Genomic DNA, 57,671 nt, shown 5'->3' on the forward strand with positions numbered 1-57,671 from the left:
TCGGTCTTGCGGAGTTCGCGTTCTTCCTGCTTATTAACGCCATAGCGTACGATGAGTTCGTTTTTCCACTTCACATTGCCTTTGATGTAGTTTCGTAAAAAAGCGCCTTTTAAAAGGCCTGAAATAGAGTTGTTTCCTCCAACACTCCAGTTGATAAATGCGATTTGGCTAAAATCAAGTCCGATGCTGTTTTTTTTGTGCCAATAGGAGGTGGTGTCGGGAATTGTAGTTCTTACTACGTCTTGTGCATTACTTTTTGGAATGACTAAAATAAAAAGTAATCCGATTAGATACGGAGTAATCTTCATGGTAAATTTAGTTTTTAATTTTCTTTAGTTTGGCAAATGAGGTTAAAATCAATAACTTGAAAATAGCGTTATCAGACTGTTAACATCAATTTTGCATTTTTTTTGCTGCTCAATAACTGTGCCGTGCTCAATAAACTCGTCTGGAATGCCCAGTATTTTAACACTTAGCCTGGTATAATGAGCACTTACATATGCCGCAATAGTACTTCCGAAACCGCCTAATACGGATCCGTCTTCTATCGTAATCAGTTGTTCGTAGCTGTTACAGATTGCTTCCAGAGTTGCAATGTCCAGTGGTTTTATAAACGGAAAATGATAATGGGAAAACAAATCACGGTTTTCGGTCTGCTCAAGGGCTTGTTGTACGTTGTTGCCGATTGTTCCGGTCGATAGAATGGCAATTTTACGGCCTTTCGAAAGTCTTCGGGCTTTTCCGATTTCGATTTTTTCGAACGGAAGTTGCCAGTTCTGAACATAACCTCTTCCTCTCGGATAACGTATCGCTATCGGATGATCCAGTCCTAATTGTGCGGTATACATACCGTTTCGGAGTTCGATTTCATTTATAGGGGCAAATAAAATCAGATTCGGAATACAATTCAGATAGGCAATATCGAAAACGCCCTGATGTGTGGCGCCATCTTCTCCAACCAGGCCGGCTCGGTCCAGACAGAATATAACGGGTAAATTCTGTAAAGCCACATCGTGAATAACCTGATCGTAGGCACGTTGCAGAAAAGTGGAATAGATATTACAAAACACAACCATTCCCTGAGTGGTCATTCCGGCAGCCAGTGTTACGGCATGTTGTTCGGCGATCCCTACATCGAAGGCGCGATCCGGAATTTCGTCCATCATAAATTTAAGAGACGAACCGGTGGGCATAGCCGGCGTAATCCCGATAATACGTTCGTTTTGATGTGCCAGTTCAACTAATGTCAAACCGAATACATCCTGGAATTTTGGTGGTAGATTTTCCTCCGGACGAGGAAGAATTTCTCCGGTAGTTTTGTCGAATTTACCCGGAGCGTGATAACGAACCTGGTCTTTTTCGGCCTGTTCAAGTCCTTTTCCTTTTGTGGTGGTAATATGCAGGAATTTGGGTCCCTTTTTATCTTTTAATCGGATCAGTTCTTTAATTAACAATGGAATATCGTGACCGTCGATTGGCCCGGAATAATCAAAGTTTAAGGAACGGATCATGTTGTTGTCCCTTGGATTGCTTCCATCTTTTACAGATGTCAGGTATGCTTTTAAAGCACCAACGCTTGGGTCGATCCCAATAGCGTTATCGTTTAAAATTACGAGTAAATTGGCATCGGTCACACCGGCGTGGTTTAAACCTTCAAAGGCCATTCCCGAGGCAATCGAAGCATCGCCAACTACAGCGATATGTTGTTTTTTGGTTTCGCCTTTTAGTTGGGAAGCAATAGCCATTCCCAAAGCGGCCGAAATAGCCGTGGAGGAATGTCCTACGCCAAAAGTATCGTAAATACTCTCATTGCGATTCGGAAAACCGGAAATACCACCTAATTGACGGTTGGTGTGGAATACCGCGGCACGTTCGGTCAGGATTTTATGACCGTAGGCCTGATGTCCGACGTCCCATACCAGTTGATCGTCCGGAGTGTTAAAAACATAATGTAGGGCTATGGTCAGTTCTACAACGCCTAAACTCGCACCCAAATGGCCTTCCTTTGTCGATACGATATCGATGATAAACTCCCGTAGTTCTTGTGCCAGAGCCGGAAGTTGCTCAACAGGGAGTTTGCGTAAATCGGTGGGAGATAGTATGTTTGATAAGAGTTTTGCTGCCATGATGCAAAGGTACAATTTGAAATTGTATTTTTGTTTTTATGGAAAACATTTTCACGGACGATTATTTTATGAAAAAGGCACTCCACGAAGCGGAGATGGCTTTCGAAAAAGGAGAAATTCCGGTTGGTGCCATTGTGGTTGTCGACAATCGGGTCATTGCCAGAAGTCATAACCTGACGGAGTTGTTAAACGATGTTACGGCGCATGCCGAAATGCAATCGATTACGGCGGCGGCTAATTTTTTGGGTGGAAAATACCTGAAAGACTGTACGCTTTACGTAACACTGGAACCGTGTCAAATGTGTGCCGGAGCTTTATATTGGAGTCAGATTTCAAAGGTGGTTTACGGAGCCTATGACGAGCACCGTGGCTATCGCAAGATGGGCGCGCAATTGCATCCGAAAACAACAGTGGTAACCGGTGTTATGGAACAGGAGTGCGGGGCTTTAATGAAGGCTTTCTTTCAGAAAAGACGCTAATTATAGACATAAAAAAACCGCTCCGTTTCACAACGAGCGGTTTGGATTTATTTAATTTCACTTCCATCTTTGTCGAAGAAGTGATATTCTAAGTACGTGTAAGCGTCACGAGGTATAACTTTCACCCATTTTTTATGTTCAAAAAACCATTTTGAACGTAATGATGGAAAACCTTTAGTTATATACGCAGCCACAAAGGGATGCGCATTCAGAACCACTTTTTTGTGATCCTTAAAAATTCGTTCTAGATCAGCCGATATTTTATCAATAATCAGGATAGGAGCTTCAATTTCCCCGTTTTCATTATTCGGGTTTTCTTCTCTTGTTTTGATATTAACTTCGGGTCTGACTCTTTGTCTAGTAATTTGAATTAATCCAAATTTGCTAGGAGGCAAGATTTTATGTTTTGCTTTGTCATCGCTCATTTCCTCTCGTAAGAAATCGTAGAGCACTTTACGGTTGTCAGGATTTGACATGTCGATAAAATCGATTACAATAATACCACCCATGTCGCGTAATCGCAATTGTCGGGCTATTTCAGCCGCAGCAATCAGATTTACTTCTAAGGCAGTGTCTTCCTGGTTTTGCGCTTTGTTGGAGCGGTTACCGCTGTTGACGTCGATTACATGTAAAGCCTCGGTGTGTTCTATGATTAAGTAAGCTCCTTTGCTCATAGATACCGTTCTTCCAAATGACGTCTTAATTTGTCGCTCTATGTTGTATTTCTCAAAAAGAGGTAACTCTTTCGATTGATAATGCTTAACAATAGATACTTTAGCAGGAGCTATTTCTTGCAAATACTCCTTCGTTTGATAGTACAGATCCTCATCATCAATATGAATACCGGTAAAGGTATCATTAAAGACATCGCGTAGTATTGAGGACGCTCGGTTGAGTTCGCCTAATACTTTTGAAGGATGATGTGCTGTAGGGATTCGCTTACACATTGTGGTCCATTTGTCCAGCAAATTTTGTAAGTCTTTGTCGAGTTCAGCTACTTTTTTGCCTTCTGCTACTGTTCTGACAATAACACCAAATCCTTTTGGTTTAATAGATTGAACCAAACGTTTTAATCGGTCTTTTTCTTCTTTCGATTCAATTTTTTGTGAAATCGAGATCCGATCCGAAAAAGGAACTAAAACAACATATCGCCCGGCCAGTGAAAGTTCGGAACTTATTCGTGGCCCTTTGGTAGATATCGGTTCTTTAACTACTTGAACTAAAATTGACTGATTGGCACTTAATACGTCGGATATTGCGCCATCCTTGTCGATCTCAGGTTCAAAAGGAAAGTTTTTTAGGGAGAAATCTTTTATTTTACCTGCGCTTACAAGTTTAATGAATTTCATTAGAGAAGATAGGTTTGGACCTAAATCATGATAATGTAAAAAGGCATCTTTTTCGAAGCCTACATTTACAAAGGCCGCATTCAATCCTGCTACCGGTTTTCGGATCTTGGCAATAAAAATATCACCTACCTGAAAGCCGTTTTTTTCGCCCTCTTCTCTGTGTAATTCAATTAGTTTTCCATCTTTTAATAAGGCAAAATCTACCGCTTCTGAACTGGATCGGATAATTAATTCCTTGTTCACTTGGTACATTTTTATCCATACAATAATAGCCGCTATCGTAATAGTGCTACCAACGTACAGATGGATTTAACATTAAATTTACAGGTTTTACCCGGGAAACCATAACTGGAATAGCAAATATAAAACTATAAATCATGGATTTGTAGTTGAAAACTTACTGATTTGTTCCGCTTTTTATGATTTCAATTTCAATGAACTTTAGACTTTAAAAAGAAAAAAGTAGTTTTAAACTACTTTTTCTTCTTATGACGGTTAGCTCTCGCTCTCTTTTTACGTTTGTGAGTTGCTACCTTATGTCTTTTTCTTTTTTTACCACTTGGCATAAATTGTAGTGTTTAGAGTGATTAATAAATTAGTTAACTTTTACTTCAGTATTCGTTTTCACGCCATCAACAAAAACTTTTGCTGGTTTGAAAGCCGGGATGTTGTGGGCAGGAATCTTAATTGTAGTGTTTTTAGAGATGTTTCTACCGGTTTTCTCAGCTCTTGTTTTGATGATAAAGCTACCAAAACCTCTTAAGTATACGTTGTCACCAGTTTCTAATGAGTTTTTTACTTCGTCCATAAAAGACTCAACTGTTGCTTGTACATCTCCTTTTTCTAGACCCAATTTCTCGGAAATTTTCGCTACGATGTCTGCTTTCGTCATTTTCTTTCGTATTTATATTGATGTGTAATTTTTTGAGTTTGCAAATATAGGAATTAAAAATACAATATTTCAACCTTAATCGATTAAAATTTAATTACATAAAGTTTTATTTTTGTATCCTAATTTTTTATAATGGATTTTTCTAACTCGTTAATCCAGTGGTATTTGCGGTCTAAGCGCGATTTGCCATGGCGAAAAACGGCGGATCCCTATCGTATATGGCTGTCAGAAATCATGTTGCAACAAACGCGGGTTGCGCAGGGTTTGCCGTATTTTTTAGCGTTTGTTGACGCTTTTCCAACTGTTTTTGATCTGGCAAATGCCGATGAGGAAAAAGTGCTAAAACTCTGGCAGGGTTTGGGCTACTATTCGAGAGCGCGAAATTTGCATGCGACCGCGAAATTCATCGCTTTTGAGCGAAATGGTGTGTTTCCTGAGAATTACGACGGACTTTTAAAGTTAAAAGGGGTAGGGGAATACACTGCTGCGGCAATTGCTTCGATTTCCTATGGCGAACCCGTTCCGGTGGTTGATGGTAATGTGTTCCGGGTGTTGGCCCGCTATTTTGATGTGGAAACGGATATTGCTGCTCCGGCGGCAAAAAAAGAATTTAAAGCATTGGCAGCCGAATTGTTGCCTGTGGATAAAGCATCACTGTTTAATCAGGCGATGATGGAGTTTGGGGCGCTGCAATGTGTGCCTAAAAGCCCGGATTGTCCTTCGTGTGTGTTTAATTCCAGTTGTGCGGCTTTGCAAAAAAAGAAAGTGGATCGGTTGCCGGTTAAATTAAAAAAAATAAAAGTGACCAATCGCTATCTGAATTATATTTTGTTTGTAGATCCCTCCGGAAATACAATGGTGCAAAAACGACAGGATAAAGGAATCTGGTTCGGATTGTATGAATTTCCGTTGGTCGAAACGATGACTGATATACATCGCGATGCTATGCCGGAACAGCTTATAAAAAGTGTCACAATTCCGGATGGAGGTCGTTTGCAGGAATTCCGCCTTTTAAATGAAAAACAAATTCTTCACAAGCTTTCGCATCAACATTTGCATATTTATTTTTGGGAATTAAAGACTGCTGCTATCATGTCGGGCAGTTTGTCATGGAGTGAAGTTCAAAAGCTTCCATTTCCTATTGTGATATATAATTTTATCACAGAGTATGTAAAAAATAAATAGAATTAGTATATTTGAGTTAATAAATAGGTACGAGCCATGAATGGAACGGTAAATAAAGTCATGTTAATTGGACATTTGGGAGATGATGTGAAAATGCATTATTTCGAAGGAGGTAATTGTATTGGACGTTTTCCTCTTGCAACCAATGAGGTGTATATTAACAAAACGACAAACGAAAGAATCACTTCTACAGAATGGCATAATCTTGTGGTGCGCAACAAGGCGGCTGAGATATGCGAAAAATATCTTTCAAAAGGTGATAAGATTTATGTGGAAGGCCGTATCAAATCCAGACAATGGCAAGCCGAAGACGGTACTACGAAGTATACTACCGAAATCCAGGTGACCGAGTTTACCTTTTTAACAACGAAAAAGGAAATCGAAAACAATAAACCGGGTTTCCCGACTTCGGGCGATACTTCCAAACCATCATTTGATTCACCGGGAACACCTATGCAAAATGATGATATGCCGTTTTAATTGTTTAACTAATTCTGTTTGATTTGGACCCAGGCCCCGTCAGTTTATTCAGTACTGTAGATTTTAACCTGATACTTCTAATTGCAGGGATAGTGTTCCTGTTGTTCTGTTCTGCACTGATATCCGGTGCCGAAACCGCACTTTTCTCACTTAATAAAAAAGAAATCGAAGCTCTTAGAGCCGGCGATGGAGCCCGCGGAAAGCAAATCGGGAAATTATTGGAGGCGCCCAAAAAGTTGTCCATGACTTTTCTGGTAGCCAATAACTTTGTAAATATTACAATTGTAATCTTGTTTTCCTATCTGGGTGACAGGGTTTTTTCCGAATTGATGGCGATCGGAACCAAAATTCTGCTGGAAATTGCATTGGTAGCGGCGCTGATTCTTTTCTTTGGAGAGGTACTGCCCAAAATGTATGCGACCCGTAATAATGTCAAATTTGCACAGGGCGTTAGTGGTTTGGTGGTTTTGCTCGATAAACTGCTTACGCCGGTTAGTATTCCGCTGCGAAAAATTATTATCTATCTGTATAAAAAAATCGGAAAAGAAAAAGAAAATTTCTCGGTCGATCAGTTGTCGCAGGCATTGGAAATGACCGATTATGGTGATACAACCAAAGAAGAACAAAAGATACTGGAGGGGATTGTAAGTTTCGGAAATACCGAAGCCCGACAGGTAATGAGTCCTCGTATTGATGTGTTTGCTTTGGATATGGAAGATTCCTTTTCGGAAATTGTAGCACAGATCGTAGAAAAAGGCTATTCCCGAATACCGGTTTTTAAAGAAGATATCGACCATATTGAGGGTGTTTTGTTTGTAAAAGATTTGCTTCCTCATATCGATAAAACGGATTTTGAATGGCAAAAGTTGCTTCGGGAGCCGTTTTTTGTCCCGGAAAATAAAAAACTGGACAACCTCTTAAAGGAATTTCAGGGTATGAAAAATCACCTGGCGATTGTCGTCGATGAATATGGCGGAACTTCAGGAGTGATTTCGCTGGAAGATATTCTGGAAGAAATTGTTGGGGATATCAGTGATGAATTTGACGATGAAAATATTGTGTTTTCGCAGATCGATACCAAAAACTTTTTGTTTGAAGGGAAAATCAGCCTGAAGGATTTTTATCGGATTGTACCGGTAAACGAAGAGGTTTTTGAAACCAGTAAGGGGGAATCGGAAACACTGGCTGGATTTATTTTGGAGATTTCGGGAAATTTTCCCAAAAAGCATCAGAAAATAAATTTTGCAGATTGTATATTTACCGTCGAATCGGTAGACAAACGCCGGGTCAAACAAATTAAAGTTACCTTGCTTGATGAATAGAATACTTAAAAATACCGCTTTTGCATTGTTGATGACTGCAGGATTGCTGCTTACGGCTTGTAAAGGCGATGTGGTGCCAAAGCCAAAAGCGTACCTGAGTCTGGAATATCCAAAACCGGAATACACACCTTTTAACGATGGATGTGCTTTTACCTTCGATGTAAATAATCGGACTAAGATCACTAAAAAAGGAGCGTGCGGGTTTGATATCAGTTATCCAAATATGAAAGGAACCATTTATATTGATTATAAACCGGTTAATAATAATATTGATGTCTTGTTGCGGGATGCGCAGAAACTGACCTACGAGCACGTGATTAAAGCTGATGATATACAAGAGCAACCATTTATCAACGGAAGGGAGAAAGTATACGGAATGTTTTATCAGGTTGGTGGTAATGCGGCAACAAACGCTCAGTTTTATGTGACGGATAGTACCAGGCATTTTATTGTAGGATCGGTATATTTTTATACCAAACCCAATTTTGATTCCATTATGCCGGCGGCTAGTTATATTAAAAATGATATGCGGAGGATTATGGAAAGTTTACGCTGGAAATAAATAGAGAACATAAAAAAAGCGAACCACAAGCAAGGTTCGCTTTTTTTATGTTGGAAAGCTTTTGGTTAGGCTTTTTTCAATTCTTCTTTCATGTTCGATACTTTATAGGTCTTTCCGTCGGCAACGCCTTCAACCGTTTGTGTTAAAGAAGCAGCAGATTGTTTGTTGGCGTCGAATTCAACAGTAGCTGTTTTGGTTTCAAAATCAACTTTTGCAGAAGTTACACCGTCCAAACGACCTAATTTGTTTTCGATCGTAGCGGCACAACCCATTGCACAAGTCATGCCTTCGATGTTAAAGCTTGCGGTTTCCATTTTGGCGGCAACATCTTCGGTCTTCTCGGTAGCTACCGTTCCTTCGGTAGTGTTTTTCTCTTCTTTTTTGCAGCTAACCAATGCAAAAGCGGCAAATGCAAATACGGCTATTTTTTTAGTAATATTCATAAGGACTGTTTTAAGATTAAAAAGCTCTTTTGGAGCGCGTTACAAAATTATAAAAAAAGGAGCGTTTTCCCGTTTTATTGTTGGACTTTTACGTCCTAAAAAAATACTAAAATGACAAAACAGATCAAATGGATATTGCTGATCGGACTTTCGTTAATCTGGGGAAGTTCTTTTATCCTGATTAAAAGAGGTCTTGTTGGATTAACACCTTTTCAGTTGGGCGCTTTACGGATGTTGTTTGCGGCCGCTTTTTTATTGATTGTCGGATTCCGAAGTCTTACTAAGATTCCTTCGGATAAATGGAAGTACATTGCCCTAACGGCCTTTGTCGGGACGTTTATGCCGGTGTTTTTGTTTGCTTTTGCACAAACGGAAATCAGTAGTGCGACCAGCGCGATCCTAAATTCATTAACACCGTTAAATACGTTGTTGTTGGGTGCTTTTTTATTCGGATTGGAATTTCAGCGCCGACAGTTTTTTGGGGTCATTATAGGGCTTATCGGATGTGTGGTGCTGATTTATTCCGGAGCGAAAAGTAATCCCAATCAGAATTATTATTTTGCGATTCTGGTGGTGATTGCAGCAGTTTGCTATGCGATGAATGTGAATCTGATCAAAAAATATCTGTCGGATGTGAATTCACTGAGTATTACAACCGGAAATTTTGTGGTATTGATGATTCCGGCGATTATTGTATTATCCTGTACCGATTTTTTTCAGGTAGCGGGGCAGGCGCAAGTACAGGAATCGGCTATTTATATTGCTATTCTGGGGATATTGGGAACCGGTATTGCGAATATTATTTTCTTTAGACTGATCCAGATGTCATCGCCGATTTTTGCATCTTCTGTGACCTATCTTATTCCGGTGGTTGCTTTTGTCTGGGGGATATTGGATAATGAAAAAATGGAAGTGTTTCAGATTGTTGGAGCATTAATCATTCTGATAGGGGTGTATTTCTCCGCACGAAAATAAAAAAGGCTGCTCGAAAGCAGCCTTTTATTTTGAATCGGGTTATTGATTACTGAAAGTCAGCAGCAGTAACACCTTCGTTGATTTTTGCATCGTTGATTGTAAATTCAAGATCCATACCTACATTCATAATTGTTTTATAAGGTATTTTGATGCCTTTAATTTCTTTATAGTCGCTGTAAGTAACGGTTTGTGTCATCTTCTGGCCACCTCTTTCCATTGTTTTGGCTTCCCCGACTTTTAAACCGGTTTTTACATCATAATATAAAGTTGACTTACCATTTTCGATAACGTAAGCATCACTTCCGTTAAAGCTTTCGATTCCTTTGATTTTAAGATCGGCTCTTTTTGCAAGTGCTAATTCAGGGAAAGCAGCAGCGCTTTCTTTTTTCTCTTTAAATTCCTCAGCAGTATAGTCTTTACGTTGTCCTTGTTGTACTGCATAAGCTGCTTTGTCGCTCACAACTTGTTTTGACATGGTCATACCTGCAACTTTCATTTCCATTAACGATTTGTTATCGGAAGTGTGTTTGCTTATCAATTCCAATGCCTGTCCTTGAATAGAAGCTGTTGAAACGGTAGCAATTGATTTTACTGCCGCTACGGCTTTTTCGCCACCAATAGCTTTAATGTAATTGTCGAACACGGTTTTGGCTGTAACTCCGGCAGGAATTGGTTTGTTTACTGCTGGTTTTTCAGTTGGATTTCCGTATTTGTCGAAATAGAAAATAGGCATTTTTAATGATTCCAATCCTGGTAATACATCAGCCGCTTTTCCAACTACAACAACACGGGTGTTATCGGCAAGGAAATATTTGTTGGCTGCGTTACGGATATCTTCCGGTGTAACGGCACTGATGTTTTTGATGTAGTTTTCGTAGAAATCTTCCGGTAAGTTTTGAGTGGCTGTGTTTAAAGCATAACGGGCAATAGTAGCCGGTTTCTCAATTTGCATTACGAAGTTTCCGATGTACTTGGCTTTTGCATTTTTAAGATCTTCTGCAGAAACCAGGTCCGTTTTGATGCGTTTTAATTCGTTAAAGAATTCGACAACGGCACTGTCGGTAACAGCGTTTCTAACAGAAGCGGAAGAACGGAATTTCGTTACATATTTTCCGGATCCGATAGAAGAGTACGCGCCGTAAGTCCATCCGTGTTTTTCGCGTAGGTTTAGGAATAAACGTCCTTCACCACCACCACCTAAGATTTGGTTGGCCAATAAAGTAGCGAAATAATCTTTGTCGGTCATTTTTAAGTTCACCGTGTTTACCAGGGCAATTTCCGATTGTACGGCGTTTGGCATATCCACAAAGTTAATTTGAGAATACTGAACGTTTTTAGGGTCAGAATAGGTTAACTGTGGAGCGATGGCTTTTTTCCAGGAACCAAAAAGTTTTTCAACTGTTTTTTTAACTTCTTTTGTGTTTACATCACCAATTACAACAAGGTAAGCATTGCCCGGAACGAAATAGGTGTTGTAGTTTAAAACCACATCGTTTAAGGTTACTTTGTTGATGCTTTCTTCGCTTAAATATTCCCCGTTAGGGTGTGTTTTTCCAAAAGCTAAAACATTTTCAACGCGAGAAGCTACAGAGGTAACGCTTTTCTCCTGTGCTTTGATTCCTTCCAGTAATTTGGCTTTTTCTTTGTCAAATTCTTCCTGAGTGAATACCGGGTGTAAAGCACCTTCGGCCATTAATTCAAGGATTCTTCCGGCATATTTGGATAATCCGCTGGCATTGGCTCCGTTAGAAGAAAAACTGATGTTGGCTCCTAAAAAGTCTACTTCTTCGTTAAAAGCGTCTTTGGATATTTTTTTGCTTCCTTTTCCGATCATGCTGCTCGTTAAATCGGCAACACCTTTTTTATCCCCTTCCGCATACGGAGGGTTGTCTAAAGTTAAAGTATAAGAAACGCGCGGTAATTTATGGTTTTCAACAACCATTACTTTTAAACCGTTTTTTAGAGTAAAGGTTTCCGGTTTTTTAACATTGATAGTTGGTGCTGGTCCCGGTTTCGGTTGAGGTCTGTCTTGTGCTTGCATAGTAATCGATAAAAACAAGCTCGCTGCTATATATATAAATTTTTTCATGATGAATGGCTGCTTAGTTTTGTGCTTTGTCTTTTGCTGGAGTATAATCTAAAATCAAACGTTGGTTCGGGTTTAAGTATTTCTTCGCCACGTCTCTGATTTCTTCACGCGTAATAGAACGGTAAATGTCAATTTCAGTATTGATTAGATTTACATCACCATATAATAAATAGTAAGATGCCAGATTTTCGGCAACCCCTTCCAGATTGGAATTACTGTTTACGTTTTGGTTTTCATACTGGTTTTGTAATTTTTGGAAATCTTTTTCAGAAATTAATTCCGTTTGTAATTTTTTGATTTCCTCGTCCATTCCTTTAATTAAGTCAGCAGGAGTGTTTGGGCTTAATGGTAAACCGTAGATAAAATACACACCATAGTCTTCCTGACTGTAGTTGAAAGCTCCGATTTGTAAAGCCATTTTTTTCTCGTCAACCATTTTTTTGTATAGACGTGAGCTTTTTCCGTCCGATAAGATAGAAGAGATCATATCCAATACTCTTGCGTCACGCGTTTTCATCGATGGCGTTCTGTAGGCAGTAACGGCCATTGGGATCTGAATGTTCGGATCTTCGTAAGTCGCGTGAATGGTTTGTGTGATGGGAGCCTCTTCGAATTTCTCACGGGTAATCGGCGTTCCTTTCTGGATTGGTCCGAAATATTTTTGTACCCATTCTTTCGCCTGAGCCGAATCAAAATCTCCGGCAACAACTAATACTGCATTGTTAGGAATGTAGAATTTTTTGTTGAAAGCCTGGAATTCCTGTAAAGTAGCTGCATCCAAGTGTTCCATTGAACCGATTGGAGCCCAACGGTATGGGTGTTTGGTAAAGATGTTCTTTTTAACTTCAGTAAATAAATTACCGTAAGGCTGATTGTCTACACGTAATCTTTTTTCTTCTTTAACAACTTCGTTTTGCGTGTCTACACCGATCTGGTTGATAACCGGGTGCATTAATCTTTCGGATTCCATCCATAAAGCCAGTTCCAGATTGTTCGACGGGAAAACTTCGTAGTAATAGGTTCTGTCGTCCGACGTGTTGGCATTGTTGTTCCCTCCGTTGGCGGTTACGATTTTAAACCATTCGCCACGGGCGATGTTTTTGGTTCCTTCGAATAAAAGGTGTTCAAAAAAGTGTGCGAATCCCGTTCTGTTTGGGTTTTCGTCTTTGGCACCCACATGGTACATTACCGATGTAACAACTACCGGAGCCGATGGATCCTTGTGTAAAATCACATGAAGTCCGTTGTCTAAATTGTATTCTTCAAACGCTACTTTCTGCGCTGAAGCTACGCCGCCAAGCATCAGAAGTGAACTCAAAGCCATTAAAGATTTTTTCATAAAAATTAGTAATTTATTTTTGATAACGATATAGGTGTGCAATTTCGGTAAAAAGTTACAGGTAATCGTTTTGTTTTGTGGAAAATATGCACCTTTTTTTGATTAATATTTGTGTATGCACCAAAATTACAGGTATATGGTTGTTTCATAAAGAATTAGTTGTATATTTGCACACTTAAAAATTAATCAAACATTATTGTTATGTACGCAATCGTAGAGATAGCAGGGCAACAATTCAAAGTAAGCAAAGACCAAAAGGTTTATGTTCACCGTTTGGCTTCTGAAGAAGGAACTAAAGTTACTTTTGACAAAGTTCTTTTATTAGATGACAACGGAAACGTAACTTTAGGCGCCCCAGCTGTAGAAGGTGCTTCAGTAGAAGCACAAGTGTTAAAACACTTAAAAGGTGATAAAGTAATCGTTTTCAAAAAGAAAAGAAGAAAAGGTTACAAAAAGAAAAACGGTCACAGACAATCTTTAACGCAAATCGTAATCAGTGGTATCACTGGAGCGGGAGCTACAAAGAAAAAAGCGACTAAAAAAGCGGAAGCTACAGAAGAATAATTAACATTAAAAACTAATACGTCATGGCTCACAAGAAAGGTGTCGGTAGTTCCAAGAATGGTAGAGAATCAGAATCGAAACGTTTAGGTGTTAAGATTTTTGGTGGTCAAGCTGCAATTGCTGGAAACATTATCGTAAGACAAAGAGGTTCTAAACACAATCCGGGAGAAAACGTTTACATGGGTAAAGATCATACTTTACATGCAAAAGTTGACGGAGTAGTGAAATTCCAGAAAAAAGGAGATAACAAATCTTTCGTTTCTGTAATTCCATTCGAAGCATAAGAATCTATCTTATCTTACCAGAAAAGATATAAAAGCCCGTTTCTCTGAAACGGGCTTTTTTTGTGCTTATTAGTGAAACCTGACAGGTTTAACCGCGTGCTGAGATTAAAACCTGTCAGGTTTTACTATTTAGGTATAAAAAAAGACCTCAATTTTGAGGTCTTTTCTGTTACAGGATATTTTGGGGATTAATATCTGTAATATTCCGGTTTGAATGGTCCAGAAACTTCAACACCAATATAAGCAGCTTGCTCTGTGTTTAATGTTTCCAGTTCAACGCCTAATTTGGCAAGGTGTAAAGCGGCTACTTTTTCATCTAAGTGTTTTGGTAGCATATATACCTGATTTTCGTATTTGTCGCTGTGTTTCCATAATTCGATCTGTGCCAGCGTTTGGTTGGTGAACGAGTTACTCATTACAAAGCTTGGGTGTCCTGTTGCACAACCTAAGTTTACCAAACGACCTTCTGCCAAAATGATAATGTCTACACCGTTGATTGTGTATTTGTCAACCTGAGGTTTGATTTCGACTTTGGAAGCACCGTGGTTTTTGTTTAACCAGGCCATATCGATTTCGTTATCGAAGTGACCAATGTTACAAACGATCGTTTTGTCTTTCATCTTCTCGAAATGTTTTCCGATAACGATGTCTTTGTTTCCTGTTGTAGTAATGATGATGTCAGCATTAGCTACTACAGTGTCTAGTTTTTTAACTTCAAAACCGTCCATTGCAGCCTGTAAAGCGCAGATTGGATCAATTTCAGTAACGGTTACAATAGAACCGGCGCCACGGAAAGAAGCTGCTGTACCTTTTCCAACATCACCATATCCGCAAACAACCACTCTTTTACCGGCCAACATTACGTCTGTAGCACGACGGATAGCATCCACAGCACTTTCTTTACAACCGTACTTGTTGTCGAATTTCGATTTGGTAACCGAGTCGTTTACGTTGATAGCAGGCATTGGTAATGTTCCGTTTTTCATTCTTTCGTACAAACGGTGTACACCTGTTGTAGTCTCTTCTGATAATCCTTTAATGCCAGGGATTAATTCCGGATAACGGTCGATAACCATATTGGTTAAATCACCACCGTCATCTAAGATCATGTTTAACGGTTGTCTGTCTTCTCCAAAGAATAAAGTCTGTTCAATACACCAGTCAAATTCTTCCTCGTTAAGACCTTTCCATGCATAAACCTGTACGCCTGTTGCAGCAATTGCAGCAGCAGCCTGATCCTGAGTAGAGAAAATATTACAAGAACTCCAGGTAACTTCAGCTCCTAAAGCAATTAAAGTTTCAATTAAAACCGCAGTCTGGATCGTCATGTGAAGACATCCTGCAATTCGGGCACCTTTAAGAGGCTGCTCGTCTTTATATTCTGCACGAAGTGCCATTAATCCCGGCATTTCCGCTTCTGCTAATTCGATCTCTTTTCTTCCCCAGGCAGCCAGAGAAATATCTTTTACTTTGTAAGCCACGAAAGGCAATGTTTTTGTGCTCATCTGCTTTATTATTTGTATTTACAAAAAATTTAGTGCAAATTTACGGAATTAGTTTTTAAAATTGGAAGGATAACCGGATATTTCGTGTTTGCCGGTAAAGCTAACGTTTTCGTTATCAGAAAAATAAAAATATACTACTTCAATATATAAATCATCCGCGCTAATGCCGCTGTATAAAACGATAAAAATAGATCCTGATACCAAGGTCTTGGTTTGGAAAATCACAGAATCACTGGACGAACTATTCCGTGATAAACCGTTAAAGGACTCGAGCCGCGTACGCGTTAACGGGATGAAGTCCGAACAGCATCAAAGAGGATTTCTAAGTGTACGAAATCTGTTCGCCGAGCTCGGTTATACCGATTTGGATTTGTATTACGATGCTTTTGGAAAGCCACATCTTAGCGACGGAAAAAATATCTCCATTACGCATTCGTATGAATTTTCTGCGATTATTGTCGGAAAAAATAATGTCGGTATCGACATGGAACTGCGACGGGAGAAAATCAGTAAAATCGCCGATAAATTTATCGATCCCGAATTTGCTTTTCTCGATAAATCCGAACCCGATTATATCCGGAAGTTAACCGTTATTTGGGGCGCGAAAGAAGCAAAATATAAAATGTGTAATTCCCGAAGCCTGAGTTTTAAAGACAATATGACGGTACATCCGTTTGTAATGGACGATAAAAAAGGAACGGCAACGGTTACAAAGGATAATTTTCGAAAAGATTTTGAATTTTATTTTGATGAAATCGAAGACTTTACATTGGTATATGCCCTCGAACAAAATGCATGCAGATGATGGGGGAAATTTACAAACAAATTATAACAGCACAACAACAGGGAAAACGACTGCTGGCTATTTTGCTTGATCCGGATAAAGTAGATGGTGAGCAACTGGATGTCCTGATCGATAAAATCGGTCAATCGGGTGCAACCCATATTTTAATTGGGGGTAGTCTGCTGTTTGTCGATCAACAGGATGCAATTATTACGGCTCTAAAAGCAAAACTGACGTTACCAATTTTGCTTTTTCCTGGCAATGCGGCTCATATTAACAATCGTGCCGACGGAATTCTGTTTTTGTCGCTTATTTCCGGAAGAAACCCGGAATATCTTATCGGGCAACATGTTCAGGCGGCTCCCAGATTAAAGCAATCCCAACTGGAAGTAATCTCAACCGGCTATATACTTGTCGAAAGCGGAAAGCAGACAACGGTTTCCTATATTAGCGGAACCACGCCGGTGCCAAATGATAAACCGGAAATCGCAGTGGCAACAGCGCTTGCGGGAGAAATGATCGGTCATAAAATGATATACCTGGAAGCGGGTAGCGGGGCGCAAATGCCTGTTCCGTTGGAAACAGTGCGTAAGGTTGCCGAATATATAACGATTCCGCTTATTGTTGGTGGTGGAATTCGGACGAAAGCACATATGGAACAGGTCTATCAGGCCGGAGCGACCATGGTCGTGATCGGAACGGCTTTCGAAAAGGATAACGACTTTTTTTTAGATTTGTAGATCATGGTGGATTTCTTTTTAAATGCCTATAAGAATGCATCAACGTTGCAGGTTGTACTGGAGTTTATAGCCTTTGTGTTTGGTATTGCCAGTGTTTGGTATGCTAAAAAAGAAAATATATGGGTGTATCCAACCGGACTTATTGCGACGACAATCACGGTTTACTTGCTTTTTCAGGCGGGTTATCTCGGAGACATGATGATTAACCTGTACTTCTCGATTATGAGCGTTTATGGTTGGTATAATTGGGCCCGAAAAAGAACAAATGTTGATTCTTTATCGATATCCCGGACAACATTAAAAGAAAAAATTATCGGAGTATTCTTGTTTTTAATGACAATTATTATAATTTTCGCAATCTATAAGGTGTTTGATTACCAAATCAAACACGAAAATTATGTTGATATATTGACGTCGGGGCTGTTTTTTACCGGTATGTGGTATATGGCCAATAAAAAAATCGAAAACTGGACGCTTTGGATAATCGGCGACATTATCGCGGTACCGCTTTATGCATATAGAGGGTTGGGGATGTTGTCGTTACAGTATTTAATATTTACACTATTGGCAATTTCGGCCTATTTAGAATGGAGAAAGATCTTAAACAACGATACTCAAAAGTTATAAAAGTAACCATGTACGGCCCTGAAAGTACAGGGAAAACGACATTGTCGAAACAGTTGGCAGAACATTTTAAAACCATCTGGATACCCGAATATGCGCGAAATTATCTACAGCAAAAGTGGGAAGAACAACAGGCAATTTGCGATGAAAATGATATGCTTCCTATTGCTATTGGTCAGATGAAACTTGAAAATGAAGCGGTGCAGATCGCCAGTAAGTTATTGTTTTGTGATACCAATCTGATGGTAACCAAAGTGTTTTCGGAAATCTATTATGGATTTTGTGATGAATTACTGAACGATGCTGCACGCGAACATAATTACGATTTATTTTTCCTGACCGATGTCGATGTGCCCTGGGAAAAAGATGATCTAAGAGATCGGCCGGAAAAGCGGGAGGAAACCTTTCGGATTTTTGAAAATGCCTTAATCGAAAATAATAAACCCTATATAGTTCTTTCGGGGAATAAACAGCAACGTTTTGAAACTGCGGTAAAAGCAGTGGAAATGTTGCTCAAAACTAAAAGTTTGGGTTTTACATCAGCCGATTTTTTGCAAATGTGGCATAGAGGAACGAATATCGATGCCATCGAAAGACAGTTGAAGTTTTTTAATGAAGGAATTGCGAAAATCAACCTCCATAAAATTGCTACTGTAGGCGATGGAATCCGACTCTTTGATAAAGAGCAGGAGCAGGAACTGGTAGGTTATTTTGAAGCGCATCAAAAAATGTTTTCGATAGAAAAGTTGGTTCCGGCGTCGGGTGCTGCCAGCAGAATGTTTAAATTTCTTGTTGATTTTCTGAATGAATTTAAATTACACGATGAAACAATCAATGCCTATGTAAATAGAAAAAAAGCATCGGAATTATCGGTGTTTCTGGTTGGAATAGAAAAATTTCCGTTCTATGCCGATGTGCTCCAGGAAACAAAATCGGAATATAAAGATTTTGATAATTTCTCGCAGGATGAAAAATATTACCGCTTTATCGAAACAATGCTGTCACCGGCAAAATTCGATTTTCTGAATAAGCCGAAAGGGATATTGCCATTCCATCAGGAAAAAGAAGCGATTACAACGCCAATTTTTAAACACCTCAAAGAAGCGCAGGTATATACCAATGTGGATGGAAATCATCATATTCATTTTACGGTTTCGGAAGAACATTTGGAAAGTTTTTCAGAAGTGGTTCTGAATAGTGAAAATACGGTCAATGTTAGCTATTCTTTTCAGGATAAAGCAACCGATACATTAGCGGTTAGTGTTGATAATGAGCCATTTCGACTGGAAGATGGTTCGCTTTTTTTCCGACCGGGCGGACATGGTGCGTTGATTCAGAATCTAAACCGACTGAAGAGCGATATCGTTTTTGTTAAAAATATTGATAATGTTTGTTTTAATCATTTTGATGGAATTGTTTGGTATAAAAAGCTACTGGGTGGATTGTTAATGCGACTTCAGAAGCAAATTTTTGATAGCCTGAAAATGTTGGAAACGACAACCGATCCTGCGGTAATTCAGGAAATAATCGCTTTTACAACAGGAGAGCTTAATATCGTATTGCCGCGTAATTTTTCAAAATATACATTTGAAAACCAGAAGAATCAATTGTTTCAGCTTTTAAACCGACCGATACGCGTGTGTGGTATGGTGAAAAATGAAGGAGAACCGGGTGGCGGACCGTTTTGGGTTACTGGTGAAGAAGGGATGCATTCGTTGCAAATTGTAGAATCGTCACAAATAGACCTGCAAAATAAAAAACAGGCATTGATTCTGAGTGAGTCGACGCATTTTAATCCGGTCGATTTGGTTTGTGGCTTAAAAGATTATAAAGGAGAAAAGTTCAATCTGGAAAATTATGTCGATCACAATACCGGGTTTATTGTTAATAAAACCAAAGGATGTAAAGATATTAAAGCCTATGAATTACCAGGCTTGTGGAACGGTTCTATGGCCAACTGGATTACGGTTTTTGTCGAAGTGCCGCTTCTGACGTTTAATCCGGTGAAAACTGTAAACGACTTATTAAAACCGGCACATCAGCCACGATAATATGCAAAAAGAAATACTATTTGCGGAATTGCGCTATAAAGCGGTAAGAAGTAGTGGCGCGGGTGGTCAGCATGTGAATAAAGTGGCGACTAAAATTCAATTGGTTTTTGATGTGGCGGATTCTATGGCATTTACCGATGATGAAAAAACACGCTTAATGGCAAAACTTGAAAGCCGACTAACTAAAGAAGGTGTTTTGCTGCTTAGTTGTGGAGAAAGTAGAAGTCAGCTTAAAAATAAAGAAATCGTAACAACGCGTTTTCTTTCGCTGATACAGCAAGCCATGCAGGTCGAAAAAGAACGAAAGGCAACCCGTATTCCGCATGCGGCGGTTAAAAAACGAATTCAAAACAAACGATTTCAGGCGCAAAAAAAGGAATCGCGCCGGAAACCTGGAATGGAATAAATTAGGAATTGTGTAATCGTAATAGGGAAAAAACGTTCTTTTTTGAGTTTTTTCTATTCGGATTTGATTTTGTGCGGTTTCTTTTTATAATTTTGTCCTGTCTCAAAGGGGTGCTTATATCCGGATTCAAAACCGGACAATCGAGCTGAGATCATACCCAATGAACCTGGAACAGGTAATGCTGTTTAGGGAATAAGACACAATCGATGCCGTAAGGTATTCGTGTGTCGTGGAAACATCATTTTTTATTAATCAAAGAATAATTACCCCTTTTATTCGTAACATTTTACGAATGAAAACAGTATTACAATCCGTTGTAGCGTTATTATGTCTTCAGCCGGTTATGCTTTTCGCACAGGAAAAAACCGTTTCGGATTCTACAAAAACCAAACAACTGGACGAAGTATTGGTATCGGCCGTTCGGGCTGCCGATAAAACTCCGGTTACCTTTAGTAATGTCGGAAAAAAACAATTATCCGAACGAAATCTAGGTCAGGATATACCTGTCCTGATGAACTATTTGCCGTCGGTGGTAACCACAACCGATGCCGGGAATGGTGTAGGCTATACCGGAATCCGGGTCCGCGGTAGTGATGCGACCCGTGTGAATGTAACTATTAACGGAATCCCGTATAACGACTCGGAATCGCAGGGGACTTTTTGGGTGAACATGCCCGATTTCGCCTCATCGGTCGAAAGTTTGCAGTTGCAACGCGGTGCCGGAACATCAACCAATGGTGCCGGAGCTTTTGGAGCCAGTTTAAATATGCTAACCGATAGTTATTCGGAAAAAGGATATGGCGAAATCTCGAATTCTTTTGGGAGTTTTAATACCCGGAAGCATACCGTAAAATTCAGCTCGGGATTGTTGAATAACAAATTCGAATTGGCCGGACGCTTGTCGAAAATCAATTCCGATGGTTATATAGACCGCGCGTCTTCCGATCTGAAATCGTATTTCCTTCAGGGTACCTATGTGGGGAAAACAACCTTGATCAAAGCATTGGTTTTTGGAGGATCGGAAAAAACATACCAGTCGTGGAATGGTTTGGATGGTGCAGATTTAAAAGATTTGGGCCTGGACGAAAATATGCTGGATAACAATCCGAGGTTTAATGTTTCCGGTTTGTATTTTGATGACAACGGACAAGTGAAGTTCTACGATAATCAAACGGATAATTTTAATCAGGATCATTACCAGTTGCATTGGAATGAAAAGTGGAGCGACAACTGGTCGACGAATCTGGCGGCACATTATACCAAAGGTAAAGGTTATTATGAAAGTTATAAACGAAGCGGAAAGTTCTCGGAATTCGGATTAACGCCGTTTGTCGATAACGGAACAACAATCACAAGATCGGATCTGATCAACCAAAAATGGCTGGACAATGATTTCTACGGTTTTACATTTTCATCCAATTACAAAAATGACAAGCTGGATATGGTTATTGGTGGTGGAGCCAATAAATTTGAAGGTGGTCACTTTGGAAAATTACTATGGGTAAAGGAAAAAGCAGCCTACGATTACGGTCAGCTTTTTTACGATGACAAAGGAATCAAAACGGATGTCAATGTCTTTGCAAAAGCAACCTACGATATCACATCAGCGTTAAGCTTGTATGGTGATTTGCAATATCGAAATGTGAATTACAAAGCGAATGCGGTTAAAACCGGATTGGTGGACGATACGTTCCGCTTTTTTAATCCAAAAGGAGGATTGAATTATGTGCTGAATACCAAAAACAGTTTTTATTTTTCGTATGCCAAAGCCAGTCGGGAACCCAATCGTAATGATTATGAAGGAAACGTTCCGAAGCCGGAAAAAATGGACGATTATGAATTGGGGTGGCGCTATACGTCGCGAGTGGCGAAGCTAAATGTAAACGCCTACTATATGAAGTATAAAGATCAGTTGGTGCTAACGGGTGCGTTAAACGATGTTGGTGAATCGAAACGGGTTAATGTAGACAACAGTTACCGTGTTGGATTGGAATTGGATGCCAGTATTTTTATTTCGGAGAAATGGGTAGTACGTCAGAATGCAACCATCAGTCAAAACAAGATTGTCGATTTTGTAGCGAATAAAGATGGTGAATTGCATAATTTCGGAAAAACGAACATTGCTTTTTCACCCGATTTTATAGCTGGAAATGCGATTACCTGGTTGCCGTTAAAAAACCTGCAGCTAACCTTGCTGTCTAAGTTTGTCGGAAATCAATATATGGGGAATGTCGATTCGGAAAAATCAATCTTAAAATCCTATGCGGTTTCTGATTTTAATATCATCTATGAAATCAAACCAAAAAAGATTTTTAAATCGATTGTGATTACCGGATTGGTGAATAATATATTCAATACCAAATATCAGTCGAACGGGTTTTTCTATACCTACGATGACGATTGGTCGAATCCAAATCAGGTTACGACCATCGAAGGCGTTGGTTATTATCCGCAGGCGCGAATCAATTTTATGGGTGGTTTAACACTGAAATTTTAATTCTACACCTGACAGGTTTTTAAAACCAGACAGGTGTTATTATAAAAGTATAAAAAGGCTGTCTTTGGACAGCCTTTTTATACTAATTGTAAACCCGAACGATATCGCCGGTTTTTTCAACACGGTATTGTTTCATCGGATACTGAGCGTTGCCGATTCCGGTATACAAATTGTATTTTACATTGTCGCAGGAACAAACCGCCTCAATACCTTCTACATCCATAGTGGAGCAATCACTTAAAGCCTGATTTGGACAAGCACGGTCGAAAGCTACGATTCCGGTTCCGGTTCTGAAAAGAATGATTCCGCGTATTCCGGCAGCAGGACCCGATACATAGGCATAACCATTGGTAAATTGTAACGAACTATAAGCCGGAAGGTTTAAGTTGATCGTTAAAGAAACCGGATAGTTGGGTAGGTAAGGGTTATTATTGTTTACAACACTGTCTTTGCTGCAGCTTCCGATAAAAGCCGTTAAAAACAATAAAAAGAGGTATTTTTTCATATAAAATCTGGTAAAACAATTGAAAAACAAATTTAATTTAATTAACTTTGACTTGTGCTATAAAGAGCATAATTAAAAACGAAATAAATAAAAAAATATATCTTTGTAGACATAAATCCCGTTTTTGATGGGATTTTTTCTATTTATATAAACGACGAAAATATGACTAAAGTATCTTATTATACTGCCGAAGGATTAAAAAAATTAAGAGATGAGCTGGATCAGCTAAAGAGTGTGGAACGTCCGCGTGCCTCACAGGCTATTGCGGAAGCAAGAGATAAAGGTGACTTGTCCGAAAATGCCGAATATGATGCTGCTAAAGAAGCACAGGGACTTTTGGAATTGAAAATCGCCAAAATGGAAGAGGTAGTGGCAAACGCCCGTTTGATCGACGAATCACAACTGGATGTTTCGAAAGTATTGGTATTGTCAACCGTGAAAATCAAGAACCAGACCAATGGTATGGAATTGAAATATACGCTTGTGGCCGAAAGCGAAGCGGATCTGAAAACCGGTAAAATTTCGGTTACCTCTCCAATCGGTAAAGGTTTACTTGGAAAATCGGTGGGTGAAATCGCAGAAATCCAGGTGCCAAACGGAACCTTAAAATTCGAAATCTTAGAAATCTCAAGAGACTAATTCCTATGAGCTCCATTTTTACCAAAATCATCAACGGTGAAATTCCCTGCCATAAAGTAGCGGAAGACGATAACTTTCTGGCATTTCTGGATATTAACCCAAATGCAAAAGGACACACGCTTTGTATTCCGAAAACGGAAATCAATAAGATTTTCGATATGGAGGAGGATCACTATCTGGAGCTGATGCGCTTTTCCAGAAAAGTAGCCAAAGCTTTGGAAAAAACCGTGGCTTGTAAAAGAATCGGTATGGCTGTTGTTGGCCTTGAAGTACCACATGTTCATGTACACCTTATTCCACTTCAGGATATGGACGATATGCGTTTCCAGCGTAAAACCAGTTTAACCCAACAACAATTTGAAGAGCTGGCACAAGCTATTGCCGGCAATCTTTAAGCATGAAAAAATAGCGTTGCTTTTGCTGCTTTTGGTTTCCGGAGCGGTATTTGCACAAGGTACAGACCGTGGTCTGTGGCTTTACGGTAAAGATATAGGCTATTCGGACGATACTGCTGTTATCGAAAAAGAAGGAATAGTTGGCGTTGCAAACTGTTATGTCCGCGATATGCCGTCAACTTCCGGAAAGTTAATCGATTCCTTACAACTGGGAAAAAGAGTTCTGGTAAAAAGGCTAACTCAGAAGACGCAGAAAATAAAAGGGATCGACATGAATTGGGTGGAAATCCAATACCTGTCCGGTATTACAACCAAAAAAGGCTATTTATGGCTCGGTTTTCTGGCGCTCGATTTTAAAACAACCAATACTCTTTCTTTTCTAACGGTTTTAGAGCGTGTCAGTGCTAAAAAAGAAGAAGATGGTTCGGTCTCTCCGGAATATGTTCTGGGGATTAAAGTTCTGGATCAAAACAATGCCCTGCTAGATAGCAAAGAAATCCGAAAAGATATTAACGATACGCCTTACCATAAGGAAAGTTTGATGGGTAATTACGGACTTCGGAATATACAAAATCTCTACCGGATCAGTTTCAGTGGTGGCGTCTTTGGCATTCCGACATATTACTTTTATTTCGGATGGACCGGAACAAAATTATTAGTGTTGCCGGAAAAGATGTCAATTGTTAAGGCTGCTGTTTATTCGTATAATGAAACGTTTATTTTTCCCGATGAGCCGGGTGGTAAACCGGGTTATATTTTTAAAATTATTGAAGAAAGCAAAGGTCGGATATCGGCTAATGAAGACGAATCTGAAATAATACCAACAGAAAACGAAGTCTGGAAAGAGACGTATACCTGGGATGGTGAAAAAGTAATATTCATTAAAAAAAGCCTACAGCAAAAGGAACTGTTTAAACAATAGCCTTTTTAAAAGTAATCTGCATTGTAGTCCCTTTTCCGATTTCCGAATGCGCCACTTTAATTTTTCCGCTGTGATATTCTTCTACAATACGTTTGGTTAACGATAGACCAAGTCCCCAACCGCGTTTTTTGGTCGTAAATCCGGGATCAAATATACTGTTGAATAATTTCTTTGGAATACCACTTCCGGTATCACTCACTTTAATCTTTACAAAGCGTTCGGAATCTTCAATTGCAATATGAAGTTTGCCTTTACCCTTCATCGCATCGATGGCGTTTTTAACCAGATTTTCGATCGTCCAACTATGCAAAGCCGGATTCATTAGAATATGAATTGGATAGTTCGGTGCCTGAAACGTAAATTCAACCTGTTTGGAAGTTCTCGATTTCAGATAGTCATACGATTGTTCCGTTTCCTGTATCAGATCATGGTCTTCGAGTACCGGTTCGGATCCGATTTTAGAAAAACGATCGGTAATAGTTTGTAGTCGGTTAATGTCTTTTTCAATTTCCGAAACGGTCGTCTCATCTACATCATCCGCTTTCATAATTTCGACCCATCCGATAAGCGATGATAGCGGTGTACCGATCTGATGTGCGGTTTCTTTTGCCATACCAGCCCATAGTTTGTTTTGGGTTGCCATTTTGCTGGCGCGGTAAAAACTGAAAATCATACCACTAAAAAACAGTCCGATAAGCACCAAGGCAATTGGATAGAATTTTAATTTGGTCAGTAGTGAAGAGTTTCCATAGTAGAGGTATTGGTTTTTACCGCCTAAATCCATAATGATCGGTTGGTTCTCCGAACGTAATTTATTTAGATAGGCTTTTGAACGATCTGAATCGGCACTGATTTCCTTGTCAACATTGATCATATTGATAATGCTGTCTTTGTCTGTAGTCTGGATAATCGGGATCGTGGTATTGTTACTCAAAATCTGAAACGGTAGTTCCACTTCGGTATTTTCATCGGCATTGTTCAGCGTTTTGGTAGCCGTGGCCCAAAGTTCCATCTTTAAACGTTCCTCATCCTTAAATTTCTGGAAAAAAGTATAGGTATTCCATAATATGAAAACCAGGATATTAAAGGAGCCTAATATGATAATCCAACGGATAAGGTTACGTCTTTCGGAAAGATTCATGCGATACAGTATTTGTGTTTAAAAGTAAGGAAAAGATATAAGGGAGCAAAAAGAAGATCGGGAAATGCTCTGGCGGGATCAAATTTTCAGGATTATCTGATCGGTTTTGTGGTTTCATTCCGGCTAAAAAAGTATATTTGTCAAAACTTTTACAACCATGCTTAGTGTCGATCCAAAGGAGTTAAATCCAATGAAATTACAAGCGTATTTGCAAGGTGCTGTTGGACCAAGACCCATTGCTTTTGCCAGTACGATGGACGAAAACGGAAACCCGAATTTATCACCGTTCAGCTTTTTTAATGTGTTTAGTTCCAATCCGCCGATACTGATTTTTTCGCCGGCAAGAAGAGTGCGGAACAATACGGTCAAGCATACTTTAATCAACGCGGAACTAACCAAAGAAGTGGTGATCAATATCGTAAACTACCCGATTGTACAACAGGCATCCTTATCAAGTACCGAATATGGCGATGGTGTAAATGAGTTTTTAAAATCCGGATTAACGATGGTTCCTTCGGATGTGGTAAAACCGTATCGCGTGGGCGAAAGTCCGGTACAATTTGAATGTAAGGTAAACGATATTGTCAAACTCGGAACCGAAGGTGGTGCCGGTAATCTGATTATTTGCGAAGTGGTGAAAATCCATATCGATGATGCGATACTGGACGAAAACGGAGCGATCGATCAACATAAAATTGATTTGGTATCCCGAATGGGCGGAAACTGGTATTCCAGAGCCAATATGGGACTTTTTGAAGTGGAAAAACCACTGACCACGTTGGGAATTGGGGTTGATGCTATTCCTGATTTTATTAAAGAAAGTCCGGTTTTCGACGGGAATGATCTGGGGAAATTAGGGAATGTGGAAGCCTTACCAACCGACGAAGATATCGCTATCTTTGTAAAAGAAGATTTTGGCGTAAAAGCGGTAATTAGTGCCGACGATGAAACCAAAAAACACCAGATGGCGAAAGAATATCTGGATAATAACGAAGTACTAACCGCATGGAAGGTGCTTTTGTCTAAAAAATAATACGATGGTTTAGCGATAAACCTCACGATAAAAACAATTAATATTTTTACTATGGAAGTTACAGGGAAAATAAAAGTGATTAACGGAACACAGCAAATCAGTGCCAGTTTTAAAAAGAGAGAGTTGGTTGTAACTACAGAAGAACAATATCCACAACATATTATGGTTGAGTTTACTCAGGACAAATGTGAATTACTGGATAGTTATAAAGTAGGAGAGCAGGTTAAAGTGTCAATTAACCTAAGAGGTAGAGAGTGGGTAAATCCACAGGGTGAAGCGAAATATTTTAATACGATCCAGGGATGGCGTATCGAAAGAATGCAGGCGGAAGCACCAGCGGGTTATGCACAACCAATGCCTTCGGTTCCGGCAGCCGATGCCTTTGAACCGGCATCCAATTTTAACGAAGAAGAGCACGACGATTTACCGTTCTAATCCAAAATAAAAATCCTGATGGTGCTAGCTTTCAGGATTTGTTTTTTATAGCCCATGTATTTTTTAACCAAAGAACTTTATTTTCCTCCGGTAACCGAAACGGATTTTTCCGGTATCCTGGCCGTTGGTGGCGATTTGTCGACCGAGCGGTTACTATTGGCTTATAATTCCGGAATATTTCCCTGGTTTGAAGATGGAGAGCCGATTACCTGGTGGGCACCCGATCCGAGAATGGTGCTGCTTTTGGATGAGTTGAATATTTCAAAAAGTATGCGGAATATCTTAAACCGGAATATTTTTACGGTAACCTTTAACAGCGATTTTCGGGCGGTGATTTCCAATTGTCAGTCCATAAAACGCGAAGGACAAAATGGTACCTGGATTACCGACGATATGATTGAAGCCTATTGCAAACTTCACGAATTGGGACATGCACAATCGGTTGAAGTCTGGCAGGATGATCAATTGGTTGGTGGATTATATGGCGTGGATCTCGGACATATCTTTTGTGGTGAAAGTATGTTTGCCAAAGTGTCCAATGCTTCGAAAGTGGCTTTTATCAAATTGGTAGAATACCTAAAAGCGAATAATTACCTGTTGCTGGATTGTCAGGTTTATAACGAACATCTGGAAAGCCTTGGTGCTTTCGAAGTAAACCGCGAAAGTTTTATGAAAGTATTAAAAAGTAGAAAGGCTGTTTAAAATAGCTTTTTTTTATTTGGTAGTACACCTGACAGGTTTCTAAAACGGGTCAGGTGTAAAAGGTGAAAAAAACTAAAAGTTCAGTTTCGTAAACTGCCACGACAAAGTATTAAAAAGTACCAGTTCGTTCTGTAACGTTGGCAACCCGATGATCAACTTCAGGGTTTCATGCGCCATCATCGTGCCGATAATTCCGGGTAACGTACCCATTACACCATTTAAACTACAATTAGGTACATCTTTCGGATCAGGTGGTTCCGGAAACAAATCGCGAAGTTGTTTACTTCCGTTATGATTAAAAATCGCCAGTTGTCCTTCAAATTTTAAAATGCTACCATAAACCAACGGTTTTTCCAAAGCAACGCAAGTGTCATTCACCAGGTATCGCGTCGCGAAATTGTCACAACCATCGACTATCACATCAAAATCCTGTAAAATGGAAATAGCGTTTGCAGCGGTTAGTTTTTCATTAAAAACGAGGCAGTTGATTTCCGGGTTTAGATGTCGGATTGCTACGGCTGCAATTGCTGCTTTTGGTTGATTAATATCTGCTTCCGTATATAAAATCTGACGGTGAAGGTTATGAATTTCCACCATGTCAAAATCGATAATTCCCAATGTGCCCACTCCGGCTGTGGCAAGGTATTGCAAGATCGGACAACCCAAACCACCCGCGCCGATAACCAGTACTTTGGCGTTTTTTATCCGTAGCTGACCCGTTTCGCCAATTTCCGGTAGGAGCATTTGACGGTTGTATCGTAAAAAATCCTGTATTGTGATCATGTTTTAATTAGTTATAACTGTTATCCCAGTCTTTCCAAACGGGTTCGTATCCTTTGGTTGTAATGATTTTTGCGATGATGTTGGCCGGACGTTCGTCACTGGTTTCAAATTGTTCCAGCGATTGCGGGTCGACGGCATAACCACCGGGATTGGTTTTCGAACCGGCACTCATACTGGTAACGCCAATCGGGATAATATTGTCGCGAAATTTTTCATTTTCCCGGGTGGAAATCGAAAGTTCCAGGTCTTCATTCCAAAGGCGATACGCACAAATAAGCTGTGTCAGATCACGGTCGTCCATGATAAAGTTGGGTTCGATAATACCTTCTGCCGGACGTAACCGCGGAAAGGAAACCGAAAATTTACTTTGCCAGTAGGTTCGTTGTAAATAATCGAGGTGAAGCGCGTTAAAAAAACTATCCGTTCGCCAGTCTTCCAAACCTAACAATACGCCAAGGCCGATTTTATGGATACCGGCCGTTCCGATCCGATCGGGTGTTTCCAGTCGGAAGTCAAAGTTTGATTTCTTTCCTTTGGGATGGTACTGTTTGTAAACGTCCCGATGGTAAGTTTCCTGGTAAACGAGTACAGAGTAAACACCGGCATCGTGCAATTGTTGGTATTCGGTTTCCGAAAGCGGTTGTACTTCTACGGAAATATTCGAAAAATCCGGTTTGATCTGTGCGATGGCTTTTAAAAAATAATCGATGTTTACGGTATAGTTGGCTTCACCAGTGACTAATAATACATGATCAAACCCCATTTCTTTTAAAACAACGGTTTCCTGAGTGATTTCAGTTCTGGTGAGCGTACGTCGCTTGAGTTTGTTGTCAAAACTAAAACCGCAATAGGTACAGATATTCTGGCATTCATTGCTCAGGTACATCGGCGCATACATCTGAATCGTTTTTCCAAAGCGTTTTTTGGTCAGATGATGACTTATCTGTGCCATTTGTTCCAGATAGGGTTGTGCGGCCGGGGAAATCAAAGCGATAAAATCGTCCAGATTTCGTTTGGAATTTGCTAAGGCTTGTTCGACACCACTGGCCTGGGTTTGATAAATTTTTGCCTGAACCATATTCCAGTCATACGTCTCGAAAACAGATTTGAATGTTTTTTTCATAACCGGTTTATTCGTATAAAAAGGAAGTCAGCGGACTCGATGCGGCTGCGTTAGTTGCGATAGGGGCCAAACGGGCTTCGTAGGCTTTACGTCCGGCGATAACGGCCTCTTTAAAGGCTTCGGCCATGCGTTCCGGATTTCCAGCTACAGCGATCGCCGTATTGACTAAGACGGCATCGGCTCCAAGTTCCATTGCTTTTGCGGCATCCGATGGTGCGCCTATTCCGGCATCGACGATAACGGGAACCTTGCTTTGTTCGATAATGATTTCCAGAAAGTCCATGGTTTTTAATCCTTTGTTACTGCCAATCGGTGCGCCTAATGGCATTACGGCGGCGGTTCCGGCTTCTTCCAGTCGTTTGCACAACACCGGATCGGCATGAATATAAGGAAGAATTACAAAGCCAAGTTTGGCCAGTTCTTCGGTTGCTTTTAGCGTTTCGATCGGATCGGGTAATAAATATTTTGGATCAGGATGTATTTCCAGTTTCAGCCAGTTGGTTTCCAAAGCTTCGCGGGCCAGTTGTGCGGCCAGTATGGCTTCTTTTGCATTGCGCGCGCCGGAAGTGTTGGGTAAAAGATGAATATGTTTGTGCTGTAACGCCGTTAAAAGGGTGTCATTTTCCTTCTGTAAATCCACGCGTTTTAAGGCAACGGTTACCAATTCGCTTTCCGATGCCAGAATTGCGGCTTCCATTTGGGCTGTCGAGCCGAATTTTCCAGTGCCTGAAAATAAGCGCGAACGAAAGGTTTTATCTGCAAGTTTAAAGGGTTCCATATAGTTTTTGATTGAGTTGGGTGAGTAGTTGTTTTGGATTCGGATGTTGGCTGATCATTCCTGAAACAGCGATACCGTGAATACCGGTTTCCAGTAACGAATCAATATCGGTTACGGTGATGCCGCCTATGGCATATACCGGAATGTCGTATTGTTGTTTGGCTAACGATTGCAATATGTCGGAATACCCGCTAAGGCCTAATAACGGACTTAATTTTTGTTTGGTAGTCGTAAAGCGAAATGGTCCCAAACCGATATAATCGCATTTTTCGTGATAGCGTTGGAATACCTGTTGTAGGGTGTTTGCGGTTCCGCCAATTATTTTGTTGGTTCCTAGCAATTTCCGGGCTTTGGAGATGGCCATATCGTCCAATCCAAGGTGAACGCCATCGGCTTCAATTTGCTTTGCGATTTCGACATTGTCGTTGATAATTAAGGTCGCGTTGTATTGCAAACAGCTTTTTTTGACGGATTCGGCTAAAAGATACTGCTCTTTTTCGGTTCCGTTTTTAAAGCGCAATTGGATCCATTGCCCGCCATTATCAAGTACGGATTCGATATGATACAATTGCTCGTTTAATGTGTCGCCTTGTGAAATATACTGAAGTTTAGGAAACATAAATTCTTAGTTTTTGTTTGTGATGATCCTGTAATGCTGCAGGCATTCCCGGAAGTTTTTTATAGGATCCGTACTGTTCCAGATCGTTCCTAAAAGCGCGATGTCATCAAAACCATTTTCCATTGCCAATGCCATGTTTGAAATTGTGATTCCGCCCAAAGCAATCCGTTTTGTATTGGAATTGGTTCTGCTTTTAACGGTTTCCAACAGATTTTCGGACGATTGATAACCGGGTTTGGAAATACTTTCGAAAACCGGGCTTAGAAATGCATAGGTGTAAAGATCTTGTAAGTTGCTAAACTCTTCAATGGTATGTGTTCCCGTTGAGTAGTAACAGCTGACAGGTTTCGAAAACCTGTCAGGTGTGAATTGCTCACGGTCTTGCTTTTTAATATGAAAACGGTTAATTCCGAATGCTGCTGCGAGTTTGTGGTGTTGATGTAATACCAGTCTGTCCCGAAACGCAACCGGAGTTTGATCAAGATAACGTTGTGTTTCGGTTATCGATAAATCTGGCTTTCGGATATGCAATAGTGATAACCCTTCCTGAAACATTTCGGAAATGATCTCAAATTCGTTTGTGACGCTATCCGGACTGGTAATGACAATCATGATTACAGATAGATTTCTTTTCCGTTTTCGATAAACTCTTCCGATTTTTCCTGCATGCCTTTTTCGGCAACCTCGCGAATCTTCTGTGAAATCTTCATCGAGCAGAATTTCGGACCACACATCGAGCAGAAATGGGCTACTTTCGCACCATCGGCCGGAAGGGTTTCATCGTGAAATTCCCGAGCGGTGTCCGGATCTAATGCCAGATTAAACTGATCTTCCCAACGGAATTCAAATCGGGCTTTGCTCAGTGCATTGTCACGGTACTGTGCGCCCGGATGACCTTTGGCTAAATCAGCGGCATGCGCGGCAATTTTATAGGTGATCACACCGTCTTTGACGTCCTTTTTGTTCGGTAATCCAAGGTGTTCTTTTGGAGTCACATAACACAACATGGCGGTTCCATACCAACCAATCATCGCGGCACCAATCGCAGATGTAATATGATCATATCCGGGAGCAATATCGGTGGTTAATGGACCTAAGGTGTAAAATGGCGCTTCGGCACAATGTTCCAGCTGTTTGTCCATATTTTCTTTGATCATGTGCATTGGCACGTGTCCCGGACCTTCGATAAAAACCTGAACATCGTGTTTCCAGGCAATTTTGGTTAGTTCGCCAAGGGTTTCCAGTTCGGCAAATTGTGCGGCATCATTGGCATCGGCAATCGACCCGGGACGTAGTCCGTCGCCAAGGGAAAAGGCAACATCGTAGGCTTTCATGATGTCGCAGATTTCCTCGAAGTGTGTATACAGGAAGTTTTCTTTATGATGGAACAAACACCATTTGGCCATGATGGAGCCACCTCGGGAAACAATTCCGGTTACGCGATTTGCGGTTAGGTGAATATAACGCAATAGTACGCCGGCATGGATGGTAAAGTAGGAAACACCTTGTTCGGCCTGTTCAATCAAAGTGTCTCTGAATATTTCCCAGGTCAGGTCTTCGGCGATGCCTTTTACTTTTTCCAAGGCCTGATAAATCGGTACAGTGCCAATCGGAACGGGGGAATTTCGGATAATCCATTCGCGGGTTTCGTGTATGTTTTTTCCGGTGGATAAATCCATAATCGTATCGGCACCCCAGCGACACGCCCATACGGCTTTTTCAACCTCTTCTTCAATACTCGAAGTCACGGCACTGTTCCCAATATTGGCGTTGATCTTAACCAAAAAGTTGCGGCCTACAATCATGGGTTCGCTTTCCGGATGGTTGATGTTGTTTGGGATAATCGCCCGACCTGCGGCGACTTCACTACGGACAAATTCCGGGGTGATGTGTTTTTTAGGTGTATTGGCTCCAAAGCTCTCTCCATTGTGTTGCTGTTGCATGGTGGCCGTTTGTGTGTTGAGTTGTTCAATACGTTGGTTTTCGCGGATGGCGATATATTCCATTTCGGGAGTAATGATGCCTTTTTTAGCGTAGTGAAGCTGGGTTACATTGTGCCCGGCTTTGGCGCGTTTGGGTTGGTGTAGGTATTCAAAACGCAAATGATCTAGTTTCGGGTTGTTCAGACGTTCTTTTCCATAGTCGGAACTTACGGAATCTAAGATTTCGACATCGTTACGGTCGAGTATCCATTGTTCGCGCAGCCGTTCGAGTCCTTTGCGAACATCGATTGCTATGTTGGGATCGGTATACGGACCACTGGTATCGTAAACCGTTACCGGCGGATTGTGTTCGCTACCGCCATTACTCAGCTTGGTATCGTGTAAGGAAATTTCGCGCATGGCGACTTTAATCGGATGAATCTCACCCGGGATATAGACTTTTGTTGAATTCGGAAACGGTGTTCTTGAAATTTCGTGTTGGTTTTTGTTCATTTTATGTAGTGTTTAGCAGGTTATCATCCTCCCTGGGTTGCAGAAATGATCAGAATGTGGTCGTTTTCGGTGATGTAATGGTTGGACCATTCGGTTTTGGGAATAACCGTATTGTTAATGGCAAGCGCAATACCGTTTTGCTTATCGGAAAGTTCGCGATATAGCAAATCCTGAACGGTCAGACCGTCATCGGGTATTGTTACGGGTTGATTGTTGATTGTGATTTCCATTCCTTAAAGTTGTGATATAGGTATACACTTTAGGAATGGCTACATAGAATGAAGTCATTGCACTTTTCCCTCCGCCAGTATGAACTGGATCAGGTTCAAAGGGTAAAATCTCAGCCTATATGGTATATAGACACCCCTAAAGTGAAGCAAATGTACTATTTAATTTGAAATGTAAATGCGGAAAGTACGGATTTAACATTCGGACAGGTGTGGATTAGCTACGTTTCCAGCAGCTTTCAATATGATCGTTTACCATACCGGTAGCTTGCATATGTGCATACACTACGGTAGATCCAACAAACTTAAAGCCTCTTTTTTTTAGGTCCTTACTAATCTGATCGGATAGCGGTGTGGTAGCCGGAATGTCGCGTAATGTCTGACGGACGTTTACAATTGGACCGCCTCCGGTAAATCCCCAGATATACTTGGAAAAACTGCCAAATTCCTGTTGTACCTGCATAAAAGCCTGTGCGTTGGAAACGGCTGCTCGGACTTTAAGTTTGTTGCGGATAATGCCGGGATTTTCCAGTAATTCCTGTATTTTGTCTTCGGTATAGTTGGCGACAATTGTATAATCGAACTGATCAAAGGCTTCACGGAAGTTTTCCCGTTTTCGCAAAATGGTAATCCAGCTTAAACCGGCCTGAAAAGTTTCCAGTATCAGGAATTCGAAAAGTTTCTGATCCTCATAAACGGGTACGCCCCATTCTTCATCGTGATATTTTTCGTATAGCGCGTCGTTTTTGCACCATCCACAGCGTTCTTTAGTCTCCATCGGATATTGGGTCTTCTGATAAATATTTTTCGATTATATAGTGTCCTAAATAAATCATCGGCGTTAAGCAAATAGCGATGATCAATTTGAAGGTATAGCCGGTTGTAGCCATATTGATATATTCGGCAGTGGTGATTTTACCGGTCATCCAGAAGGCAATACCGGAAATGATAAAGCTGTCGAATAATTGCGAAATTACTGTCGAACCGGTACTTCGGAGCCAAATCATCTTTTTCCCGGTTTTGTTGCGTAAAAACCAGAATATGGATACATCAATGAGCTGCGAAATAAGGAATGCAATGATACTGGCGATCATGATCCAGATGCCTTGCCCGAATACAGCTTTAAATTGTTCGTCGCTTACGGTGCTGATGCCTTTGGCGGCCGGAATTTGTATGGCTATAAAGAGAATCAGTAGACAATAGGCAATGAGTCCGGCGGTGATAAACGATAATTTTTTAACGCCATCACGGCCGAAATGCTCGTTGATCAAGTCGGTAGTGATAAATACGACAGGCCACGGAATGATTCCGATACTCATAATAAAAGGGCCTATCTGGATCAGTTTTCCACCGGTTAATTCGGCTACAACGGCATTGGCTATAAAGATCCCGGCTAAGATGATATAGACGAGATCCCTTTTTGTTTTAAACATTTTGGAGTAGTGTTTTATTGTATTTCCAAAGTTAATGAATTTGTAAATTTCAGAAACATAAAAAAAGCAACCGGATTACGGTTGCTTTTTGTTTAGTATTCCTGATAAAAGGAGGTGGTATTGTCTTCGACTTTCCGGAAACTAGCCCTGAAATGATTTTCGTTGAGCGATTGTTCAATAATGGTTTTATACTGTGAAGGTAATTTTTCGGTGTCGATGATCTCGGTCTTTTCAAAAATCCGGTAGGCTTGTACATTAATACGTTCCCCGTTATGGATAAACGCGATCGGAAGCAGCTGCCTGCTGGTGTTTTCATCGTCTTTTTTAGCCTTGATCAACTGATAAAAATAATAGCTTATTTTCTTACCGTTGTTTTCAATTACTCTTTTTTCGAGTAGTGAAAGGGAATCATTTTCGGTAAGGCTTTCAAGATTTAGCAGGGCCGATGTTGCAATTTCTTCATCGGTAAAGCGATCTGAAAAGGAGAAATCCTTTTTGTTGGCCAGCAATTGCAGGGTTACAAAGTTGGTTTTTGGGTTTTGCAATAAATCATCTGTTTGTTTGCTGTTCAGCCTATTGTTGATGGCATCCAGACGAGCCAGTTCAATATCCACTTCGGTCAGGTTTAACGCCTTGATTTTTTGTAATAACTGCAACGTGTTTTTGTTGTTTTGCGAATGATAAATACTGTTGATATGTAAAATCAGGTTTTCGGACGGTGCTTCTGTTTCGTAATCGGCTTCGTCTTCCACTTCCTTGTTTTTTTCGATCCAGCTTAGCAGTCGTTTGTATTCCAGTTTGGCATTGGCTGCAATGTTATTGTGGTAATTTTTCATTTTACCCGGTTGTATAAGACCTTCGTCGAGCATATTGTTATACAGTGACAGGACCGGAGTGCTGTATTCTTTTATAGTGTAATAACGGAATAGTTCCGGAAACAGGATTTTGCTACCGTTCAGGTCCAGGTTAAAATAGTAAAACAAGGTGCTAATGTCATCCTCGTTATCCGAAAGCGGAAGGTCGTAATCCAGTAATTCCAGTATTTTTTTATAACCCGCTTTTGATTTTCGCTGTGCCAATACATTAAGTATGGCCAGTTGTACCGATGTTTTGGTATCGGGTTTTTTATAAAAGGTTTCCAAAAGGTTTATACTGCTGTTGTTTTCCAGTGCACCGATTTTGTTTAGGAGTTCGATTAGTGCTGAAGTTTCGCTGTCACGGAATTCAAAATGGTTTAAAAAGTCTTTTAGAGTTTGAAAATCCCTATCGGTAATTTTTAACTGGTCAACCGAATTTAAAGCCGAATAACGGATGGTATCGTTTGTGCTTAGCGCATCGGTACTAAAACGCTCGAGTTTGTTGTCGAATATTGAGGTTTCCGCTTTGTATGGCAACGGATTGAACGACTGGAATGTCTTTTCGATAAATGAATCATCATTGTGATAGTCCTTTTGCACCAATGCACGTAACAGGTAATAACCATGTTCCATAAAGACTGCTTTATATTTAATGGCCTGTGTAGAATTGTCTTTTGATGATAAGGCTTCAAATACGCGGATCTTCTTTTCTTTGTCGTATTGCTCGGTTTCTTTTAGCAACGTATAAGTGTCGCCTTTGTCTTTCATAATCTCGTTCCACAGTGATGGTTGTAGCCCTTTTCTGCTATAAAGCAGTGGGTTGAGCAGGGAATTTTTGGAGCGGATGTGCAAGTCAAAATCATAATCAACATTTAGTGCATCGTCGGTATTATAACGGTTTAAAAAGAAATCCCGGAATCTGGTTCGGATACTATCCAAGCCTATTTCACTTTCGTATTTGTGAAACTGGTAGTATAACAGGTCGACAATTTTACCGGAATCCGATTTTAAACTGTAATTCTCGGATTTTGAAAGAAAGGCATTTTTTTCGTTGCTTTTTTCGGTATCGGGTTTGTAGAATAAGGTTCCGTTGTGCTTTTTGGGTATGGTCACCTGAAATGAATAAAGACTGTCGGTATAGACCTTGTTGGTTGTATTATAGCGGAAAGGTTCCTTTTGAAACGAATCGAAGAAACGGCGGTTGTCCTTTTCGGTTGCGTTTACGCTGCCTAACAGGTAGTATTTCTGTCCGGATATATAGGTCTTAAGCCGGATGTCGCGATCGCCTATTTTTGACCGGGATTCAAAGCTTTGTCTGGTCTGGTCGTAATGCGTCGACAGCGAATCGATATGCTGCTGTAAATAGAATTCGTAATGGATTTGTTTTTGCTCGTATTCCGAATTTTCAAGGCGATAATCGTGCAACGTTTTTTCGGTTACAAAATAGTAGGCTTTTGTGGCGGGATCGTATGCCTGGATTTGAATATCGTTTATCTTTTCGGGTGAATTGCCATAGATGCTGTTAAAAACGGGAAGCATTACCGAAAAACCACCTTTAGCGGGGCTGCTTTTTTCCCAGTTTTGATGTACGGTTTTTATTTTGATGTTTGGAAATACTTCGTTTTCGTATTGACGTACATATTTACCCGGGCCTGTCATTGAAACAGTGATTATTTCCAGCGGGGTAATATAGAAACGGTGGCGTTGGTTTTGACCGGTTTTGGTGATGTTCTTAATGTCGTAGCCACTAATGCTGTCTTTTTGAAAATATTTCTTCTCGAGTATTTTTCCTGGTATGTTTTCAAAAAAGAGACTGTCGATAGTTTTTGGGTTAAAAACAGCCGGGTCTTTTTTCAGGAAAAGGTTTAGGGCTTGCCGTTTAATGCTAATCACGCCACCATTGGTGAAATCGGGAGCGCCCAGGTTGTTGTCATTTTCCAGTATATTGGGTGTTAACGGCAATTGTACCATACTGTCGCTGGTTCCGGACATTTTGTATTTCGGAGCCATAAAGAAATTTTCTATCGCTTCTTTTTTGTTTTTACCCACATCGGTAAAGGAGCCGAAAACAGGGGTTACCTGATAGCCTTTTTCGCGCAACATACTGATGATTCCTTTTTTGCCGCCCAGATGTGCCGCTCCTACGGCCGAAAAAAGGCTTCCTTTGTGAACCAAAGAGTCGATACTTTTGGTCATAATCGTATTCCGATTAGAGATCAGTGCTTCATAGGCTTTTTGTGGGAAGATCATCCGGTAAAGAGAGTCCAGCATTTCGACGTCTTTTTCGCGGTAGTATTCGGATATGGCGTCGGCTAAACTGCGGTTTTTTAGTAGTTTGTATAAGGCCAGACGGTGTTCTTCTTTCGGGACAAAATTGTCGGTTTTAATCTGTGACAATGAAAGAAATGAGGTTTTGGTATCTTCCAGTCCTACGACTTTTTTCTTGTGTTTCCGTCCGGTCTGATAGATAAACATATCCAGATAGGTGTTTTCCTGATAATCAGCTTTTTTATTGTCGGTACGGGATAACAGACTGTTGAAATAATTGTGTGAGGTAAATATGTTTTGAAGGTCCTGTTTTTTTACCGGGAACATATAGAAGCCGGAATAAAAGCGGTCCTGAATACTGATTGTAGTATTGGTGAGCAGTTCGTAAGCGTCATTCCAGGTTTCCGGGTCGCTTTCGTTACCAACCATGTCGGCAGCCAGTAAGTGTGTGAAAAAATTGTCGGACAGATGATAGGAGATTTTATCGCTGAGATGCATTGTTCCGTAGAGATAGGAATTTTTGGAAAGCCCGTTTCCGGAGATTTCCCACAACAGGCTTTTATTGTTCTGAGCCGTCAGGATTCCGGAAAAGAAAATTGCGAATAGGAGGAAAATGATTTTTCTCAATTTTGTATTGTTTTAAGAAGTAAAATAAACAAAATAAAACCCCAATCTGTGATTGGGGTTCGTTTTACCATTGCTGGTAAAATTGTTTTCCGGTAAAACCGGAATAGTGTTATTATGCTAAAGCAGCTCTTTTGAAACCTGTAACAGTTAAAGATCCGTCTACTGATTTTACATATTCTGTAACGCTCATTTTTGGTTCTTTAATATAATCCTGGTTTACTAAAGTGTTGTCTTTGAAGAAACGTGCTAATTTACCTTTAGCGATGTTGTCTAACATGGCTTCTGGTTTTCCTTCCTGACGTAGTAAATCTTTAGCGATTTCGATTTCTTTTTCGATGATAGCAGCATCAACACCTTCTTCGTTTAATGCGATTGGCGCCATAGCAGCCGCTTGCATTGCTACGTTTCTTGAAGCTTCTTCAGCACCGTCAACGTTAGCCGATAAAGCTACTAATGTAGCGATTTTGTTTCCAGCGTGGATATAAGATCCAACGAATGCTCCTTCTAAACGCTCGAAAGAACCGATTTCGATTTTCTCTCCGATAACTCCTGTTTGCTCGATCAATTTGTCAGCAACAGTAATTCCGTTGAAGTCAGAAGCTAAAAACTCCTCTTTTGTAGCGAAGTTGATTGCTTGATTAGCTAAATCTGTAGCTAATTTTACGAAACCTTCGTTTTTACCTACGAAGTCAGTCTCACAGTTAAGTGAAATCACAACACCAGCAGTTTTGTCAGCGTTAACAACAGCGATAACAGCTCCTTCAGTTGACTCTCTGTCAGAACGGTTAGCAGCAACTTTCTGACCTTTTTTACGTAGGTTTTCGATTGCTAAATCAAAATCTCCATCAGCTTCAACTAAAGCTTTTTTACAATCCATCATACCGGCACCGGTAATTTGTCTTAATTTATTTACGTCTGCAGCAGTAATATTTGCCATTTTGAAAGTGTTTTATTTTTAGGTTAAAAAAATGAAGTCGTTATGTTGATAGTCGCCCCAAAAGTAAGCATCCACCAGCATAACGACTTTATCATAATGTTATTTTTATTCTTCAGTTGAAGTCGTTGTAGCTTCTGTTTGAGCAGCTGCTACTTCTCCAGCTGGTTGCTCTTCTTTGTCAGATTTTCTGTCAGAAAGTCCTTCAATGATAGCACCACTTACTAAAGATAAAACTTTGTCGATTGATTTTGAAGCATCATCGTTAGCCGGGATAACATAATCAACCTGACGTGGGTCAGAGTTGGTATCTACCATAGCAAAAACTGGAATGTTTAATTTTTGTGCTTCTTTTACAGCGATGTGTTCCGCTTTGATATCCACTACAAACAACGCAGCTGGTAATCGGGTCATATCGGCAATAGAACCTAAGTTTTTCTCAAGTTTTGCACGAAGACGATCTACCTGTAAACGTTCTTTTTTAGATAATGTCATAAAAGTACCGTCTTTCTTCATTTTGTCGATAGAAGCCATTTTCTTAACAGCTTTACGGATCGTTACGAAGTTAGTCAACATACCACCTGGCCATCTTTCAGTGATGTACGGCATGTTTGCTGCTGCAGCTTTTTCTGCAACGATATCTTTTGCTTGTTTTTTGGTAGCTACGAAAAGTACTTTTCTACCAGATGCAGCGATTTTTTTCAAAGCCTCATTAGCCTCTTCGATTTTAGCTGCCGTTTTATATAGGTTGATAATGTGAATACCATTACGCTCCATATAGATGTAAGGAGCCATGTTTGGATCCCATTTTCTAGTCATGTGTCCGAAGTGAACACCTGCTTCTAGTAATTCTTTAACTTCTACTTTGTTTGCCATTTTGTAATAGTTTACGTTCTGTTGTATTAGCAATGGTGAAGTAGCGATGGGTTAGTGAACTAACACTCTGGTCTTCGCCATTTAGATGCTAAACTAATTCCTACCTCAGCAGGAGAGCAACAAAAACTTAGTTTTTTTAATAATAAATAAATATTAACGTTTCGAGAATTGGAATCTCTTACGAGCTTTCTTCTGACCGAATTTCTTACGCTCAACCATACGAGGATCTCTTGTTAGTAATCCTTCTGGTTTTAAGATCGCTCTGTTCTCAGCTTCTACTTCACACATAGCTCTTGCGATTGCCATACGTACAGCTTCTGCCTGACCAGTTGTTCCTCCACCGTATACATTTACTTTGATGTCAAAATTAGCAGCGTTTTCAGTCATTGCTAATGGTTGCATCACTTTGTACTGTAATGTAGCCGTTGGGAAGTAAGTTGTAAATTCTCTTTTGTTTACCGTGATGTTTCCAGTTCCTTCTGTAACATATACACGAGCAACAGCGGTTTTTCTTCTACCGATTTTGTGAATAACTCCCATTACTTTAGATCGTTTAAGTTAACGGTTTTAGGTTGTTGTGCATCATGTTTGTGCTCAGTACCTACATATACATTTAAATTGCGGAATAATTGTGCTCCTAATTTGTTTTTAGGCAACATTCCTTTTACAGCTTTCTCTACTAATAATGCAGGGTTTTTTTGTTGCATTACTTTAGCAGATAAACTTCTTTGACCACCTGGGTAACCTGTGTGACGGATATACGTTTTATCCTCAAGTTTGTTACCTGTTAGGTTGATTTTTTCTGCGTTGATAACAATCACGTTATCTCCACAGTCCACGTGCGGTGTATAACTTGGCTTGTATTTACCTCTTAATAGCATGGCTACTTTTGAAGCAAAACGACCTAAGTTATGACCTTCAGCATCTACAACGATCCACTCTTTTTGAGCAGTTGCCTTGTTAGCTGATACTGTCTTGTAGCTTAAATTGTTCACAATAATTTATTTTAATTAAACATTCCATCCCCAATAAAGGGGTTGCAAAAGTACAAATATTTATTTTAAATACAAATGTCTGTTGAATAATATTTTATCGATTGATAATCAGTTGGGTTATCAGTCATTTTATAACGATTTAAGAGGATCGTTGTCGATTCGGACGCTTTTTTTAACCGGATCCGGAAATAGCTATCCAGTTAAATGCCGGTTTTGATGCTATTCTTTGGTGAAAGTTAGCTTGTTGTCGCCTTGTTTTAAAAGTAATCCTTTGTCTTTAAAGGTGATTTCAATGCCGGCCGGATCAAAAATAAATTCCGTTGGGCTTAAAGCATTTAGCGGAAACGAATTTTGTCCGGTGGCCTGACCTTGTAATTGGCCGTTTTCTACCCGGATTGTTAGCTGCAACGGAATCTGCTTGGAACTATACAGACCTTCGTAGCTTTTTAAAAGCTTCGGATCAACTGCTACGGATTTCAGATTCGGAAAGCGATACGGGATTTTATAATAAATACTTAAGATACCGATTAAAAGCTCGTTTTCGTTATAATTGTTTCCATTTACAATAAGCGAAATCGCCATTTTATCGCTCGGATGATACGCAACAACCGATCGGAAATCTTCAATTATTCCGTTATGACCTAAAAAGCGTTTGTCGCTAAATGGAAATTGTAACAATCCTTTGCCGTATCCGTTTTCCATAGCGGTCATTTGTGCCAGTGAAGTGGGTTTGACAATTTTTCCGGTAAAAAGGGCGTTGATAAAATCGGTCAGATCGGATGGTGTCGATACTAAGGCACCGGCGGCATTGGCCACGCTTAAATCCCAGGATGGCGTTTTTTTCCATTTGTTACCGGCGAAAGAATAGGAAAAGGCCTCGTCTTTACCCGGTACGCTCTTTTTAGGGTAATAGGTGTTTTTTAAACCAATTTTGCCAGCAATTCGGGTGGCAACATTATCGCCATAGTTTTTTCCGGTGATCGATTCGATGATATAACCCAATAAAAGATAATTCGAATTGCTGTATTCGGCTTTGGCATCGGGTTCGAAAACCGGTTGCGCTGCCGCGATGCGTTTTAACATGTCGCGTTTGGTTTGCGGCTTGGTTTTATAGGAATCAAAGCTGTTGTCGGTATAGTTGGCGATGCCGCTTTTATGGTTGAGCAGCATTCCGATGGTAATTGTGTTGGAATTCGGAATTTCAGAATAAAACTTGGATAGTTTGGTGTCTAAGGTCAGTTTTTTTTCTTCAATCAATTGAAAAATGATAGCCGCAGTAAAGATTTTGGTAACGGAACCGATTCGGTATTTGGTATTGCTATCGGCTGAGATGTTGTTTTCCACGTCTGCAAAGCCATAATTCTTTTCAAAAACCACATTTCCGTTTTCCCGCAGACTTATGGCGCCCATAAATTTGTTGTTTTCATGTAAATAGGTTAGCAAACTGTCTATTTTGTTGAAACGCGTTTTTTCCTGAGCAACGATGGAAAAGGACAGAAGTAGTAGTGAAACGACAATTATTTTTTTCATAGAAAACGGACTTTTAGTTATCATAAATAACGTCCGAAAGTTACCAAAAATTATTGGCTTCCGATTTCAAAAATATAATTCTGTTCCTGAAACACTTTTGCAGTGCGAACAACTTGCATCCGAAGTGCATTCCGGGTGGCGATGGATTGGATGGTATCGCAATCACAATCTTCCGAAAGGATCATATAGATTTTGTTGGTTTCGGTACGATATTTCGGGAGTTGTGCGAATAGTTTTTCAAAATACTCGAAGTTTTTGCCACAAAACCAGGCACTTTCAGCAGTGTTTTGAGGCGTTTTTGGATAATAAGGAGGATTGATCACGATATAATCGAATTGCCGATCCGATAATTCCTGAAACAAATCGGAATAAATGACAGATAACGTTACCTGATTGGGGATCGCATTTTTTTGGAGTGCTTCGAGTGCCGTTTTGTTAATGTCAGAAGCCGTCACCTGTGCGCCTTTTTGGGCGGCCAGTATGGAAATGATACCACAACCACAACCCAGTTCGAGGAAGGTTTTGTTTTGCAACGGAAGCGGCTCGATAAATTCTAACAGCAGTTTGGTGCTGATCGTAATAAAAGGCGGAAACACACCCGGTTCTACACGAACACGAATGTTTTTATAGCGATAGTTCCGCGGTTTCGACAAATAGATCGAACTGGCTTTTTGCAAAAACGGACTTATGATGCGTTGGATCAGTTTTCTCATTATTCCGAATAAAAACCTTCGATTTCAGGTTGGCGGTAGCGCCAGAGTTTATGCAAAGCCTTGATCTCATAAGGATACTGGTAAATTCCGGTTTTATAACGCAATCCCGACAGGGTTTGTAATAGTGTTTTTTTAAATCCTCTGATCCGGAAATCGGAAACCGTAGGATAATAGCCGTTTAAAACCGTTTCGAAGTTTTTTATCGTATCGATCATATAGGGTTTTAACCACGGCGTAATCGGGTTTTTTCGCAGGTCGAAGTTTTCCCAGCTAGGCGAAATCCAGTCTTCCAGTTGTGTAGGAAATGAAAAACCGGCATCCAGAATTTGCTGGTACAGTTCCGATCCTTCGGTTGGAACCGGACTATACAGATAAATGATAATTTCGGATTTTGGGTTGATCGTTTTGATTTCGCGGATAAAGTTAATATCCCATAAAATCTGATCGTATACTTCTTTTTCGGTCGCAGCCGGCATACCCAATACAAACGATAACTCCGGAACAATGTCGACATTCTTCATTCGTAATACGAAATCCTTGATCATTTGACCGGATTGCGTACCGCCTTTGTTCATTTGTTTTAAAATGGCATCGTTTCCGGTTTCGGCACCTAAAAAGATCATTTTGCAACCGGCTTTGCGCATGAGTCGGAGTTCATCGTCCGTGTACATATTAATGGTGTCAATACGGCCTTCGCCCCAATAACTGATATTGTCGTTTAAAATGAGTTCCGAAAATTCCAACACTCTCTTTTTCGACGTGAAAAAGTTATTGTCGTGAAATTCGATTGCATCGATATTATAAGTGTCTTTAAAATAGCGTACATCTTCGTAAATCCGTGCGGCCGACATGCCTTTCCAACGCGCATTGTAAATCGGTACAACGGCACAAAACGAACAGCTAAACGGACAACCCATACTGGAATGATAGGAAAGCGTTTTCGATCCCATAAAGGTTTTCGCCAGATAATTTCGTACCGGATAAAACTGATTCAGGTATTCATACGGGAACTTAGGTAACGTATCCTGATCCAGTAAGGCTTCGGTTGCGGTTTTGGTTATCGTACCGTCCGCTTTTTTATAAATCAGGTTTTTGATTAAAACGATGGTTTTGGGCTCGTTGTTTTCCAAGGCAGCTAAAAGGGATGGAAAGGTTTTGTCGCCGGGACCATTGATAATATAATCCACATAACCGGAATCCAAAGCAACTTTATATTGGTTGGAGGCAAAATAACCGCCCCAAATCGTGGTGATTTCCGGAAATTGTTCTTTTATTTTTTTGGTAAACGGAATGGCCTGTTTCAATTGCGGACCGGGCATCACCGTAGAACCGAAGTATTTGAATTCGCCCGTTGCCAGATAGTTTTCGATAGTTTGCCACGGATCGGTTTCCAGATTGCCGTCCACAAAAACATAGTCGTAATGCCCATGAATAGAGGCGCCTACCTGTAAAATGGAATTCGGTATCCGGTGCTTACTATTGGCACTTCGGGGATTGAATAATATAACCTTGTTCGTATTCATGTTATCGCAATAACGAGGGTTTTGAGGTAAGTACTAATTGAACCAGTTGTGCCAGGGCGGCACCCAATAAAGCACCGCTCATTCCATAGTTTAAATATACTAATATTGTTGATAGTATAGCATTGATCAACGTTCCGGTGAGTAAAATTTTTATAACGGCTTTTTCCTGATGATTCCGAAAGAGTTCCACAATTTTGATACCATAAATAAACGAAGGGTATACATATAGGAAAGCAATCGTGTAAAACCAAATGGAAAGGCTGGTTTTTAGGTAGTACATCGTGATCAAATGGATGATCAATAAGCCGATTGGGACCAGGAATAATCCCAGCAAGCTTAGTTGTTTTTGAATCTGACGCACAACCGATGTGGTATTCCGGTATATGTTTTTAGTAAACGGGGTATAAATAAATGCTGCAACCGACATGGCAAAAACCAGCAGACTATTGAGTACCTGATAATTGGCAACAATGGTTCGGTTTTCGAAATAGTCGATGATATATAAGTCGATTTTTGAAGTAAAAAAGCCCAAAACCGACAATAAAAAGAATGGAAAAGCCTGTTTGTAATAGGAAAAGTCCATTTTGATATTCCCGGAAGATAGGTATTTTTGAAACAATACAAAATAACCGGTGCCGCGGATAAACTGGTAAAAACTGTAATTAACCAACAACGAATAAATCCCAAAATCGTCTTTTAGCCAATAAAAAGGAAACAGGAATACCAAAAAACTAATGACTTCGATTGTGATGGAGGCGTTGAATTTCTTTTCGTAAATGACCAATGCCTCGGTCGAATGATTGAAATAGCGTCCCAATAACCATATAAAAATGTAAAATGTATAGGTAACCGGAAAAAAACAGAGGCTTCCAATCGAAAACAGAAAAACCAACGGCAAACGGGTAAACAGTATTCGGCTGTAATTCTTTTTGATTTTATTCGGAAGCATACTAAACAGTCGCAAGACATATTCTTTATTTCCCCAGTTGATCACTTGAGTAGCGAACAAGGTATACAACAAAATCGAAACAAAAGCACCCCAGATTTCTTTTTGCGCAAAATGAATCACCAAAAATGGAATAGCCATACCAAAGGCCGATACGATGATTTGGCGTAGCGTATTGCTCGAAATATGGACGATCCGGTTATAATAGTTTGCTTTCAATGGATACTGTTTTTTCGTAACGTATAAAATCCGATACCACGGCCATAATCCGATAAGTACAGGATCGTTTTGTTTTTTAATACGATGGCTTTTTGTTTATGGTCTTTACCGAGGGTTTGTTGTTTTTCGTTGTGAAAAATCTGGTTGTTTTGGATAACCGCTTCGGCTATTTTTACCTCGGGAAGTGAAATAACCGCCGAATGGGTTCCGTTTTCATCACGATAAAAATAACGGAGTTCGTTGCCGGAAACCGTATAATCATAAATCAGTATCGGACTGTCTTTTGGAAGTAACGCTTTGCTGTTTTCAGTCGGTTGGGAATAAGAACCGATAAAGCCAATCGGTAGGGTGATTATCGGAAGTAATAGTATTCTTTTCCGGGAAATTCTTTTTCGCTCCGGAAATAGAAACAGCAGAAAAAAGAACAAAACAAATCCCAGTCGGATATAGGAAATCGGGAATACTTTTGTTAGGAATAACGATAGCGGTACATTACAAATAATGAATAATAATACGAATACTGTGATTTTTGTACCCGATGGAATACGTTTTTTAGCCAGAAAGATAAAAGGAAATAGCAATACAATAAAAGTATAGGTACTTCCGTAGGGCGAAAGCAGTATGGCTGCGATAATCCAAAAGGAAAAAGCAAACAGTTTGTCGTGGTTTTGGGAAACGAAAAATCCGATATAGAGCAGACTCAGTTTAAAAGTAATCCATACGATTTGAAAAAATAGCGGACTGTTCCATAACGGATTTGGATTTTCGATCGGATCGAAAAGTAATAGTCGTTTGGTAAACATATAAAACGACTGGTAATTGTCAACAAAAGCGGTAGCGATTTCACCATTGGAAGCTTTTGGAAATACGTCTTTTAAAAAGAAAACCCAGATTTCAAATCCGCTTATGATAACCGACAGTAATGCCAAACCTGCGCAAACTCCGATCAGATATAGAGCGGCTTTAAATTTTTTTTGAAAGAGTAAAAATAAGATCAATAGTACGGGGAATATTTTTAAAAGAATGGCAATACCCCAAAACAGACTCATCCGGAAAAACTGCTTTTTTTCGTACGCCAGCCAGCCTTCGGCTAACAAGAAGAAAAGCAAAAAATACAATTGTCCGAACAACAGATTGTTTTTGATCGGAATAAAAAAGAGAAACGGCACCAAAACCAGATAGATCGGCTGGATGGAATAGTACTGGAAAATTCGCCTCAGACTATAAAGAAACAGCACACTGCTGATCAGATTGAATATAATTTTAGCCGTGTACGGATCAAGAAGGTGAAACGGATAAAAGAACAGTGCTAAAAAAGGCGTGTTGGGTGCGAAACTGGTAAAAATGGAAGTATAGCCTAATGCGGTGATCTGTTCATTAAAAATAGCCGGGAAATACAAATCGGATGTAAAATGACCTTCCGAAAGAAAATAACCACCAAAATAATAATTTGCAAAATCATGCAAAACAAAACCACTCGCCTGATAGAGGTAAAAACCACACAGTGCAATTATCGGAAGCAAAGGATAATAGGTTTCGAACAGTTTTTTCATAATCCGGAACATAAACAGCCTGTTTTTTCAGGACTTAGTTCAAAGATACGCGAAAACCCTTAATCTGTACACAACTAATAATGTGACCTGTTAAACAGGTTGTTAGTTATTTAAAAAATATTCTCTTTAATGTTAAACTGCAAAAAACGACTTGTATTTATGCTGTTTTTTAAAGTTTTATAAGAATAAAGTAGTATTTTTCCATTCGAAATTTGAAAGAAAAATAACACTTTTTTAGTTGCAGGTTTTAGAATTGGTATTGTATTTCGAAAATTAACGACAAGACACTGAGAAACCTGCAGTTTTGGTCTTTGACCTTTAAATCCTAATTGAGATATGGCCTATTTATACGATGTAAAAGTAAAATCGATTGATGTCGCAAACAAAATAGCGATTTTAGATATAGACACGATTCATCCGGACGCGATGTATTTTAGTAACAATCTGGCCTTTGCGATTCGCCTGATCCGGGATGCGGCTTTGGGTGATTCGCCGATTGCGAAAAGTTTCGACATGAACTGCCTCTTTGATAACCATTGGCTTCAGGAGAATGTAAAAGGCTACATCACAAAATGTGAACTCAATGCAGTGCGAACATCCGGGGAGACGGAAATCAAGAATAATGGAAAAGAAGCCTATTGGCGTGGTGAAACCGACACTGCCAGTGCAACGATAACAGTTCATTTCGCGAGTCCTTTGTGGATGCAACATCTAAACACAAAATCGAATTGGAGAAGTTCGGCTTATCCTGCTGCAGTTGAATTTGTCGACCGTGCGCCGATTGATCCGTCTAATGAGATGTCGGACTTCTCGGACGATTATGAGAATAGCGGCGGATGGATTTTGGTAAAATCAGAAACGTTGAAAAATACCGATAGTTTGTGGCCGAAGGAAGTCTTTATTCCGATCTACACTGAAAAATCGTACCGACGTTCGACTAAACTTTCCGGAGCCGATCTTAACAAATCCACTCTCGAGGAGTTGCTGTTCAAAACTGTTTTCGCTTTAGGTCGAAACGGGATAAAAACATTCGGAATACTTGTGCCCAGAGGCGATGACTATTATAGTGTCATTTCTTTTTCCAATGGCGGGTACTCGGAATCAGGGTATAAAATCCCTGACTTATTGACTTTGGGAGCAAGCGAATTCAACGTAAATGACAGCGCGAAAGCCGTGAGATTTGGCGCTTAACAAAAATAGATATGAACGAAAATCTACTACAGCACACCGAAAAACCCGCAGTATTGGTGTTTCATATATCCGAATTCTTTAAAACGTATGGGATGTCGGTTTCGAACTTGTCCCAAACGATTTGTGATTCCCCTTTCTATATCTATGACCGATCATTCAAAGATAAAGGGCCAAAATTTGAAGATGAAAAACCAATAAGTGATGAAGATTTTGATACCGGTTTTGCAATCCTTAAAACCATTTGGAACGAATATGTGGGAAAAGCGAAAACACCCTCTTTTTCCCGCGTTTTTAAGATAATGACCGACCTTGATACGGATGATTTCTACGTAGAGTCACGGTATGGTTTTGCTCCCGGTTATGATCTGGATGCTGCAATTGAAGCTTTTAGCAATCAAAATTTTGAAGTAATCCGATGGGATGAATTTTGGGACTGGGATTTTGAAGGGTAACGTTTGAACCCGATTGTTGCGTGATGTGGCACGCGAATGCCAAACGATGTATTTTTAAACCATTTTTTCATTGTCTCGAAAATAATGCAAAATGAAACAACCTGGTTTTTTGCAGGGCATAGCTCAATGATACGCGTAAAACACCCAATCCGTACACAATACTGCGTTGCAGGTTAATCGAAGAAGCATCTTCAAAATAATGCGTCGGACAGGAGACTTCGCCAATCCGGGCATTGTGGTAGCAAAACTGCGCCAGTATCTCGTTGTCGAAAACAAAATCGTCGGAGTTGTTTTTAAAGTCGATCTGTTGTAAAACAGACGCTTTAAAACAACGGTAACCGGTATGGTATTCCGATAATTTTTGGTTCATCATCAGATTTTGAAATAGCGTCAGCATACGGTTGGCGATATATTTGTAAACCGGCATACCGTTTTTTAAGGCGCCTTTGCCCAATATCCGGGAACCCAAAACTACATCATACAAATCGCTTACGACAAGATGGACCATCGATGGAATCAGTTTCGGCGTATATTGATAATCCGGATGCAACATGATAATAATATCGGCGTTCAATTCCAATGCTTTTTGATAACAGCTTTTCTGATTGGCGCCGTAACCTTTGTTGCGATCATGCGCAATGATATGTTCGATACCCAATTCGCGGGCAATCCGAATCGTATCGTCTTTGCTAAAATCATCGGTTAGAATAACAGCATCGACCATATCGAAAGGAATTTCGTTATAGGTCTTTTCTATGGTTTTACCGGCATTATAAGCCGGAAGTACGACTACTATTTTTTGATTGTATACCATATCAGTTAAGGTGGTTGACTTCGGTTTGTGAGGATTCCCGTACATGATCTGAAACGCTTAATCCCTGAAAGGGTGCCAGCGATTCGACATCTTTGCGATGATACAGATTTCCCAGAAACGGAAACTCATCGTAGGTATGCGTCGGTAGTCCGGCCAGGCGGTTTTGAACTTCGGCTAACGGAAGATTCCATTCCCGACTTAAACGTTCGGCCGAGGGTTCCATAAAGGAAATATAAAGCAGTTCCGTTAGGGTGTGCTGTTGCGTTTGCGAAAAATCGACACCTATTGGAAGGTTATTTTTTAAGGTGTTATGCGAAGTTCGGAAATCCAAAAGACGGTCGCGGAAATCGGTATATGGTAGAAAACCGTTATGATCGTTCTGAACGGAGAATAAGGGTTGTATGGCCGATTCGTGACACCACATGCATTTGGCGGGTTTTCCGGCATTGGAATGCGTCGGATCGGCACTGTTTTTCCGGATTCCGTTGGCGTCGAATATTCCAAAGCGAAGCTGACCGTTGTCTAATAATTCGATGGTTTCGTATTCGGTTACCGCTCCATTGGTCGGATTGATCTCGGTCGATAAAAAGAGCTGGTTTAATCCGTTTTGTTCGGAAAACCGTATGATGCGATGTTCCAACGACACGCCCGAATTGTCCACATAGCCTTTTTCGGGTTGTAAGGTGTAACGGCTCATCAGTACATCCAGTTGTTCGGGTACGCCGGTTAACGCATAATAATGTTCGGAAGCACCGAGCAACAACGTAACATACCGACCCAAATCGATTGTTTGCTGTTGTTGGTATTCCTGGGAATTTTTGATCTTTTGATGCAAACGGTTTAGTAGCACCTGTGCATTTTCCGATAATCCAATGGCCTTACTGTCGACATAAATCCGATCACCATTGCTATAAACACCGGATAAATCGGATGGTAACTTCGCACCGATATACGATAAAGCCCATTTTAATCCGATCAGCGATTTGTGGATGTCATCGTCGGCATAGGCCTTATTCCATCGTAGCACAAGTGAATCGTCTCCCTTTTCGATCAGATCGGAATAGGAATCGTTCGCGCAGGCGACAAGTAACAGACTAAAAACGAGCAATAGTTTTTTCATGCGGGATTGGTTTGGTAATAATGCGCGTAACGCGGTAGATATAATAATTCGTGTTTCGGACAATACAAGGCGACAAATGCGTTAGTTCTTTTAGGCTAATCGTATTTTCCGGGTTTTGGGTGATATTTCGGGCGGTAATAAAAATAAAATCGCTGTTTTGTTCGCTATGCGTTGCCAGTAATGCGATGAGCTGACTATCGGTTATAGCAGTATTACAGTTTTGTTCCCAATTGCAAAGTCCCTGATTCCGATTGGTGCATAGGAAAAACGGACGCTTGTCCAGATAAGGGGCAATAATGGTTCCTTCGCAAAAAAGGGTAACCGTTTCCATATTTGATAAACGATGTTGCGTCAGAAAAGCGGCTACCTGTTTTCCGGACGAAAAGGGTTTCCAATAGTCGTACATATAGGCAATTAGTCCGCTACTGAATTGTAATAATAGTAGTAAATAAAGAGCGGTTCTCCGCGCAAAATCCCGATTGATGTTGTTCCGGATACGATATACGTGATAATGATCAATCCATAAAGCAGTGATCAATATAATATAGTTGATACCGTCGAATCGCGTAGCGCCCAGTTGGGTGATAAAGAAAAAACACTGTACGCCAAACAAGGCGGTATACGTAAACAGTAAAGTGGCTTTCCGTTTGTAAAATAGCAATAGCGGAAGGGCATATAATAACAATCCGATTACGGCAGCCACCGGTTTACTATAATTAACCACCAAATTGGAATTCCAAAAATGAATCGTTCGGAAATCGGGTATCGTTACCAATCCTTTAAAGAGTGAGATAAAGCCTTTGGTAAAGCGTTCGTATAGCGGAATATCCTGTGTTCGGTTTAAAAAGATACTATCGATAGCGGGGAATAATTGTACGACCAGCAGAAAAAGGCCTGCCGCAAAAACGAGATAGCCACTGGTATAACGAAGTAGGTTTTTCTTGTTTTCAATAGTGAATAATAAGAGTAGTGCCAGACTGACTACCGTAAACATCAGGTGAATATTGGCGGCCAATACCAACCAAAAGACATAAAGCAGGAATTTTTCTTTCCGTTGGCGGTATAGTCCCAACGCCAGAAATAAAAATAATAAACCCAATATATAATTCCGACTGATGAGGTTGTATTCGAACAGCATAAAATAACCAAAGACGAACAGTACTTTGAAAAGTATCGAAAAAGGTGATTTCCGAAGGAAAATGCTAACTGTTAGTGTGGACAATACAATATGTAGGAGTTGCATCCCAAAGGGATTGTCTGTGATTCGGGTGAGTAAAAACAATAGGATGTTCCACAGCATTGGATGACCTTCGTGGCGCATGTTGTAAAACAGTTCCGAAAAAGAATTGCTATCCAGCGCCAATAACCAGTGATGTGCTTCGTCCAGCCAAAGTTCATGATGTAAAATACCCAGCAGGCTTATTGTAAAATAAAGCAGGGTAATAAAAATGAAGTATTTCTTTTCGGCCGATTGGTTCATCGCTATAACTGTTTACTAATCCGCATCAGGCCACTGGCCAAAATGGATTTGGTTTTTAATTTCAGTATTTTGATCGGATTCCGGTTTTCGGTTTTAATCAGCTCCCGGTAAAATTCCACTTCGTTTACGACTTTACTCACGGCATAATCGTAAAATTTACGCGAATAGGTTCTTTTGAAATCAATCTGACGGTCCGTTGAGGTTTCCCAATCGGGTTGTACGGTGATGCGGCTTTCCACCTCATCATACAAAGAAGTCCCTTTAATCGGATAGGCTACCGTAATGGTATATTCCGTAGGGTTGGCTTCTTTGAGGTATTGAATTGTCTGGTGAATGTCGTCTTCGGTTTCACCGGGATAGCCTACCATGATAAACGTTCCGGTTTCGATACCAAGAGCATTGGTTTTTTGAATAGCCTGTTTGACAACCGATACATCGACACGGCGATCCATCAGGTCAATGATTTTCTGGGAACCGCTTTCGGCACCAATCCAGATCCGGTAACATCCGGCTTCTTTTAAAAGTTGCAGAATGGCATCGTTAAGGCGTTCGGCCCGGGTGATGCATTCGAACGGAACTTTGGCATCCTGAGCGAGTACTTCTTTATGAAATTCCGTCAGCCATTTGTGGCTCACGGTAAATACGTCGTCTACAAACCAGAGGGTGTCCGGGTTGTATTGGTCTTTTAAAAGGCGCATTTCGGCAGCCACCTGTTGCGCCGGTCGTCTGCGGTAACTCTGACCATACACAGCCGTGCTACACCACTTACAGGTATACGGGCAGCCGCGTTGTGTGGAAATCGTCATCGAGCTTTTCCCGTGATTCGTTTTCCAGGTTTGTAAATATTTTTCGATCGGAACCGCTTTTCGATTGGGTAATGGCAGTTCGTCCAGTTCCCGGAATTTGGTTCGGGCTTTCGTTTTGATCAACTGACCGTTGTCGAAAAAGGCGATACCATCAACAGCCGTATAATCCGATTGTTCCATAATGGCCTGATACAATTGGTAAGTGGTTTCTTCGCCTTCGCCTATGATCAGAAAATCGGCACCGGCATTGAGGTAATTTTCGCAGTTATACGTCACATCCGGGCCGCCTAAAATAATTTTAGGAAAACCGTAACGGTAGTCCGTTTTCAGAACCCGAATCAATCGAATTACCTCAACTTTGGTCATCAGGTTGGTGTAGATCGCGATGACATCCGGTTGCATGCCGATGATATAGTCCAGTTGTTCGGGTTGGGAATAAAACGTACTGTCGTAAACCGAATTCGGAATATTCCGTTCCAGCAAATAACCCGAAATATAAAGCAATCCCAATGGTGGGTAGGGCTTCATGATTTTTTGCTCCTTCGGATCGTCCGATATATAATATCCGTGTGTCAGCAGTATACTCATCTTTTCTGCAAAGCAATAAAATAGTGATCGGAATAACGTGACAGGAATCGAACGTTTCGAATAGTGTTTTCCAAAGAACCCAAAACGGCGGTTAAACGTTTTTTGTTTTTTACAAAGGGTTCCAGGTAGGAGGGTGGAATAAAAAAACCAACGGGTTGTATATGCGTGACGGCAAAATGACGTTGTGCCATTCGTTTGATCGCAGCCGGATTGTAATAGTAGGTCGCTACGGCTTCTCCGTCGATGTTGACAATCGCTTTTTCACGTTTGCGACGGAAGGCTGCTTTCCATTGGCCTTTTAGCAGAAAATATAATTGTTCCCATAACGTATTTTTAGGCATGATCACTAAAAACAGTCTGCCGTTTGGGTTGAGTAACCGATTGGCATTTTCAAAAAAGGCTTCCAATTCCGATTCGGAAAGACAATTCAGTCCGCCAAAATCGGAAAAGAGTGCATCGAATGTCTGATTTGGAAACGTAGCGGGAAGCGTATTGATATCGGCCTGACGAAATGTAATCGTTCCGACTGTATCTTTTTGCCGAGCCGTGAGGATCATTTGTTCCGAAATATCGGTGGCGGTTACCTGATAGCCTTGTTCGGATAACCAAAGCGCGTCTTCGCCTGTTCCGCAGTTGATTTCCAATATAGAACGGATGCTGCTGTTTTGTAGCATTTCCGTCATCTGACGATAAACCAAATCGCGTTGCAACCTGCCGATTACCGTATGGGTAAACGTCTGGTCGTACGTGGCTGCGGCTATGTCGAAAGAGGCATTCATGGTTTTTCTAAAGCTTTGATCTGATAACGGTCGATTCCGGCGCTCGGAATATAATAACTCAGTTTGGCAATGGATTTTAATTTGTCTGTTCGTACCGGATCGCGAAATAGGTTTTTTAGAAAATAAATCCCCTGACTGATACGGTATTCTTTGTGAACCAATCGTTGTAATTTACGATAATATTCGGAGGTATAGGTGCCGTGAAACATCATGTCCAGATCATCCGAATCGGTCCAGTTGGATTTCTGTTTCAGGTCTTCTTTAACCTTGTCATAAAATTTGGTGCCCGGTAACGGATACGAAACGGAAATCCCGATATTGTCGGGCAACAGTTCTTTGACCATGGCAATGGTTTTTTGGATGTCGTCCTGGTTTTCGGTCAGATAACCGAATTGCAGGAAAAAAGAAATTCGAACATTGTTCTTTTTGAGCAAACGGGTGGCTTCATAAATCTGCGCTACCGTAGTACCTTTATCCATCGCATCAAGGATTTTCTGGGAACCGCTTTCGGCACCGATCCAGACTTCTTCCAATCCGGTACGCGCCAGTACGGTGATGGTATCTTCTTTTAAAAGTAAGTCGGCGCGACTTTGGATATAATAACGGATTGATAACTGTTGTTCGTCCAATAGTTTTCCGAATTCTTGTACCCAGTTGGGTTTTAGTCCGAAAATATCGTCACACATCCAGAATCGGGTTACACCAAATGCGGACTTCAGATGGGCAATTTGGCGTACGATATAATCCGGTGAATGCGCATTGTAGCGATTCCCGTAGATCGGTTTGGCGCACCAGTTGCATTTGTACGGACAACCGCGTGTGGTGGCGATATTCAGTGTAAAGGGCTGACCGCTTTTTTGCCATTGGGCTTTATACGAATCGATGTCGATTAAATCCCAGGCGGGTAGTGGCAATTCGTCCAGATTTTGAAGAATCGGACGTTTGGGGTTGATCCGAATTTGATTTGTGTTCGGATCGGTATAAATAATTCCGCTGATAGTTGTAACGGATGTTTTGTGTTCTAAAGTATTGATCAGTTCCAAAAGACTGGCTTCGCCTTCACCCTGTAAAATATAGTCGGCACCTTTATCCAGGTATTTCTGATAATGATCGGTTGAATCGGAACTGCATACAATAACGGTACACTGGTGTTGTTTTCCGATGGTGATCATTTCAAAACAAGCTTCCCGCATAATGGTCAGACACATTTTGGTCAGATAATTAAAACCGTCGTCATAAATCACCAGATAGCGCGGCTTATCGTTTTCCAGTTTTCCGGTAATGGCACGCGGATTATCCAACAGATTGGTGTCGAACAAATCTACCTGATAACCGTTTTCGCGTAACAACGACGCGGCATATAGTGTTCCTAAAGGTGGAAAAGGAGTATGGTTTTTCCACTGCTTCGGATCGAGCCGGTAGTAGTACGAATGTGAAAAAAGAATATCAGACATGTTCTTTGGTTAACTGAATATGATGCGTAGCGTTGAGGTCGTCGTATTTCCGGTTTAAAGTATCAATGATTCTTTTCTGG

At 40.5% G+C, this 57,671-nt stretch carries 58 protein-coding genes and 1 riboswitch (2 of these 59 cut by a window edge); of the genes, 22 read left to right on the forward strand and 36 right to left on the reverse strand.

What is annotated here, in order from left to right:
* A protein-coding gene (locus E6C50_RS13545; RefSeq protein WP_136403764.1) for a DUF3078 domain-containing protein crosses the window boundary here: on the reverse strand, window positions 1-308 show its start. The gene continues 643 nt to the left of window position 1, outside the view; the window shows 308 of its 951 coding nt (coding positions 1-308); it begins with the start codon at window positions 306-308; its stop codon lies beyond the left edge, outside the window.
* A 48-nt stretch (window positions 309-356) separates the two neighbouring features.
* Entirely contained in the window at window positions 357-2,126 is a 1,770-nt protein-coding gene (locus E6C50_RS13550) for a 1-deoxy-D-xylulose-5-phosphate synthase (RefSeq protein WP_136403765.1), read from the reverse strand.
* A gap of 38 nt (window positions 2,127-2,164) precedes the next feature.
* On the opposite strand from E6C50_RS13550, the gene E6C50_RS13555 reads away from it, so the two are divergent.
* On the forward strand, window positions 2,165-2,605 hold the full coding sequence (locus E6C50_RS13555; protein ID WP_136403766.1) for a nucleoside deaminase: 441 nt from the start codon (window positions 2,165-2,167) through the stop codon (window positions 2,603-2,605).
* Window positions 2,606-2,652: 47 nt separating this feature from the next.
* On the opposite strand, the gene E6C50_RS13560 is transcribed toward E6C50_RS13555, so the two are convergent.
* A complete protein-coding gene (locus tag E6C50_RS13560) occupies window positions 2,653-4,206 on the reverse strand; it encodes an Rne/Rng family ribonuclease (protein WP_211089549.1) in 1,554 nt (517 codons plus the stop codon).
* A 343-nt stretch (window positions 4,207-4,549) separates the two neighbouring features.
* Window positions 4,550-4,846: an HU family DNA-binding protein gene (locus tag E6C50_RS13565; RefSeq protein ID WP_136403768.1), complete on the reverse strand. Its 297-nt coding sequence runs from the start codon at window positions 4,844-4,846 to the stop codon at window positions 4,550-4,552.
* A gap of 132 nt (window positions 4,847-4,978) precedes the next feature.
* Here E6C50_RS13565 and mutY point away from each other — a divergent pair, with 132 nt between their 5' ends.
* From mutY to gldD, 4 genes are read left to right on the forward strand one after another with little or no spacing between them, the layout of a single operon-like run.
* The gene (mutY, locus tag E6C50_RS13570) at window positions 4,979-6,031 is read left to right on the forward strand and encodes an A/G-specific adenine glycosylase (protein ID WP_136403769.1); all 1,053 of its coding nucleotides are present in this window, start codon (window positions 4,979-4,981) and stop codon (window positions 6,029-6,031) included.
* 36 nt (window positions 6,032-6,067) lie between these two features.
* A complete protein-coding gene (locus E6C50_RS13575; protein ID WP_136403770.1) occupies window positions 6,068-6,511 on the forward strand; it encodes a single-stranded DNA-binding protein in 444 nt (147 codons plus the stop codon).
* A gap of 23 nt (window positions 6,512-6,534) precedes the next feature.
* Window positions 6,535-7,833: a gliding motility-associated protein GldE gene (gldE, locus tag E6C50_RS13580; RefSeq protein ID WP_136403771.1), complete on the forward strand. Its 1,299-nt coding sequence runs from the start codon at window positions 6,535-6,537 to the stop codon at window positions 7,831-7,833.
* The gene (gene gldD / locus E6C50_RS13585; protein WP_168732823.1) at window positions 7,823-8,395 is read left to right on the forward strand and encodes a gliding motility lipoprotein GldD; all 573 of its coding nucleotides are present in this window, start codon (window positions 7,823-7,825) and stop codon (window positions 8,393-8,395) included. The genes gldE and gldD overlap by 11 nt, the downstream gene beginning before the upstream one ends.
* Window positions 8,396-8,460: 65 nt before the next feature.
* On the opposite strand, the gene E6C50_RS13590 is transcribed toward gldD, so the two are convergent.
* Window positions 8,461-8,838, reverse strand: coding sequence for a cation transporter (locus E6C50_RS13590; RefSeq protein ID WP_136403773.1), 378 nt, complete (start codon window positions 8,836-8,838; stop codon window positions 8,461-8,463).
* 111 nt (window positions 8,839-8,949) lie between these two features.
* Here E6C50_RS13590 and E6C50_RS13595 point away from each other — a divergent pair, with 111 nt between their 5' ends.
* Entirely contained in the window at window positions 8,950-9,813 is an 864-nt protein-coding gene (locus E6C50_RS13595) for a DMT family transporter (protein ID WP_136403774.1), read from the forward strand.
* Between the two features lie 46 nt (window positions 9,814-9,859).
* On the opposite strand, the gene E6C50_RS13600 is transcribed toward E6C50_RS13595, so the two are convergent.
* Together E6C50_RS13600 and E6C50_RS13605 are read right to left on the reverse strand one after the other, a co-directional pair.
* On the reverse strand, window positions 9,860-11,902 hold the full coding sequence (locus E6C50_RS13600; RefSeq protein ID WP_136403775.1) for an insulinase family protein: 2,043 nt from the start codon (window positions 11,900-11,902) through the stop codon (window positions 9,860-9,862).
* A gap of 13 nt (window positions 11,903-11,915) precedes the next feature.
* Window positions 11,916-13,241, reverse strand: a complete 1,326-nt coding sequence (locus tag E6C50_RS13605) for a M16 family metallopeptidase (protein ID WP_136403776.1) — start codon at window positions 13,239-13,241, stop codon at window positions 11,916-11,918.
* Between the two features lie 201 nt (window positions 13,242-13,442).
* On the opposite strand from E6C50_RS13605, the gene rplU reads away from it, so the two are divergent.
* Both rplU and rpmA read left to right on the forward strand, forming a co-directional pair.
* Window positions 13,443-13,805 (forward strand): 50S ribosomal protein L21, encoded by a 363-nt coding sequence (gene rplU, locus E6C50_RS13610; protein ID WP_136403777.1) that lies wholly within the window; start codon window positions 13,443-13,445, stop codon window positions 13,803-13,805.
* A gap of 23 nt (window positions 13,806-13,828) precedes the next feature.
* Window positions 13,829-14,089 (forward strand): 50S ribosomal protein L27, encoded by a 261-nt coding sequence (gene rpmA / locus E6C50_RS13615; RefSeq protein WP_136403778.1) that lies wholly within the window; start codon window positions 13,829-13,831, stop codon window positions 14,087-14,089.
* Between the two features lie 188 nt (window positions 14,090-14,277).
* Here the strand turns inward: rpmA and ahcY are convergent, their stop codons facing one another.
* A complete protein-coding gene (gene ahcY, locus E6C50_RS13620; RefSeq protein ID WP_136403779.1) occupies window positions 14,278-15,594 on the reverse strand; it encodes an adenosylhomocysteinase in 1,317 nt (438 codons plus the stop codon).
* 163 nt (window positions 15,595-15,757) lie between these two features.
* On the opposite strand from ahcY, the gene E6C50_RS13625 reads away from it, so the two are divergent.
* The 6 genes from E6C50_RS13625 (at window position 15,758) to E6C50_RS13650 (ending at window position 22,696) form a co-directional block, all read left to right on the forward strand.
* Window positions 15,758-16,399 carry a 4'-phosphopantetheinyl transferase family protein gene (locus E6C50_RS13625; RefSeq protein WP_136403780.1) on the forward strand — a complete coding sequence of 214 codons (642 nt, stop codon included), beginning with the start codon at window positions 15,758-15,760 and terminating at the stop codon, window positions 16,397-16,399.
* The gene (locus E6C50_RS13630) at window positions 16,396-17,118 is read left to right on the forward strand and encodes a geranylgeranylglyceryl/heptaprenylglyceryl phosphate synthase (RefSeq protein ID WP_317128631.1); all 723 of its coding nucleotides are present in this window, start codon (window positions 16,396-16,398) and stop codon (window positions 17,116-17,118) included. Before E6C50_RS13625 ends, E6C50_RS13630 begins: the two co-directional genes overlap by 4 nt.
* A 3-nt stretch (window positions 17,119-17,121) precedes the next feature.
* On the forward strand, window positions 17,122-17,745 hold the full coding sequence (gene pnuC, locus E6C50_RS13635; RefSeq protein ID WP_136403781.1) for a nicotinamide riboside transporter PnuC: 624 nt from the start codon (window positions 17,122-17,124) through the stop codon (window positions 17,743-17,745).
* Window positions 17,706-19,793 (forward strand): DUF4301 family protein, encoded by a 2,088-nt coding sequence (locus E6C50_RS13640; protein ID WP_136403782.1) that lies wholly within the window; start codon window positions 17,706-17,708, stop codon window positions 19,791-19,793. The genes pnuC and E6C50_RS13640 overlap by 40 nt, the downstream gene beginning before the upstream one ends.
* A gap of 1 nt (window position 19,794) precedes the next feature.
* Window positions 19,795-20,199 (forward strand): alternative ribosome rescue aminoacyl-tRNA hydrolase ArfB, encoded by a 405-nt coding sequence (gene arfB, locus E6C50_RS13645; RefSeq protein ID WP_136403783.1) that lies wholly within the window; start codon window positions 19,795-19,797, stop codon window positions 20,197-20,199.
* 292 nt (window positions 20,200-20,491) lie between these two features.
* Window positions 20,492-22,696 (forward strand): TonB-dependent receptor, encoded by a 2,205-nt coding sequence (locus E6C50_RS13650; protein WP_136403784.1) that lies wholly within the window; start codon window positions 20,492-20,494, stop codon window positions 22,694-22,696.
* A gap of 82 nt (window positions 22,697-22,778) precedes the next feature.
* Here E6C50_RS13650 and E6C50_RS13655 read toward each other — a convergent pair whose 3' ends face one another.
* Complete coding sequence (locus E6C50_RS13655) at window positions 22,779-23,201, reverse strand: Rieske (2Fe-2S) protein (protein WP_136403785.1); 423 nt, start codon at window positions 23,199-23,201, stop codon at window positions 22,779-22,781.
* A 162-nt stretch (window positions 23,202-23,363) separates the two neighbouring features.
* Here E6C50_RS13655 and greA point away from each other — a divergent pair, with 162 nt between their 5' ends.
* Genes greA through E6C50_RS13670 form a run of 3 tightly spaced genes read left to right on the forward strand, consistent with a single transcriptional unit; the run spans window position 23,364 to window position 25,157 of the window.
* Window positions 23,364-23,840, forward strand: coding sequence for a transcription elongation factor GreA (greA, locus tag E6C50_RS13660; RefSeq protein ID WP_136403786.1), 477 nt, complete (start codon window positions 23,364-23,366; stop codon window positions 23,838-23,840).
* A 5-nt stretch (window positions 23,841-23,845) separates the two neighbouring features.
* Entirely contained in the window at window positions 23,846-24,235 is a 390-nt protein-coding gene (locus E6C50_RS13665; RefSeq protein WP_136403787.1) for an HIT family protein, read from the forward strand.
* Window positions 24,198-25,157 carry a hypothetical protein gene (locus tag E6C50_RS13670; protein WP_136403788.1) on the forward strand — a complete coding sequence of 320 codons (960 nt, stop codon included), beginning with the start codon at window positions 24,198-24,200 and terminating at the stop codon, window positions 25,155-25,157. The genes E6C50_RS13665 and E6C50_RS13670 overlap by 38 nt, the downstream gene beginning before the upstream one ends.
* Here the strand turns inward: E6C50_RS13670 and E6C50_RS13675 are convergent.
* A complete protein-coding gene (locus E6C50_RS13675; RefSeq protein WP_136403789.1) occupies window positions 25,147-26,298 on the reverse strand; it encodes a sensor histidine kinase in 1,152 nt (383 codons plus the stop codon). The two genes, E6C50_RS13670 and E6C50_RS13675, sit on opposite strands and share 11 nt — an antisense overlap.
* A gap of 157 nt (window positions 26,299-26,455) precedes the next feature.
* Here E6C50_RS13675 and E6C50_RS13680 point away from each other — a divergent pair, with 157 nt between their 5' ends.
* The 3 genes from E6C50_RS13680 to aat are packed head-to-tail and all read left to right on the forward strand — an operon-like array spanning window position 26,456 to window position 28,468.
* The gene (locus E6C50_RS13680) at window positions 26,456-27,331 is read left to right on the forward strand and encodes a flavin reductase family protein (protein ID WP_136403790.1); all 876 of its coding nucleotides are present in this window, start codon (window positions 26,456-26,458) and stop codon (window positions 27,329-27,331) included.
* Between the two features lie 51 nt (window positions 27,332-27,382).
* On the forward strand, window positions 27,383-27,766 hold the full coding sequence (locus E6C50_RS13685) for a DUF3127 domain-containing protein (RefSeq protein ID WP_136403791.1): 384 nt from the start codon (window positions 27,383-27,385) through the stop codon (window positions 27,764-27,766).
* A gap of 54 nt (window positions 27,767-27,820) precedes the next feature.
* Complete coding sequence (gene aat, locus E6C50_RS13690; protein WP_136403792.1) at window positions 27,821-28,468, forward strand: leucyl/phenylalanyl-tRNA--protein transferase; 648 nt, start codon at window positions 27,821-27,823, stop codon at window positions 28,466-28,468.
* 72 nt (window positions 28,469-28,540) lie between these two features.
* On the opposite strand, the gene E6C50_RS13695 is transcribed toward aat, so the two are convergent.
* From E6C50_RS13695 to E6C50_RS13785, 19 genes are all read right to left on the reverse strand, one after another.
* Window positions 28,541-29,251 carry a HesA/MoeB/ThiF family protein gene (locus E6C50_RS13695; protein WP_136403793.1) on the reverse strand — a complete coding sequence of 237 codons (711 nt, stop codon included), beginning with the start codon at window positions 29,249-29,251 and terminating at the stop codon, window positions 28,541-28,543.
* 7 nt (window positions 29,252-29,258) lie between these two features.
* Window positions 29,259-30,374 (reverse strand): 2-iminoacetate synthase ThiH, encoded by a 1,116-nt coding sequence (gene thiH / locus E6C50_RS13700; RefSeq protein WP_136403794.1) that lies wholly within the window; start codon window positions 30,372-30,374, stop codon window positions 29,259-29,261.
* A gap of 7 nt (window positions 30,375-30,381) precedes the next feature.
* On the reverse strand, window positions 30,382-31,152 hold the full coding sequence (locus E6C50_RS13705; RefSeq protein ID WP_136403795.1) for a thiazole synthase: 771 nt from the start codon (window positions 31,150-31,152) through the stop codon (window positions 30,382-30,384).
* Entirely contained in the window at window positions 31,139-31,771 is a 633-nt protein-coding gene (locus E6C50_RS13710; RefSeq protein ID WP_136403796.1) for a thiamine phosphate synthase, read from the reverse strand. Before E6C50_RS13710 ends, E6C50_RS13705 begins: the two co-directional genes overlap by 14 nt.
* Before the next feature lie 6 nt (window positions 31,772-31,777).
* Window positions 31,778-32,383 (reverse strand): thiamine phosphate synthase, encoded by a 606-nt coding sequence (locus E6C50_RS13715; RefSeq protein ID WP_136403797.1) that lies wholly within the window; start codon window positions 32,381-32,383, stop codon window positions 31,778-31,780.
* A 2-nt stretch (window positions 32,384-32,385) separates the two neighbouring features.
* Window positions 32,386-34,206, reverse strand: coding sequence for a phosphomethylpyrimidine synthase ThiC (thiC, locus tag E6C50_RS13720; protein WP_136403798.1), 1,821 nt, complete (start codon window positions 34,204-34,206; stop codon window positions 32,386-32,388).
* A gap of 23 nt (window positions 34,207-34,229) precedes the next feature.
* Complete coding sequence (thiS, locus tag E6C50_RS13725) at window positions 34,230-34,436, reverse strand: sulfur carrier protein ThiS (RefSeq protein WP_136403799.1); 207 nt, start codon at window positions 34,434-34,436, stop codon at window positions 34,230-34,232.
* A gap of 49 nt (window positions 34,437-34,485) precedes the next feature.
* Window positions 34,486-34,584: riboswitch (TPP riboswitch) on the reverse strand.
* A gap of 66 nt (window positions 34,585-34,650) precedes the next feature.
* Window positions 34,651-35,211 (reverse strand): DNA-3-methyladenine glycosylase I, encoded by a 561-nt coding sequence (locus E6C50_RS13730; protein ID WP_136403800.1) that lies wholly within the window; start codon window positions 35,209-35,211, stop codon window positions 34,651-34,653.
* Complete coding sequence (locus E6C50_RS13735; protein WP_136403801.1) at window positions 35,201-35,866, reverse strand: queuosine precursor transporter; 666 nt, start codon at window positions 35,864-35,866, stop codon at window positions 35,201-35,203. The genes E6C50_RS13730 and E6C50_RS13735 overlap by 11 nt, the downstream gene beginning before the upstream one ends.
* A 92-nt stretch (window positions 35,867-35,958) precedes the next feature.
* Window positions 35,959-39,618, reverse strand: coding sequence for a TraB/GumN family protein (locus E6C50_RS13740; protein ID WP_136403802.1), 3,660 nt, complete (start codon window positions 39,616-39,618; stop codon window positions 35,959-35,961).
* Between the two features lie 112 nt (window positions 39,619-39,730).
* The gene (gene tsf, locus E6C50_RS13745; protein WP_136403803.1) at window positions 39,731-40,555 is read right to left on the reverse strand and encodes a translation elongation factor Ts; all 825 of its coding nucleotides are present in this window, start codon (window positions 40,553-40,555) and stop codon (window positions 39,731-39,733) included.
* Between the two features lie 105 nt (window positions 40,556-40,660).
* Complete coding sequence (gene rpsB, locus E6C50_RS13750; protein ID WP_136403804.1) at window positions 40,661-41,428, reverse strand: 30S ribosomal protein S2; 768 nt, start codon at window positions 41,426-41,428, stop codon at window positions 40,661-40,663.
* Between the two features lie 153 nt (window positions 41,429-41,581).
* A complete protein-coding gene (rpsI, locus tag E6C50_RS13755) occupies window positions 41,582-41,968 on the reverse strand; it encodes a 30S ribosomal protein S9 (RefSeq protein WP_136403805.1) in 387 nt (128 codons plus the stop codon).
* Complete coding sequence (rplM, locus tag E6C50_RS13760) at window positions 41,968-42,423, reverse strand: 50S ribosomal protein L13 (RefSeq protein ID WP_136403806.1); 456 nt, start codon at window positions 42,421-42,423, stop codon at window positions 41,968-41,970. The genes rpsI and rplM overlap by 1 nt, the downstream gene beginning before the upstream one ends.
* Before the next feature lie 219 nt (window positions 42,424-42,642).
* Window positions 42,643-43,953 carry a serine hydrolase domain-containing protein gene (locus tag E6C50_RS13765; RefSeq protein ID WP_136403807.1) on the reverse strand — a complete coding sequence of 437 codons (1,311 nt, stop codon included), beginning with the start codon at window positions 43,951-43,953 and terminating at the stop codon, window positions 42,643-42,645.
* A gap of 50 nt (window positions 43,954-44,003) precedes the next feature.
* Window positions 44,004-44,666: a methyltransferase gene (locus tag E6C50_RS13770; RefSeq protein ID WP_136403808.1), complete on the reverse strand. Its 663-nt coding sequence runs from the start codon at window positions 44,664-44,666 to the stop codon at window positions 44,004-44,006.
* A complete protein-coding gene (locus tag E6C50_RS13775; RefSeq protein ID WP_136403809.1) occupies window positions 44,666-46,189 on the reverse strand; it encodes a B12-binding domain-containing radical SAM protein in 1,524 nt (507 codons plus the stop codon). Before E6C50_RS13775 ends, E6C50_RS13770 begins: the two co-directional genes overlap by 1 nt.
* A 1-nt stretch (window position 46,190) precedes the next feature.
* On the reverse strand, window positions 46,191-47,354 hold the full coding sequence (locus E6C50_RS13780) for an MATE family efflux transporter (RefSeq protein WP_136403810.1): 1,164 nt from the start codon (window positions 47,352-47,354) through the stop codon (window positions 46,191-46,193).
* On the reverse strand, window positions 47,351-48,907 hold the full coding sequence (locus E6C50_RS13785; RefSeq protein WP_168732824.1) for a glycosyltransferase family 87 protein: 1,557 nt from the start codon (window positions 48,905-48,907) through the stop codon (window positions 47,351-47,353). Before E6C50_RS13785 ends, E6C50_RS13780 begins: the two co-directional genes overlap by 4 nt.
* Window positions 48,908-49,243: 336 nt before the next feature.
* Here E6C50_RS13785 and E6C50_RS13790 point away from each other — a divergent pair, with 336 nt between their 5' ends.
* Together E6C50_RS13790 and E6C50_RS13795 are read left to right on the forward strand one after the other, a co-directional pair.
* On the forward strand, window positions 49,244-50,098 hold the full coding sequence (locus E6C50_RS13790; protein ID WP_136403812.1) for a hypothetical protein: 855 nt from the start codon (window positions 49,244-49,246) through the stop codon (window positions 50,096-50,098).
* Between the two features lie 11 nt (window positions 50,099-50,109).
* The gene (locus tag E6C50_RS13795; protein WP_136403813.1) at window positions 50,110-50,550 is read left to right on the forward strand and encodes a hypothetical protein; all 441 of its coding nucleotides are present in this window, start codon (window positions 50,110-50,112) and stop codon (window positions 50,548-50,550) included.
* Window positions 50,551-50,617: 67 nt separating this feature from the next.
* On the opposite strand, the gene E6C50_RS13800 is transcribed toward E6C50_RS13795, so the two are convergent.
* The 7 genes in view from E6C50_RS13800 to E6C50_RS13830 are tightly spaced (at most 56 nt apart) and all read right to left on the reverse strand, a layout consistent with a single transcriptional unit that may run on beyond the window.
* Entirely contained in the window at window positions 50,618-51,364 is a 747-nt protein-coding gene (locus E6C50_RS13800; protein WP_136403871.1) for a glycosyltransferase family 2 protein, read from the reverse strand.
* Window position 51,365: 1 nt separating this feature from the next.
* Window positions 51,366-52,484: a hypothetical protein gene (locus E6C50_RS13805; RefSeq protein WP_136403814.1), complete on the reverse strand. Its 1,119-nt coding sequence runs from the start codon at window positions 52,482-52,484 to the stop codon at window positions 51,366-51,368.
* On the reverse strand, window positions 52,459-53,964 hold the full coding sequence (locus E6C50_RS13810; protein ID WP_136403815.1) for a hypothetical protein: 1,506 nt from the start codon (window positions 53,962-53,964) through the stop codon (window positions 52,459-52,461). Before E6C50_RS13810 ends, E6C50_RS13805 begins: the two co-directional genes overlap by 26 nt.
* 2 nt (window positions 53,965-53,966) lie before the next feature.
* On the reverse strand, window positions 53,967-55,298 hold the full coding sequence (locus tag E6C50_RS13815) for a B12-binding domain-containing radical SAM protein (protein WP_230979011.1): 1,332 nt from the start codon (window positions 55,296-55,298) through the stop codon (window positions 53,967-53,969).
* Window positions 55,299-55,354: 56 nt separating this feature from the next.
* A complete protein-coding gene (locus tag E6C50_RS13820) occupies window positions 55,355-56,137 on the reverse strand; it encodes a class I SAM-dependent methyltransferase (RefSeq protein ID WP_136403817.1) in 783 nt (260 codons plus the stop codon).
* On the reverse strand, window positions 56,134-57,591 hold the full coding sequence (locus E6C50_RS13825; protein WP_136403818.1) for a B12-binding domain-containing radical SAM protein: 1,458 nt from the start codon (window positions 57,589-57,591) through the stop codon (window positions 56,134-56,136). The genes E6C50_RS13820 and E6C50_RS13825 overlap by 4 nt, the downstream gene beginning before the upstream one ends.
* Window positions 57,584-57,671, reverse strand: the final stretch of a protein-coding gene (locus tag E6C50_RS13830) for a nucleotidyltransferase domain-containing protein (protein WP_168732825.1). The gene runs 821 nt beyond the window's last position; 88 of the gene's 909 nt are visible here — the last part of the coding sequence; the start codon falls outside the window, past its right edge — the gene reads right to left on this strand; its stop codon occupies window positions 57,584-57,586. Before E6C50_RS13830 ends, E6C50_RS13825 begins: the two co-directional genes overlap by 8 nt.

Source organism: Flavobacterium supellecticarium (assembly GCF_004801375.1).
GTDB classification, from domain to species: domain Bacteria; phylum Bacteroidota; class Bacteroidia; order Flavobacteriales; family Flavobacteriaceae; genus Flavobacterium; species Flavobacterium supellecticarium.

Excerpts from the sequence above, each read along its gene's own strand:
- E6C50_RS13550 (WP_136403765.1), bottom strand. The coding sequence starts at position 2,126 with ATGGCAGCAAAACTCTTATCAAACATACTATCTCCCACCGATTTACGC.
- E6C50_RS13555 (WP_136403766.1), top strand. The coding sequence starts at position 2,165 with ATGGAAAACATTTTCACGGACGATTATTTTATGAAAAAGGCACTCCAC.
- E6C50_RS13560 (WP_211089549.1), bottom strand. The coding sequence starts at position 4,206 with ATGTACCAAGTGAACAAGGAATTAATTATCCGATCCAGTTCAGAAGCG.
- E6C50_RS13565 (WP_136403768.1), bottom strand. The coding sequence starts at position 4,846 with ATGACGAAAGCAGACATCGTAGCGAAAATTTCCGAGAAATTGGGTCTA.
- mutY (WP_136403769.1), top strand. The coding sequence starts at position 4,979 with ATGGATTTTTCTAACTCGTTAATCCAGTGGTATTTGCGGTCTAAGCGC.
- E6C50_RS13575 (WP_136403770.1), top strand. The coding sequence starts at position 6,068 with ATGAATGGAACGGTAAATAAAGTCATGTTAATTGGACATTTGGGAGAT.
- E6C50_RS13590 (WP_136403773.1), bottom strand. The coding sequence starts at position 8,838 with ATGAATATTACTAAAAAAATAGCCGTATTTGCATTTGCCGCTTTTGCA.
- E6C50_RS13595 (WP_136403774.1), top strand. The coding sequence starts at position 8,950 with ATGACAAAACAGATCAAATGGATATTGCTGATCGGACTTTCGTTAATC.
- E6C50_RS13600 (WP_136403775.1), bottom strand. The coding sequence starts at position 11,902 with ATGAAAAAATTTATATATATAGCAGCGAGCTTGTTTTTATCGATTACT.
- E6C50_RS13605 (WP_136403776.1), bottom strand. The coding sequence starts at position 13,241 with ATGAAAAAATCTTTAATGGCTTTGAGTTCACTTCTGATGCTTGGCGGC.
- rplU (WP_136403777.1), top strand. The coding sequence starts at position 13,443 with ATGTACGCAATCGTAGAGATAGCAGGGCAACAATTCAAAGTAAGCAAA.
- rpmA (WP_136403778.1), top strand. The coding sequence starts at position 13,829 with ATGGCTCACAAGAAAGGTGTCGGTAGTTCCAAGAATGGTAGAGAATCA.
- ahcY (WP_136403779.1), bottom strand. The coding sequence starts at position 15,594 with ATGAGCACAAAAACATTGCCTTTCGTGGCTTACAAAGTAAAAGATATT.
- E6C50_RS13625 (WP_136403780.1), top strand. The coding sequence starts at position 15,758 with ATGCCGCTGTATAAAACGATAAAAATAGATCCTGATACCAAGGTCTTG.
- E6C50_RS13630 (WP_317128631.1), top strand. The coding sequence starts at position 16,396 with ATGATGGGGGAAATTTACAAACAAATTATAACAGCACAACAACAGGGA.
- pnuC (WP_136403781.1), top strand. The coding sequence starts at position 17,122 with ATGGTGGATTTCTTTTTAAATGCCTATAAGAATGCATCAACGTTGCAG.
- E6C50_RS13640 (WP_136403782.1), top strand. The coding sequence starts at position 17,706 with ATGGAGAAAGATCTTAAACAACGATACTCAAAAGTTATAAAAGTAACC.
- arfB (WP_136403783.1), top strand. The coding sequence starts at position 19,795 with ATGCAAAAAGAAATACTATTTGCGGAATTGCGCTATAAAGCGGTAAGA.
- E6C50_RS13650 (WP_136403784.1), top strand. The coding sequence starts at position 20,492 with ATGAAAACAGTATTACAATCCGTTGTAGCGTTATTATGTCTTCAGCCG.
- E6C50_RS13655 (WP_136403785.1), bottom strand. The coding sequence starts at position 23,201 with ATGAAAAAATACCTCTTTTTATTGTTTTTAACGGCTTTTATCGGAAGC.
- greA (WP_136403786.1), top strand. The coding sequence starts at position 23,364 with ATGACTAAAGTATCTTATTATACTGCCGAAGGATTAAAAAAATTAAGA.
- E6C50_RS13665 (WP_136403787.1), top strand. The coding sequence starts at position 23,846 with ATGAGCTCCATTTTTACCAAAATCATCAACGGTGAAATTCCCTGCCAT.
- E6C50_RS13675 (WP_136403789.1), bottom strand. The coding sequence starts at position 26,298 with ATGAATCTTTCCGAAAGACGTAACCTTATCCGTTGGATTATCATATTA.
- E6C50_RS13680 (WP_136403790.1), top strand. The coding sequence starts at position 26,456 with ATGCTTAGTGTCGATCCAAAGGAGTTAAATCCAATGAAATTACAAGCG.
- E6C50_RS13685 (WP_136403791.1), top strand. The coding sequence starts at position 27,383 with ATGGAAGTTACAGGGAAAATAAAAGTGATTAACGGAACACAGCAAATC.
- aat (WP_136403792.1), top strand. The coding sequence starts at position 27,821 with ATGTATTTTTTAACCAAAGAACTTTATTTTCCTCCGGTAACCGAAACG.
- E6C50_RS13695 (WP_136403793.1), bottom strand. The coding sequence starts at position 29,251 with ATGATCACAATACAGGATTTTTTACGATACAACCGTCAAATGCTCCTA.
- thiH (WP_136403794.1), bottom strand. The coding sequence starts at position 30,374 with ATGAAAAAAACATTCAAATCTGTTTTCGAGACGTATGACTGGAATATG.
- E6C50_RS13705 (WP_136403795.1), bottom strand. The coding sequence starts at position 31,152 with ATGGAACCCTTTAAACTTGCAGATAAAACCTTTCGTTCGCGCTTATTT.
- E6C50_RS13710 (WP_136403796.1), bottom strand. The coding sequence starts at position 31,771 with ATGTTTCCTAAACTTCAGTATATTTCACAAGGCGACACATTAAACGAG.
- E6C50_RS13715 (WP_136403797.1), bottom strand. The coding sequence starts at position 32,383 with ATGATTGTCATTACCAGTCCGGATAGCGTCACAAACGAATTTGAGATC.
- thiC (WP_136403798.1), bottom strand. The coding sequence starts at position 34,206 with ATGAACAAAAACCAACACGAAATTTCAAGAACACCGTTTCCGAATTCA.
- thiS (WP_136403799.1), bottom strand. The coding sequence starts at position 34,436 with ATGGAAATCACAATCAACAATCAACCCGTAACAATACCCGATGACGGT.
- E6C50_RS13730 (WP_136403800.1), bottom strand. The coding sequence starts at position 35,211 with ATGGAGACTAAAGAACGCTGTGGATGGTGCAAAAACGACGCGCTATAC.
- E6C50_RS13735 (WP_136403801.1), bottom strand. The coding sequence starts at position 35,866 with ATGTTTAAAACAAAAAGGGATCTCGTCTATATCATCTTAGCCGGGATC.
- tsf (WP_136403803.1), bottom strand. The coding sequence starts at position 40,555 with ATGGCAAATATTACTGCTGCAGACGTAAATAAATTAAGACAAATTACC.
- rpsB (WP_136403804.1), bottom strand. The coding sequence starts at position 41,428 with ATGGCAAACAAAGTAGAAGTTAAAGAATTACTAGAAGCAGGTGTTCAC.
- rpsI (WP_136403805.1), bottom strand. The coding sequence starts at position 41,968 with ATGGGAGTTATTCACAAAATCGGTAGAAGAAAAACCGCTGTTGCTCGT.
- E6C50_RS13765 (WP_136403807.1), bottom strand. The coding sequence starts at position 43,953 with ATGAAAAAAATAATTGTCGTTTCACTACTACTTCTGTCCTTTTCCATC.
- E6C50_RS13770 (WP_136403808.1), bottom strand. The coding sequence starts at position 44,666 with ATGAGAAAACTGATCCAACGCATCATAAGTCCGTTTTTGCAAAAAGCC.
- E6C50_RS13775 (WP_136403809.1), bottom strand. The coding sequence starts at position 46,189 with ATGAATACGAACAAGGTTATATTATTCAATCCCCGAAGTGCCAATAGT.
- E6C50_RS13785 (WP_168732824.1), bottom strand. The coding sequence starts at position 48,907 with ATGAAAAAACTGTTCGAAACCTATTATCCTTTGCTTCCGATAATTGCA.
- E6C50_RS13790 (WP_136403812.1), top strand. The coding sequence starts at position 49,244 with ATGGCCTATTTATACGATGTAAAAGTAAAATCGATTGATGTCGCAAAC.
- E6C50_RS13795 (WP_136403813.1), top strand. The coding sequence starts at position 50,110 with ATGAACGAAAATCTACTACAGCACACCGAAAAACCCGCAGTATTGGTG.
- E6C50_RS13800 (WP_136403871.1), bottom strand. The coding sequence starts at position 51,364 with ATGGTATACAATCAAAAAATAGTAGTCGTACTTCCGGCTTATAATGCC.
- E6C50_RS13805 (WP_136403814.1), bottom strand. The coding sequence starts at position 52,484 with ATGAAAAAACTATTGCTCGTTTTTAGTCTGTTACTTGTCGCCTGCGCG.
- E6C50_RS13810 (WP_136403815.1), bottom strand. The coding sequence starts at position 53,964 with ATGAACCAATCGGCCGAAAAGAAATACTTCATTTTTATTACCCTGCTT.
- E6C50_RS13815 (WP_230979011.1), bottom strand. The coding sequence starts at position 55,298 with ATGAAGCCCTACCCACCATTGGGATTGCTTTATATTTCGGGTTATTTG.
- E6C50_RS13820 (WP_136403817.1), bottom strand. The coding sequence starts at position 56,137 with ATGAATGCCTCTTTCGACATAGCCGCAGCCACGTACGACCAGACGTTT.
- E6C50_RS13825 (WP_136403818.1), bottom strand. The coding sequence starts at position 57,591 with ATGTCTGATATTCTTTTTTCACATTCGTACTACTACCGGCTCGATCCG.